The organism is Paenibacillus sp. GCM10012306 (genome assembly GCF_042649265.1).
Classification (GTDB): domain Bacteria; phylum Bacillota; class Bacilli; order Paenibacillales; family Paenibacillaceae; genus Paenibacillus_AQ.
The window spans coordinates 345192-402862 of record NZ_JBHRYW010000002.1; the positions used below are offsets into that span (position 1 = coordinate 345192).

Annotated in this window: 52 protein-coding genes and 2 riboswitches (2 of these 54 cut by a window edge); of the genes, 37 read left to right on the top strand and 15 right to left on the bottom strand. The window is 45.1% G+C overall.

From position 1 onward, the window contains the following. The 3 genes from ACFORK_RS05245 to ACFORK_RS05255 all read left to right on the top strand — a co-directional run. On the top strand, nt 1–1039 hold the 3' portion of the coding sequence (locus ACFORK_RS05245; RefSeq protein ID WP_379196389.1) for an ABC transporter permease. It extends 245 nt beyond the left edge of the window; the window shows 1039 of its 1284 coding nt (coding positions 246–1284); the start codon falls outside the window, past its left edge; it ends in the stop codon at nt 1037–1039. Next, entirely contained in the window at nt 1002–2150 is a 1149-nt protein-coding gene (locus ACFORK_RS05250; RefSeq protein WP_379196391.1) for an ABC transporter permease, read from the top strand. The genes ACFORK_RS05245 and ACFORK_RS05250 overlap by 38 nt, the downstream gene beginning before the upstream one ends. 342 nt (nt 2151–2492) lie before the next feature. Continuing rightward, entirely contained in the window at nt 2493–2981 is a 489-nt protein-coding gene (locus ACFORK_RS05255) for an HPP family protein (RefSeq protein ID WP_379197108.1), read from the top strand. Between the two features lie 9 nt (nt 2982–2990). Here ACFORK_RS05255 and ACFORK_RS05260 read toward each other — a convergent pair whose 3' ends face one another. Further along, nucleotides 2991–3770, bottom strand: coding sequence for an alpha/beta fold hydrolase (locus tag ACFORK_RS05260; RefSeq protein WP_379197110.1), 780 nt, complete (start codon nt 3768–3770; stop codon nt 2991–2993). Nucleotides 3771–4353: 583 nt separating this feature from the next. Between ACFORK_RS05260 and ACFORK_RS05265 the strand changes: the two genes are divergently transcribed. The 3 genes from ACFORK_RS05265 (at nt 4354) to ACFORK_RS05275 (ending at nt 11383) form a co-directional block, all read left to right on the top strand. Beyond that, entirely contained in the window at nt 4354–5349 is a 996-nt protein-coding gene (locus ACFORK_RS05265) for an oxidoreductase (protein ID WP_379196393.1), read from the top strand. A gap of 276 nt (nt 5350–5625) precedes the next feature. Then, nucleotides 5626–6399 carry an SDR family NAD(P)-dependent oxidoreductase gene (locus tag ACFORK_RS05270; RefSeq protein ID WP_379196395.1) on the top strand — a complete coding sequence of 258 codons (774 nt, stop codon included), beginning with the start codon at nt 5626–5628 and terminating at the stop codon, nt 6397–6399. Between the two features lie 433 nt (nt 6400–6832). After that, on the top strand, nt 6833–11383 hold the full coding sequence (locus ACFORK_RS05275) for a discoidin domain-containing protein (RefSeq protein ID WP_379196396.1): 4551 nt from the start codon (nt 6833–6835) through the stop codon (nt 11381–11383). Between the two features lie 130 nt (nt 11384–11513). Here the strand turns inward: ACFORK_RS05275 and mgtA are convergent, their stop codons facing one another. Next, nucleotides 11514–14156 (bottom strand): magnesium-translocating P-type ATPase, encoded by a 2643-nt coding sequence (mgtA, locus tag ACFORK_RS05280; RefSeq protein WP_379196397.1) that lies wholly within the window; start codon nt 14154–14156, stop codon nt 11514–11516. Nucleotides 14157–14505: 349 nt separating this feature from the next. Beyond that, nucleotides 14506–14678: riboswitch (M-box (ykoK) riboswitch) on the bottom strand. Nucleotides 14679–14845: 167 nt separating this feature from the next. Further along, nucleotides 14846–15020: riboswitch (M-box (ykoK) riboswitch) on the top strand. Nucleotides 15021–15366: 346 nt separating this feature from the next. On the opposite strand from mgtA, the gene ACFORK_RS05285 reads away from it, so the two are divergent. The 4 genes from ACFORK_RS05285 to ACFORK_RS05300 are packed head-to-tail and all read left to right on the top strand — an operon-like array spanning nt 15367 to nt 18135. Continuing rightward, nucleotides 15367–16077 (top strand): MgtC/SapB family protein, encoded by a 711-nt coding sequence (locus tag ACFORK_RS05285; RefSeq protein ID WP_175372527.1) that lies wholly within the window; start codon nt 15367–15369, stop codon nt 16075–16077. 19 nt (nt 16078–16096) lie between these two features. Continuing rightward, the gene (locus ACFORK_RS05290) at nt 16097–16861 is read left to right on the top strand and encodes a magnesium transporter (RefSeq protein WP_379196400.1); all 765 of its coding nucleotides are present in this window, start codon (nt 16097–16099) and stop codon (nt 16859–16861) included. A 39-nt stretch (nt 16862–16900) separates the two neighbouring features. Further along, nucleotides 16901–17440 (top strand): DNA topology modulation protein, encoded by a 540-nt coding sequence (locus tag ACFORK_RS05295; protein WP_379196402.1) that lies wholly within the window; start codon nt 16901–16903, stop codon nt 17438–17440. Continuing rightward, the gene (locus tag ACFORK_RS05300; RefSeq protein ID WP_379196404.1) at nt 17425–18135 is read left to right on the top strand and encodes a nuclease-related domain-containing protein; all 711 of its coding nucleotides are present in this window, start codon (nt 17425–17427) and stop codon (nt 18133–18135) included. Before ACFORK_RS05295 ends, ACFORK_RS05300 begins: the two co-directional genes overlap by 16 nt. Before the next feature lie 120 nt (nt 18136–18255). On the opposite strand, the gene ACFORK_RS05305 is transcribed toward ACFORK_RS05300, so the two are convergent. Further along, complete coding sequence (locus ACFORK_RS05305) at nt 18256–19068, bottom strand: undecaprenyl-diphosphate phosphatase (protein ID WP_379196406.1); 813 nt, start codon at nt 19066–19068, stop codon at nt 18256–18258. A gap of 195 nt (nt 19069–19263) precedes the next feature. Between ACFORK_RS05305 and ACFORK_RS05310 the strand changes: the two genes are divergently transcribed. Then, a complete protein-coding gene (locus tag ACFORK_RS05310) occupies nt 19264–20277 on the top strand; it encodes an aminoglycoside phosphotransferase family protein (protein WP_379196408.1) in 1014 nt (337 codons plus the stop codon). A 514-nt stretch (nt 20278–20791) separates the two neighbouring features. On the opposite strand, the gene ACFORK_RS05315 is transcribed toward ACFORK_RS05310, so the two are convergent. Next, complete coding sequence (locus tag ACFORK_RS05315; RefSeq protein ID WP_379196410.1) at nt 20792–21454, bottom strand: hypothetical protein; 663 nt, start codon at nt 21452–21454, stop codon at nt 20792–20794. Nucleotides 21455–21502: 48 nt separating this feature from the next. Further along, complete coding sequence (locus tag ACFORK_RS05320) at nt 21503–21841, bottom strand: hypothetical protein (protein WP_379196412.1); 339 nt, start codon at nt 21839–21841, stop codon at nt 21503–21505. A gap of 130 nt (nt 21842–21971) precedes the next feature. On the opposite strand from ACFORK_RS05320, the gene ACFORK_RS05325 reads away from it, so the two are divergent. Beyond that, complete coding sequence (locus tag ACFORK_RS05325) at nt 21972–22712, top strand: N-acetylmuramoyl-L-alanine amidase family protein (protein WP_379196414.1); 741 nt, start codon at nt 21972–21974, stop codon at nt 22710–22712. Here ACFORK_RS05325 and ACFORK_RS05330 read toward each other — a convergent pair. Beyond that, a complete protein-coding gene (locus tag ACFORK_RS05330) occupies nt 22687–23175 on the bottom strand; it encodes a putative iron-sulfur cluster-binding metallochaperone (RefSeq protein ID WP_379196416.1) in 489 nt (162 codons plus the stop codon). The genes ACFORK_RS05325 and ACFORK_RS05330 overlap by 26 nt on opposite strands. Before the next feature lie 161 nt (nt 23176–23336). Here ACFORK_RS05330 and ACFORK_RS05335 point away from each other — a divergent pair, with 161 nt between their 5' ends. The 3 genes from ACFORK_RS05335 (at nt 23337) to ACFORK_RS05345 (ending at nt 25061) form a co-directional block, all read left to right on the top strand. Further along, nucleotides 23337–23777, top strand: a complete 441-nt coding sequence (locus tag ACFORK_RS05335) for an SHOCT domain-containing protein (RefSeq protein ID WP_379196418.1) — start codon at nt 23337–23339, stop codon at nt 23775–23777. Nucleotides 23778–23898: 121 nt separating this feature from the next. Beyond that, nucleotides 23899–24357, top strand: coding sequence for a hypothetical protein (locus tag ACFORK_RS05340; protein ID WP_379196420.1), 459 nt, complete (start codon nt 23899–23901; stop codon nt 24355–24357). Nucleotides 24358–24377: 20 nt separating this feature from the next. Continuing rightward, entirely contained in the window at nt 24378–25061 is a 684-nt protein-coding gene (locus ACFORK_RS05345) for a tetratricopeptide repeat protein (RefSeq protein WP_379196422.1), read from the top strand. Nucleotides 25062–25097: 36 nt separating this feature from the next. Here ACFORK_RS05345 and ACFORK_RS05350 read toward each other — a convergent pair whose 3' ends face one another. After that, nucleotides 25098–25901, bottom strand: a complete 804-nt coding sequence (locus tag ACFORK_RS05350; protein WP_379196424.1) for a lipase family protein — start codon at nt 25899–25901, stop codon at nt 25098–25100. A 408-nt stretch (nt 25902–26309) separates the two neighbouring features. Between ACFORK_RS05350 and ACFORK_RS05355 the strand changes: the two genes are divergently transcribed. Further along, nucleotides 26310–27323 (top strand): alpha/beta hydrolase, encoded by a 1014-nt coding sequence (locus tag ACFORK_RS05355; protein WP_379196426.1) that lies wholly within the window; start codon nt 26310–26312, stop codon nt 27321–27323. Between the two features lie 77 nt (nt 27324–27400). Continuing rightward, nucleotides 27401–28618 carry an alpha/beta hydrolase gene (locus ACFORK_RS05360; protein ID WP_379196428.1) on the top strand — a complete coding sequence of 406 codons (1218 nt, stop codon included), beginning with the start codon at nt 27401–27403 and terminating at the stop codon, nt 28616–28618. Nucleotides 28619–28666: 48 nt separating this feature from the next. Here ACFORK_RS05360 and ACFORK_RS05365 read toward each other — a convergent pair whose 3' ends face one another. The 5 genes from ACFORK_RS05365 to ACFORK_RS05385 all read right to left on the bottom strand — a co-directional run bounded on the left by ACFORK_RS05365 (nt 28667) and on the right by ACFORK_RS05385 (nt 33466). Continuing rightward, complete coding sequence (locus ACFORK_RS05365; RefSeq protein WP_379196430.1) at nt 28667–29782, bottom strand: GerAB/ArcD/ProY family transporter; 1116 nt, start codon at nt 29780–29782, stop codon at nt 28667–28669. A gap of 23 nt (nt 29783–29805) precedes the next feature. Then, the gene (locus ACFORK_RS05370) at nt 29806–30048 is read right to left on the bottom strand and encodes a hypothetical protein (RefSeq protein WP_379196432.1); all 243 of its coding nucleotides are present in this window, start codon (nt 30046–30048) and stop codon (nt 29806–29808) included. Nucleotides 30049–30050: 2 nt separating this feature from the next. After that, nucleotides 30051–31223 (bottom strand): Ger(x)C family spore germination protein, encoded by a 1173-nt coding sequence (locus ACFORK_RS05375; RefSeq protein WP_379196434.1) that lies wholly within the window; start codon nt 31221–31223, stop codon nt 30051–30053. Beyond that, the gene (locus ACFORK_RS05380; protein WP_379196436.1) at nt 31220–32803 is read right to left on the bottom strand and encodes a spore germination protein; all 1584 of its coding nucleotides are present in this window, start codon (nt 32801–32803) and stop codon (nt 31220–31222) included. The genes ACFORK_RS05375 and ACFORK_RS05380 overlap by 4 nt, the downstream gene beginning before the upstream one ends. A gap of 75 nt (nt 32804–32878) precedes the next feature. Next, nucleotides 32879–33466 carry a sugar O-acetyltransferase gene (locus tag ACFORK_RS05385; RefSeq protein ID WP_379196438.1) on the bottom strand — a complete coding sequence of 196 codons (588 nt, stop codon included), beginning with the start codon at nt 33464–33466 and terminating at the stop codon, nt 32879–32881. Between the two features lie 177 nt (nt 33467–33643). Between ACFORK_RS05385 and ACFORK_RS05390 the strand changes: the two genes are divergently transcribed. Next, the gene (locus ACFORK_RS05390; protein ID WP_379196440.1) at nt 33644–34258 is read left to right on the top strand and encodes a DUF1349 domain-containing protein; all 615 of its coding nucleotides are present in this window, start codon (nt 33644–33646) and stop codon (nt 34256–34258) included. Between the two features lies 1 nt (nt 34259). Next, nucleotides 34260–34832, top strand: coding sequence for a flavin reductase family protein (locus ACFORK_RS05395; protein WP_379196442.1), 573 nt, complete (start codon nt 34260–34262; stop codon nt 34830–34832). Between the two features lie 134 nt (nt 34833–34966). Here the strand turns inward: ACFORK_RS05395 and ACFORK_RS05400 are convergent, their stop codons facing one another. Continuing rightward, nucleotides 34967–35920, bottom strand: a complete 954-nt coding sequence (locus ACFORK_RS05400) for an SDR family oxidoreductase (RefSeq protein ID WP_379197112.1) — start codon at nt 35918–35920, stop codon at nt 34967–34969. 167 nt (nt 35921–36087) lie between these two features. Between ACFORK_RS05400 and ACFORK_RS05405 the strand changes: the two genes are divergently transcribed. The 8 genes from ACFORK_RS05405 (at nt 36088) to ACFORK_RS05440 (ending at nt 45546) form a co-directional block, all read left to right on the top strand. Then, nucleotides 36088–36258: a hypothetical protein gene (locus ACFORK_RS05405; protein ID WP_379196444.1), complete on the top strand. Its 171-nt coding sequence runs from the start codon at nt 36088–36090 to the stop codon at nt 36256–36258. A gap of 199 nt (nt 36259–36457) precedes the next feature. Further along, the gene (locus ACFORK_RS05410; RefSeq protein WP_379196446.1) at nt 36458–38098 is read left to right on the top strand and encodes a helix-turn-helix domain-containing protein; all 1641 of its coding nucleotides are present in this window, start codon (nt 36458–36460) and stop codon (nt 38096–38098) included. A gap of 128 nt (nt 38099–38226) precedes the next feature. Then, on the top strand, nt 38227–39225 hold the full coding sequence (locus ACFORK_RS05415; RefSeq protein ID WP_379196448.1) for an ABC transporter substrate-binding protein: 999 nt from the start codon (nt 38227–38229) through the stop codon (nt 39223–39225). Nucleotides 39226–39249: 24 nt separating this feature from the next. Further along, nucleotides 39250–40032, top strand: coding sequence for a hypothetical protein (locus ACFORK_RS05420; protein ID WP_379196450.1), 783 nt, complete (start codon nt 39250–39252; stop codon nt 40030–40032). Between the two features lie 15 nt (nt 40033–40047). Then, nucleotides 40048–40635 (top strand): GNAT family N-acetyltransferase, encoded by a 588-nt coding sequence (locus ACFORK_RS05425; protein ID WP_379196452.1) that lies wholly within the window; start codon nt 40048–40050, stop codon nt 40633–40635. Nucleotides 40636–40932: 297 nt separating this feature from the next. After that, nucleotides 40933–41406: an MFS transporter gene (locus ACFORK_RS05430; RefSeq protein ID WP_379197114.1), complete on the top strand. Its 474-nt coding sequence runs from the start codon at nt 40933–40935 to the stop codon at nt 41404–41406. A gap of 101 nt (nt 41407–41507) precedes the next feature. Then, a complete protein-coding gene (locus ACFORK_RS05435; RefSeq protein WP_379196455.1) occupies nt 41508–44669 on the top strand; it encodes a GNAT family N-acetyltransferase in 3162 nt (1053 codons plus the stop codon). A gap of 1 nt (nt 44670) precedes the next feature. Further along, a complete protein-coding gene (locus tag ACFORK_RS05440) occupies nt 44671–45546 on the top strand; it encodes an amidohydrolase family protein (RefSeq protein ID WP_379196457.1) in 876 nt (291 codons plus the stop codon). Between the two features lie 168 nt (nt 45547–45714). Here the strand turns inward: ACFORK_RS05440 and ACFORK_RS05445 are convergent, their stop codons facing one another. After that, complete coding sequence (locus ACFORK_RS05445; protein WP_379196459.1) at nt 45715–46569, bottom strand: helix-turn-helix domain-containing protein; 855 nt, start codon at nt 46567–46569, stop codon at nt 45715–45717. A gap of 107 nt (nt 46570–46676) precedes the next feature. Between ACFORK_RS05445 and gap the strand changes: the two genes are divergently transcribed. From gap to ACFORK_RS05475, 6 genes are all read left to right on the top strand, one after another. Continuing rightward, nucleotides 46677–47678, top strand: coding sequence for a type I glyceraldehyde-3-phosphate dehydrogenase (gene gap, locus ACFORK_RS05450; protein WP_379196461.1), 1002 nt, complete (start codon nt 46677–46679; stop codon nt 47676–47678). 1023 nt (nt 47679–48701) lie between these two features. Then, the gene (locus ACFORK_RS05455) at nt 48702–49526 is read left to right on the top strand and encodes a MerR family transcriptional regulator (RefSeq protein ID WP_379197116.1); all 825 of its coding nucleotides are present in this window, start codon (nt 48702–48704) and stop codon (nt 49524–49526) included. A gap of 72 nt (nt 49527–49598) precedes the next feature. After that, nucleotides 49599–50621 carry a serine hydrolase domain-containing protein gene (locus tag ACFORK_RS05460; RefSeq protein WP_379196463.1) on the top strand — a complete coding sequence of 341 codons (1023 nt, stop codon included), beginning with the start codon at nt 49599–49601 and terminating at the stop codon, nt 50619–50621. A gap of 88 nt (nt 50622–50709) precedes the next feature. Continuing rightward, a complete protein-coding gene (locus ACFORK_RS05465) occupies nt 50710–51834 on the top strand; it encodes a copper amine oxidase N-terminal domain-containing protein (protein ID WP_379196465.1) in 1125 nt (374 codons plus the stop codon). A gap of 309 nt (nt 51835–52143) precedes the next feature. Beyond that, the gene (locus ACFORK_RS05470) at nt 52144–52611 is read left to right on the top strand and encodes a DUF6933 domain-containing protein (protein ID WP_379196467.1); all 468 of its coding nucleotides are present in this window, start codon (nt 52144–52146) and stop codon (nt 52609–52611) included. A 165-nt stretch (nt 52612–52776) separates the two neighbouring features. Beyond that, nucleotides 52777–53553 carry a class I SAM-dependent methyltransferase gene (locus ACFORK_RS05475; protein WP_379196469.1) on the top strand — a complete coding sequence of 259 codons (777 nt, stop codon included), beginning with the start codon at nt 52777–52779 and terminating at the stop codon, nt 53551–53553. 111 nt (nt 53554–53664) lie between these two features. Here ACFORK_RS05475 and ACFORK_RS05480 read toward each other — a convergent pair whose 3' ends face one another. Then, on the bottom strand, nt 53665–54504 hold the full coding sequence (locus tag ACFORK_RS05480) for a YitT family protein (protein ID WP_379196471.1): 840 nt from the start codon (nt 54502–54504) through the stop codon (nt 53665–53667). A gap of 382 nt (nt 54505–54886) precedes the next feature. On the opposite strand from ACFORK_RS05480, the gene ACFORK_RS05485 reads away from it, so the two are divergent. The 4 genes in view from ACFORK_RS05485 to ACFORK_RS05500 are tightly spaced (at most 42 nt apart) and all read left to right on the top strand, a layout consistent with a single transcriptional unit that may run on beyond the window. After that, a complete protein-coding gene (locus ACFORK_RS05485; protein WP_379196473.1) occupies nt 54887–55570 on the top strand; it encodes a response regulator transcription factor in 684 nt (227 codons plus the stop codon). Further along, the gene (locus tag ACFORK_RS05490; protein ID WP_379196475.1) at nt 55560–56651 is read left to right on the top strand and encodes a sensor histidine kinase; all 1092 of its coding nucleotides are present in this window, start codon (nt 55560–55562) and stop codon (nt 56649–56651) included. The genes ACFORK_RS05485 and ACFORK_RS05490 overlap by 11 nt, the downstream gene beginning before the upstream one ends. A 42-nt stretch (nt 56652–56693) precedes the next feature. Next, a complete protein-coding gene (locus tag ACFORK_RS05495) occupies nt 56694–57365 on the top strand; it encodes a hypothetical protein (RefSeq protein WP_379196477.1) in 672 nt (223 codons plus the stop codon). A 1-nt stretch (nt 57366) separates the two neighbouring features. Next, nucleotides 57367–57671, top strand: partial view of a cytochrome c biogenesis CcdA family protein gene (locus ACFORK_RS05500; RefSeq protein WP_379196479.1) — the start only. It continues 418 nt past the right edge of the window; only the first 305 of its 723 coding nucleotides appear in the window; the start codon lies at nt 57367–57369; the stop codon falls past the right edge of the window.

A 57671-nucleotide genomic window follows, 5' to 3' on the forward strand; every position in this document is an offset into this window, starting at 1 on the left:
AGAGGATCTTAAGAACATTATTCATTTAATAGAAGCGGGCAGCTATATGCAGGGAAAACACCTTGTCGAGAACGGTCAGGCCTCCGTGTTTGTTTATGTACCGGAAGATTTTACGAAAGCGGCCTTAAGTAATGAAAAAACGAAAATCGTTCTTATTGGTGATAACGATAAAACGTTGGATAAAGAAATCATCGCGACGATTCTGGATCAGTTCGGTGCAAGCATTAGGACTATGAACGTTGAACAAAGGACGATTCTTCAGGCCATCAGTAGCAAGGGCAATGCTATTCCTAAGGACAAAGTCGAGCAAGTGATGAGCCAATTGTCGAGCAGTGCGGAGCTTTCTCTGAAGATCCCTAGCGTCACAACCAATGAAGCAGCTGCGCCTATAAGCGCCATGCAATATTACTCGATCGCTATGGTTGTAATGTTCTCCATCATGACAGCATTTGTACTGGTTCACAGCATCGTAGATGAGAAGCAGAGCCATACCCTGTTCAGAATCAGGTCTACACCAACGCTCAACATACAGTATGTGCTGGGCAAGCTATTTGGCATTATTTTAGCGGTGGTCATGCAAATGAGCATTGTGATCATTATTAGCCGGGTTGTATTCCAGATGAAGTGGGGGAACCCCCTTGAACTCTTTGTAATCACAGTGGTTTATGCGTTTGCTATTGGCAGCATTATTCTTCTATGGGGTTTTACTGCAAAAGACCATGTGGCGGTGTCCAGCATGGCTTCTCCTGTGCTGTACATTTTCAGCTTTTTGGGCGGCAGCTTTATCAGTAAAAGTGGATTACCAGACAGCTTACGGTTCTTTCAGGAGATCATCCCGAACGGAAAAGCGATAAATTCCTATTTGAAGGTTAGCCAAGGTGTTGGCCTTGATGGCATGTATATTGATTTGTTGGAGCTTGTAGGGATAGGCACGATATTTATGATCTTTAACATTATGGTATACAGCGGAAAAGGATGGAATAAACGTGCAATTTATAGTCATGGTAAAAAATCAACTGACGCTGATGTTTCGGAATAGAATCGCGGTACTTGCGACGATTTCGGTGCCCTTAATTCTGACCTTCTTATTCTCTTTTGCACAAGGGAACAGTCAGTCAAGCTTATACGTTGCCGATGCCGACCATAGTGTGTATTCGCATCAACTCATGGATATGATCGGGAAGCATGAGGATGTGAAGATTGTGCATTCTGATGAAGCTACGATCACAAAAAAGGTGGATGAGCAGGATATCCCCTTTGCTTTGGTGGTGAACCAGGGCTTCGGCAATTCTTTGTTATCACATAAAGATTTGCCTATCCACTTTGTACAAAATTATGAAAACGGTGCAGGCACCATTCTGAAAGAAATCATCAAAGGAGAAGTTAGTACACTTCAAAAAGTCGTCAGAGATGCAGCCGTAGTCTCTGTTGATCTGAAGCTGGATGTCTCCGAGCTTACAACAAGTGTAATGAAGGGCATCAATGAAGACTCTAATATCACAATAGATGACCAAACCTTAAATAGTGGAGAGAAGACCCATGATAATGTTACAGCAAGGTTAATAGGCTTCCTTGTTATGTTCATTTGGTTTGTCGTCATTCAGGGATTGCGAACTTTCATCGATGAAAGAGAGAACAATACGCTGAGTAGACTGTTAAGTACACCCATCGACTACAGGAAGTATCTGCTGTCCAAAATGACGGCGACTTATCTATTTGGTGCCACTCATGTACTGGTCATATTACTTGCCGGCAAGTATTTGCTGAAGGTCAGCATCGCGGACAATATGCTGGCGATAGGGGTTCTGTTCGCCGCTTATTTATTTGCGTTAACCAGTATCACTTTGGTTGTTATCCCGTTTATGAGAAGTCAGAAACAATTTACGTCCCTCGCTTCAATGATCATAGCCGTAACGGGTATGCTGGGCGGTTCATTTTTCTCCATGGAAATGGCACCGAAAATCATGCAGATGATCTCTAAGTTCACTCCGGAATCATGGGCCATACAATCCCTATCAGCGGTTATTTTCGATCACCATGCCATTGGCTCACAATGGGTTCCGCTGGGTGTATTCGTGGGGATTGGCATGCTGGGATTAGCTGCTGGCCTACTCTTTATGAGCAGGGAAATCAAACTGCTGAAAGGTTGAATTAGGATTGAAAATATTAGTGGGGAAGTGATTGGACAGGATGGAGCTTATAGGCGTTGTGGAATTAATAGTTGGGATTCTCATTAACGTATTCATTGAAACACTTGGGCGGATTATTTTTAGAAAAGATGACAGGACGTCCAGAGTAATACTGAGAATCATTGGGATCTACCTTATTATCAATGGGGTTTCCAGAGCGTTTCACGTATGATTCAGGTATATTTTGTAAAGGGCAGATTTATTGACAGCCGTAATTATATGTAATATAAATTAATGACTAACTAGATGTGATATTGAGGTGTGGACGTGGATAACAATTCTGTGACTGATTTTTTGCAGAAAATGAAAGGGGAGGGAAGGAGTCCGCTGAAGGTACTGCCGAAGAATGCGGCCATCGGTGCGGTTGGCGGATTTATTGCGATTGCTCTTTTGTCGTTTTTGACGAAATTTACTCTGGAAGCATGGATCATGGCACCATTCGGAGCAAGCTGCGTGCTAGCCTTCGGTGTGTGGGATGCCCCATTGTCACAGCCCAGGAACATCATCGGTGGACATTTGATCTCTACATTGATTGGTTTGGTCTTGTATCATCTGTTCGGACAGGGGATAGTGGTGATGGCTGTCGGAGTAGGACTTGCGATTGGACTGATGATGCTGACCAAAACAACACATCCCCCGGCAGGTGCAGACCCGCTAGTTGTGATTACGGCCGGTAGCGGTTGGTCTTTTCTATTCACACCAGTGTTGGCTGGGGCAATCGTCATTGTTCTTGTAGCCTTGATAGTCAACAACCTAGACAAAAAACGCCGGTATCCGACGTTTTGGAGATAAAGCCAGTATTCAATTCACGGCTGTAAGAAAGCCAAGGTATAGTTCAAGAAAAGCTGAAGGGCGAAACACATTTGCGGCATGACCGGCACTGGGGATTTCATAGTATTTGATGCGCGGGTTCAACTCGTGAAGGTCATACAAGCAGGATTTATACAATTCATCCCGTTCCCCCATGACCCATAGAATCGGAATTTGCAGGCGGGCGATGATGTGCTTGATTGGAATCTCCAAGCGGTGCCGGATCGCCTCCTTGATAATCGACTCCTCCAGTTTCAGACCCCATGTGTAGTAGATACCTTCCGAAACGACTGAGTAATGATTGTCCCAGAACTTTCCTTTGGGATAGATGGCGCGTGCATAATCCTTTAGCCAGCTTTTATAGTTGGAGCTTTTCTTATGATAATGAGTATGAAACACATCGAAAAGCTCGGAAGGATTGTTATAATGCCCGCCAATATAGCAAATGCTCTGCACGTACTCCGGGTATTGCTGTGCGAAGAGTATACCGATATACCCGCCATAACTCAAACAGCACAAATGAGCACGCGTAATGTTATTAGCTTCGTAGATTTCTTTTAACTGCTGAACGAGCAACTCCATGGAAAAAGCTTTTTTCTCTCCACGGTCATCTCCGTGTCCAATCAGGTTGTAAGCGATGCACCGGTAGGTTTTGCCGCATTCCGTAATCTCTCTCTTGAAGCCGCTGATCGTGCCTACCAGGCCATGCACAAAAATAATGACTTCCCTATCCTCAACATCAGTATGATTTGTCTTTCTCTTTAGGAGTATCACTGTTTTATGAACCTACCGCTTTGTGGTTACCCTGTTCAGGTAAATTTACAATCCAGAGTCTGACGGCAGCTACCGCTATACCTAGCAACAACATAACTATGCTTTCTTTACTGGCATTTTTCATAGGGTAATCGCTCATCCTTCCCTGTATTATAATGTTGTGTAGAGTGATCCGAATTACATAGTTTCTGTGATGTTATTGAAAATCATCAATCAGACTATCCTCTAGACGTTGAAGCTCCGCGTGACCGAGGAGGGGTTGAAATGAAGCATCATTCATTCTTAAAGCATTTCTTCTGCGAAATGAGTATAAAATATTTGTTTTGCAAAAAGCAAATAAATACGATGACTATGAATTAGCAGAACTGCTGGGATTTCCTCAAGGGGGAATTGAGATGAAACTATTGTATGAACAGCATTCTAACTGGTGAGCCTGTAGACTAAAGCCCATTGCGGCCTTCGTTTACAGGTTCTTTCGGTTGCAATGATTGTTGACTTAAAGTGTCCTTTAAGATGTATGCTGTGATTAAGCTTTCGCTGGATAGCTTGTAAAAAATGAGTAAACTAAAGAAAAAGGAGCATGAGGAATGTGAGTGAACATAGAATGCAAGTGCCCCTACAGTCGGGGTTTGGTGCTACAACGACTGCGCAAGAGGTCATCGGGAATGTGGATTTGAAGGGCAAGGTCGTCATTGTAACGGGTGGCTATTCTGGGATTGGTCTTGAAACGACCCGTGTTCTGGCGAATGCTGGAGCTAGTGTGCTTGTTCCGGTGCGTAACATAGAGAAGGGGCAGGAGGCGTTAAGTGGTATTCCCGGTGTGGAGCTGGATACGATGGATTTGATGGACCCGGCGTCTATTGACGCTTTTGCCGAACGGTTTCTCGCCACCGGGAGACCTTTGCATATTCTTATTAATAGTGCAGGCGTCATGGCTACTCCACTAAGACGCGATGCTCGCGGATATGAGTCGCAGTTCTCCACGAATCATCTCGGACACTTCCAATTGACGGCAAGACTTTGGCCAGCCTTAGAACAAGCGAATGGGGCACGGGTGATCGCTGTCTCTTCACGGGGGCACAGGCTTGGCAGTGTTGAGCTGGATGATCCCAATTATGAGCATAGGGAATACGATAAATGGAAAGCCTATGGTCAATCCAAGAGTGCCAATATATTATTTGCGCTGGAACTCGATAAACGCGGGAAGTCCCGAAGCGTCCGCGCCTTCTCGCTTCATCCGGGACTGATCCCCGATACTGGCCTCGGCCGGGATTTGACCTCTGAAGAAATTGGTCCCAGACCTGTAAAGGACGAGCAGGGCCGTACGCTAAGCAATGAACAAAATGCCCACTTTAAGACGATTGAGCAAGGTGCGGCTACTAGCGTGTGGTGCGCAGTAAGCACACAACTCGAGGGGCTTGGCGGCGTCTATTGTGAAGATGTGGATATCGCCGAAGCCGTTCCCGCTGACAGTCTTAAACCTTCGGGAGTGCGTCCTTGGGCAATTGATCCAGAACTGGCCACCCGGTTATGGACGCTGAGCGAGGAATATACAGGTGTGCAGTTTATAATCTAGTTCTATTGCGGGAAACCGTGAAGGAATAACAGGAGAAGTACAGATCGTCCTAACCAACGAAAGTTGGATAGACGATCTGTTCTTTTATTTGAGACCGATCGGTGAAAATAATTATTTACCGATCGGTCTCAATATGTTAATATCACTTTGAGAGGAGGCAAGAGAGGGATATAACTAAAATAATATAAAAAATTTTTACTATATATGAGAATGATCATTCTCGATAGAATGCGGCATTCAAAATGAAACTACACATATACAAAGGAGCGAGTGACAATGGGTAAATTGGATGGGAAAGTAGCATTGATTACAGGGGGAAATAGCGGTATTGGTTTGGCTACGGCAAAATTGTTCATCGCAGAAGGAGCCAAAGTAGTAATCACCGGCCGCAACCAGGTCACATTGGACGCGGCGGCAGCAGAACTGGGCGAGAATAGCCTGGCTGTTCAGGCCGATGCGGCAGACCCAATAAGTGGCGAGCAAGCTGTAGCAGCTGCAGTAAAGAAATTTGGCCGATTGGATATTGTATTCGCCAATGCTGGTATTTCCGCACAAACACCAACAGGTGAGACAGAACTCTCCGTCTTTGAAACAGTACTAAAGGTTAACGTTACGGGGGTCTTTTTTACCGTTCAAGCGGCTGTGCCTCATCTAAAAGATGGGTCTTCTATCATCTTGAATAGTTCGGTGCTTGCTACGGCTGGAAGTCCTGGATATGCTGCATATGCAGCCAGCAAAGGGGCAGTAGGCAGCATGGCAAGAGTGCTAGCCTCCGAACTGTCACCCCGCGGAATTCGTGTGAATACGATCTCTCCAGGGGCGACACGCACACCGATTTGGGGACAATCTACTACAGAAGGGATGAATCAACTGGAGTCTGTCCTGTCCCGCTCGATCCCCCTTAACCGTCTCGGTGAGCCGCAGGAGATTGCTAGTGTTGCCTTGTTCCTGGCCTCTGATGATTCTTCTTATATTCAGGGAACTGAAATTAGCGTAGATGGCGGTGCGGCTGCTTCTCCGTTCGGCGCTCCAATCTATCTGAAAAAATAAGTGTCGCTTCATCTAAAAAACTTACAATTTGTCTAAGGCTGTTTCCTTGCATGCTATGGGGAAGCAGCCTTTTTGGCTTAGATGCTAAGAAACGGGAAAGGAGGGTGAAAAGTAGCATCTGTAATAAAGTGATAAGAAACCCCTGATTGACCTGTCGGGACTCTGAGGCCTTTTGGCATGTTTTTATAGTTCTCATGTTGGATTTTCCCACCATGTCTTTCAATTGTTGATAGCGTTATCAATGCTTGATTTAACTGGGTTTTTCTCAGAATTATCGGTGAGATAAGCTCGCAAAACCCGCTAAAAAGCAGGTTAAAAATTAAAAATTGAGTCCGATATTAGTATAACCAATTAATTTTTTTGGTGGGATATATTACTAGAATAAAGGAGAGAATTTATGTTGTATTCGTACCACAGGAAGAGGAAAAACAGTTTGAAAAAGACGGTTATTGCAGGACTGATCAGTGCACTCGCACTCACAGGCTCCTTCAACCTTCAACCGCAACTAGTGCAAGCACAATCCGTACATAAGCAAGCCGAGCAGGAAAACTATCTTATGTCTCTAAATCGTCCTGTATATGCTTCTTCATCATCAGGTGCTCACAAGCCCGATCTGGCTGTTGACGGCAACAAAGACTCCAGATGGGAAAGTATCTGGGGTGTAGACCCACAGTGGATCTACATAGATCTTGGGGCAAGCGCTTCGATCTCCCGTGTCACCATAGATTGGGAGAATGCCTACTCCAAAGCATTTGAAATCCAGGTATCCGATGATGAAAAGAACTGGACACCTGTCTATTCAACTAAGAACAATCAGAGCACGAAGACGGATGAGTCCTTCTCTGCCAAGGGACGTTATGTTCGTCTATTCAGCACAGAGCGTTCACAACCGGCCTATGGTATTTCGATTTTTGAATTCCAGGTATTCGGTACGGGTGGAGTCAATTTACCTCCCAAGCCCGCTGCACCGAATATTGCTCTGAATAAGCCTGTAACGGTTTCCTCGGAAGAGAATGTTGAGAAGGGTAAGGAAGGATTGCCAGAGAAGGATTACCGGAAGGAGAATGCGACCGACGGGAGCCGTGGTACACGCTGGTCCTCCAAGCATACGGACTCGGAATGGATCTACGTGGATCTGGGTCAGAAAAGTGAAATCGGTAGCGTCGTTCTGGATTGGGAAGGAGCTGCCGGACGCGCGTATGACATTCAGGTGAGCGATGATGCGCAGAACTGGACCACGGTTTACCGTCAGATGAATGGTTTCGGCGGCAAAGAAACCATTGATCTCTATGCCGATGCGCGCTATGTGAGAATGCTCGGGCATGCTCGTACTACAGAGTTTGGCTACTCACTGTTTGAATTCGAGGTGCATGCATACCGCGAAGGAGATTCAAAGCCAGTGCATGAGATTCCCGAGATTCTGGCTCCAGCCGCTGTCAAGGTAGGTGCAGGAAGCTACGAGATTAACGATATTACACAATTGTCGCCAAAATCTCCGAAGTACCGCACTGCTGATATCCAGTCGCCAATTCCGTCTAACGGATGGTGGCAAAGTATTCTGATCTCTAACTTGGGCGATGGAAACAGCCTCATCACACTTCCATTTAAGAGCCATTACACGAAGCAGGGCTTGGCGATTCTGAATCCTGGAGCCGGATATACTTCTGGCGATGGTGGCTCGATGAATGCGGACGGAGATCCGGATCTCTATCTCAGCACCAATAGCATTAGCCCGGCGGATATGAAGACCAAAGTCTCCGGATACGGTGATTACTCCGCGAGTGTTATTCTGAGTGATGACGAAACAGCTAAAATCAAAACGACCTTCGTCAAAGGTTCGCCTTATATTTACAACACTTTCGAGAACCCAGACGCAGTTATTCTTCAATCACCGGCAATTACAGGTCTGTTCGATGACCAGGGTCAGCCGCTGCAAGTAGAAGACGGCGAGACCTGGACGGCTGATCATATCGGGATTACCGTGACCAACAAAGATAAGGCGCCTAAGCCGCAGACGTTTGTACGTAATTACGGTGTGTTCGTTCCTCCAGGTACGACATTCACGAAACTGGGCGGCATGCTGAAAATCAAGCTTGGTGAAGGAGATTACCTGTCTCTGGCTGCACTGCCTTCCGCAAGCGACCTGAAGTTGTATTATCAGCACGGTTATGCTTTTGTCACCGACACACAGGTAGACTATAACTATGATCAAAATCAAGCACTTGTAAATACCAGCTTCACTGCGGTGACTGAGTTGAAACGTCCTGGTTTCTCTGACGAAACGCTTGCAGCACTATTGCCTCACCAATGGAAAATCACGAACTCGCCGCTTACCGATCTGACCTATCCTTCCATTAGAGGCGATATGAAGGTGCATAAGGGCAATGTCTTCACAACGACAGATCGATTTAACGGGATTGTGCCGCAATTTGCAGAGCCGAACAATTCCAGCTATTCTCGTTCTGAGCTGATCGCTTATTTGGATATGCTGGATGCAGATATGGCCGGAGGCCTGATGATTCTCGATCCTTATTGGCAGGGTAAGAAGCTTCACCCACTGGGAGTCGGAGCGTTGATCAGTGACCAAATTGGCGATACCGAGAGAAGAGATCGTTATTTGGGTTGGATTAAAACGATCCTGACAGATTGGTATACGTACTCCGAGGATGAACCGAAGCATTCTCACTACTTCCACTATTCACCAGAGTGGGGCGCGCTCATGCCTTACCATAGCGGATTCGGCATGAATGTTGGCTTAACCGATCATCACTTTACTTACGGATACTACGTCTTTGCTTCTGCTGTTCTGGGACAATTCGATAAGGAATTCGTAGCCGATTATGGTCCGATGGTAGAGACACTGATTCGTGACTATGCGAACCCTTCACGTACGGACAACCTGTTCCCGTGGTTCCGTAACTTTGATCCATATGAAGGTCACTCTTGGGCAGGCGGTTATGCCGATAACCAGAGCGGCAACAACCTCGAAGCCGGTGGAGAGTCGCTATTCGGCTGGGTAGGCGAATATATGTGGGGTGAAGTTACCGGAAACGATACTTACCGTAATGCGGGGATTTGGGGCTTTACCACTGAAGAGAAAGCTGTAGAGCAATACTGGTTCAACTATGATAAAGACATCTGGCTCAAGGATTATCCGCATCATATTGTAGGCCAAGTCTATGGTAGTTCCTACTTGTATGGAACCTTCTTCTCTGGAAATCCGCAGCATATTTACGGTATTCACTGGCTGCCAACCGCAGAGTGGATGACTTATTATGGTCGCGAGCCAGAGAAAGCGAAGGCGCTATATGATGGTCTCGTTATCGATAACAACGGACCTGAGGACGTCTGGCAGCATCTTATTTGGCCATTCCAAAGTCTGAGCGAGCCGCAAGCCGTTCTGGCCAAGTGGAATCCGAAAGATATGCAGAAGAATGAAGTATTCAATACCTATTGGTTCGTTAATAGCATGGCTTCGCTTGGAAATCGTTCCACAGATATCTGGGCTGATGATCCAGCAGCAACCGTATACTACGATGGAACGAAGTATACTGCGCAAGTGTGGAATCCATCTGAAGTGGACAAAACGGTCAACTTCTATAATGCAAGTGGCAAAGTGGGAACGGCAACGGTCTATCCTTCCGCTATCGTCTCTGTAGATCCGACCAAAGAAACCAAGCTTACCGGTCCTGAAGCTGGTGCTGGTGTTCGTTACCTGGATCGTTCGGCATGGACAGCCAAGGCATCCAATAGTGCAGGCGGTGAAGGGCCTGAGAAGATGCTCGATGGCAAACTGGATACTCGTTGGTCCAGTGGTACAGCTCAAACCGACAAGATGTGGGTTCAAGTAGATATGGGACAAACAGAACAATTCGATACACTTTTCGTCAACTCAGGGACTAACTATGGCGATTATGCCAACAGCTATGCGGTTTATGTCTCCGAGGACGGAGAGGATTGGGGACAGCCAATAGCTAGCGGCGTAGGTACAGCACCAAGTATGGCGTTGTCTTTCCCACTGCAGACGGCCAGATATGTTAAAGTAGCTTTGCAGGATTCTTCCAACAGCTGGTGGTCCATTTCCGAAATTTCAGCTGCACAACTCAATAAAGGGAAAGAACCCTTGCAGGAGACTCCAAGCATTCCTCTAGAGGATCGCTCTCAGTGGAAGATTACGGCTTCTTCCAGCAACGGTGCAGAAATGACAGCCAATCTGGTAGACGGTAGCAACGATACCCGCTGGAGCACTGGAAAAAAGCAGACGAATGGCCAGTGGTTGAGCGTTGATCTGGGGCAGACACAGACTTTTAATACGCTCTTGTTGAATTCCGGCCATTCTAACTCGGATTACGCCCGGGGCTACCAAATCTATGTATCGAACGATGGTGTGAATTGGGGCCAGCCTGTAGCAAACAGAAAAGGAACCGAAGGTTATCAACGTATAACACTGCCGGAGCAAAAGGCACGTTACATCAAGATACTTCAAACCGGGCAGGCCAGCAACTGGTGGTCTGTCGCAGATCTTGAAATTCGTAATTCCGGAATTGCCAAGCGACAAGCTTTGCCAAGTGAAGCTCCAGAGAATGACGCTCCGATCGTCCTGGACCGTGCGGCATGGACGGTTACAGGTTCTACTTATGGAGACTCAAGTCTGCTGAATATCCTAGACGCGGACAAGCATACAAGCTGGACCACTGGTGCGCCACAAGCGGCAGGTCAATGGCTCCAAGTAGACTTGGGCAGCGTTACTAGCTTCAAGCAAATTGAGCTGGACTCTGCTTCCAGACCGGATGATTATGCTGCTGCTTATCGGGTATATGCTTCCCAAGATGCCGTGCAGTGGACAGAAATTACTTCCGGAACAGGTAGTACTGCTGTTCAAAGTTTGAGCTTTCCTGAGCAGCAAGCGAGATATTTCAGAATCGAGCTGGCAGGTCCGTCGAATTATTGGTGGTCGATCTCTGAATTGAATGTCTACAAATAAAGTGGATATGTTAGAATGGGCCTTTGGTTCATTTTAGAAAATGCAAAACTCAACAAAACAGCGATTCCCCGTTATCAGGGAGTCGCTGTTTTGCATTGCTGCTCCATTGCAGCAGATAAAAGTTGTTGCCTTACAGCCACTCTTGGAACTTGCGGATGTACCATTTCTTAATGAGTTGTGTCACCACGCAATAAGCCAGCAGAGTAGCAATCAGCCAAGGGAAGTAGGAGAATGGCAGAGGCTGAAGGCCGATGCTTGCTCCGAATCCGCTGAACGGCAGATAGATACCAAGCGCCATAATCACACCGGTCAAGATAATGACAGGCGCGCTGGCCCGGCTTTGGATGAATGGAATTTTCTCAGTGCGAATCATGTGTACGATCAGTGTCTGTGAGAGCAATCCTTCGATAAACCAGCCGGATTGGAACAGCGTCTGATGATCCATGGAATTCGCCGAGAAGATATACCACATCAACGCATAGGTCGTGATATCAAAAATGGAGCTGATCGGGCCAATAAACACCATGAATCTGCTGACGGATTTAGCATCCCATTTTTGCGGTTTCCGCAGGTATTCTTTGTCCATTCGGTCCCATGGAATAGAGAGCTGTGACACATCATAGAACAGGTTTTGGATCAGCAGGTGGATTGGCAGCATAGGCAGGAACGGGAGAAATGCGCTGGCTACCAATACACTGAACATGTTGCCAAAGTTGGAGCTGGCTGTCATCTTGATATACTTAATCATATTACCGAAGGTAATGCGGCCTTGAATGACACCTTGCTCTAGCACCATCAGACTCTTTTCAAGCAAAATAATATCTGCAGATTCTTTGGCAATATCGACAGCTGTATCGACAGAAATACCGACATCCGCTTCTTTCAGGGAAATGGCATCGTTGATGCCGTCTCCCATGAAGCCTACCGTGTGACCATTGCTTTTCAGCACACGTACAATGCGTGCCTTTTGCATCGGATTCACCTTGGCGAAAACAGTTGTTTTCTCGGCGACTGCAGCCAATTGCTCATCCGTCATATCATCGATAAAGCTACCGATCAGAATATCATTAACTTTGATGCCTACATCCTTACAGACTTTCCGTGTTACGGCAGCGTTGTCGCCGGTAATTACCTTAACGTCCACACCGCTTTCCTTCAGCGCACGGATGGCGGTTTTGGCTGATTCTTTCGGCGGATCAAGGAAAGCCAGATATCCGACCAGAACGAGCTCCTGCTCATCAGCAATTCCGTAAAGTTCCTCTTTGGCTTCAGTTTCCTTAATCGCCACAGCAAGCACGCGCAGGCCATCTTCATTCATCTGCTGTACCAGAGAATGCACTTCCTCAATAAGCTCTGCAGTGAGAGGGATTTTGCCTTTAGCGCCATCCAAGACATGCGTACAAATGCTCAGCATTTCTTCCATAGCACCCTTGCTAACCAAAAGATGGTTTTTATCCGTTGTTTCGAGAACTACAGACATGCGCCGACGATTAAAGTCGAAGGGGATCTCATCGACCATGCGATAGTTATGTTCTGCGCCCAGTGCAGGCGTCAGCTCGGCATGCTCGAGAACGGCAACGTCCAGCAGGTTTTTGAGTCCGGTCTGATGATAGCTGTTCAAGAAGGCGTACTCCAGTACCTTGCTGTTCTCCTTGCCATGAACGTCGAGATGTTTCTCAAGGATAATCTTGTCTTGGGTTAGCGTTCCTGTCTTATCGGTACATAAAATGTCCATGGCTCCAAAGTTTTGGATCGCATTCAGGCGTTTGACTACGACTTTGTTGCGGGCCATCGTTGCGGCGCCCTTGGCCAGATTGCCTGCTACAATAACCGGAAGCATCTCGGGAGTCAGGCCAACAGCTACTGACAGACCGAACAGCAAAGCTTCCCACCAGTCTCCTTTAGTAAAGCCATTGACGACGAAAATAATCGGTACCATGATCAGCATGAAGCGGATCAGGACAAAAGTAATATTCTTTACGCCCTTGTCAAAGCTGGTAAGAGGAGATTTGCCAAGCAGCGTACCCGCCATGGAGCCAAAATAAGTGCCCGAGCCTGTTGCAACAACAACAGCTGTAGCAGTACCACTGATAATGTTGGTGCCCATGTAACACATATTTCTCAGTTCAAGCGCGTTCAGAGGTTTATTCTGCTTGCGTGACTGTGAGATGGCTCCACGGGGAAGGATGTCCAGCTTCTCCACGGGCATAGCTTCACCGGTCAGGGCAGATTCAGCAACATGCAAATCTTTTGAAGCAATCAGTCTTACGTCTGCTGGTACCATATCGCCTGCTGAAAGATGAATAATGTCGCCAGGCACTAGAAGCTCCATATTAATATCTTTCCGCTCCGATTTACGGGTTACCGTGGCGGTCGTTTTCACCATAGCCTTCAGCTTCTCAGCGGTTCGTGAGGAGCGGAATTCCTGCGTAAAGGTGATTATTGTACTAACAGTAACCATAGTAACGATGATAATAACGGCTTGAACATCATTGTCAACAAAATAGGAAAAGGCTGCGAGTGAGAGCAGGATTAGAATAAACGGATTTTTGAAGCAGGACAGCAGCTGAATGTACCAGGCAGGTGTTTTGTCATGAGCAATCTGATTTTCGCCGTATTTCTCCAGTCTCCGCTTCGCTTCATCTTCCGTCAGTCCTTGCTGATGAGTGCTGTAATCCTCCATGAGATCCTCTTGTGAAGAGATGGAAGCTTGAATGAGACGTTCAGCAATGGTTTGAGTCATATTGTCTTTGCCTTTTGTGTTTTTGAACATGTGAATTCCTCCTTGCGCAAACAATTACGGTCTGCGTCTTGTAGCGGTATGAAGTGCAAAAAAGCTCTCCCTGAGATCAGAGAGAGCTTTAGATACACCGCTTCTTTTCACGCTCACATGTCAAAAACGCATACTTAAACAAACCCGGCGGAGATACTTTTTTCGCAGGGAATGAAGCAGTGTAATGATTGGAGCGTAAAGAGAACGCGGTTCTCTCTCTGTACAAACTTGTGATTTACAACGATTCTCCTACAACTCGGACTGCCATCCATGTGGTATCCCCCCTTAATCAGTCAAATAAAAAACCCTCTAGACAAACTAGAGGGTTAAATAAACGCGCAAAAAAACAGCGTATTCCCCCTAGTCGAGCTTTGGCACTATACAACGTAAAGAGTGATTACACTCTTAGCCACATTATGAAAAGCCTTAATCCGGCAATCCCTGTTCTACCCATGGGCATCTTTCGATATTTCTGGGCAGTGGCCTATGTTCATATAGGAGCCTCACCTAACGAGGACATATTCATTTCCTCTGCAATAGTAATCCTTGAAAATATTAAAGTCAAGAGGTTTTTTTGAAATATTACTCTATATATGTATGTGTTAGGAGAACCGTGTGTGATTACTATTTTGATAGTGAAATGCCTATTGACAACCTGCGCTTGCCAGCGTAAAATCACCTAGGAATTGAATAGTCCTCGTTAGGCGAGGCTCCTATACAAACACAGGCTGCTGCTCGGGAACATCGAAAGATGCCTACGGGTAGAACAGGGATTGTCGGCATAAGGCTTTCCATAAGGCAGCTAAGAAATGATGATATTTCTTTACGTTGTATAGTGCCAAAACTCAACCAGGGGGGAGCCGGAATCTTTTTTGCGTGCGTACGCTTAAGCTGCCCTCTAGTTGATCTAGAGGGTTTTTATTTATGAAAGGGGGAATATCACATGGACAGTAGTAGGTATTCAAAAGCAGTTTATATGGATCATTACTTGGTTTTAAGAAGAAAAAAGACTGGCCGTTTACTAGCGCTGCGTTCATGTGCCCCTGGTTGGTTCGAGCTTTTCGTTTCATGGAACGAAAGGACAGTACCGTGCTGACAGGTTTATTTGGTATGCAGATCTAGTGAATATCATATGGCCGTTCGAAGCTCTTCTTAACTGAAGGGCTTTTTTTGTTTTCCCGAAAAATACGTATAAGAGGAAGTGGAAATCATGATGATGGAACTGGAAATGATGATGAAATTGGGCCTGGCGCTGCTGTTCGGAATGCTTATTGGTATAGACAGACAGATCAAACACAAGCAACTTGGCTTGCGCCCTAGCATGGTAATCTGTATTGCTAGCTGTCTGATCACCATTGTATCCAATCAGGCATTTAGCAAATTTGGCGGTCCGAATCATCCCAATATGGACCCGATGAGACTGGCGGCTCAGGTGGTGAGTGGTGTTGGTTTTATCGGAGCAGGCGTTATTCTTCGCAGAAGTAATGAGGTCATTTCCGGCCTGACTTCAGCAGCGCTGATCTGGTCGGCCTCAGGCTTAGGGATTGCTATCGGGGCGGGATTTTATGCAGAAGCTTTTGCCGGCGTGATGTTGCTGATTCTTGCGGTCAATGTCATCCCAATGCTGATCAAATCTGTAGGTCCAGAAGCACTGAGTCGGCATGATGTGGGTGTCAAAATTGTAGTTGAGCCCAACTATCGGATGACTGAATTGATCCAGATGATAGAAGGCAAGGACCAAGAGTCATTGTCCGCTAAGCGCGAATTCAAAATCCGTTATATGAAGCTGAAGGATCTCGATAATCAGTGCCAGCTGATTGATCTGACGCTGTCTGTGCCCGATAAGCAATACACCACCGAAATCTATTACTTTATTAAGAAAATCGATCATGTACAAAGCGTAGAAGTAGAACAATTGTAAGTGAAAAGGAGGAATGAACATGCTCAAGCTGCATCAATACAAATTCCGTGAGGAATACACTTATTACATGCTCCAAGCACTGAAAGAGGGCGAACGGGAAGGATTTCGCAAGGATTTTTTGAATTTGCATCCCTCGGATCAGACCGATTTTTTCCTCACCCTGGATCAGCAGAGACGCGAGCGGATCTACACGCTACTATCGCCTGCTGAGTTTGGGGAAATCTTCAGTGAACTGGCACCGGCGCGGCAAAAGAACATCATTCAGGAGCTGGATCAAACGTATGCTGTCGAGATGCTGAACGATTTGCCTTCGGATGATGCTACCGATTTCTTCGGTCTGCTGTCACATACACAGGCTGATTTTTTCCTTGATCGCATGGAGAAAGAAGAAGCAGAGGACATTAAACATCTGCTTGCCTATCCTAAAGGCTCTGCGGGTTCCTTAATGACAACCGATATTTATACAATTGACGGGGCAGATACAGTAATGAAGGTGTTGAACGATTTGCGACTAATGACCAGCGATGCGGAGACGATCTATTACCTGTACGTTACGGATCATAACAAATGTTTGTTGGGCGTGGTTTCCTTACGGCAGTTGATCGTTGCTTCGGAAAAGCAGTTGATTCTGGATCTTATGAGCTCCAAGCTGATCGCAGCTTCCCCGGATACACCTCGCACAGAGATTGTGGAGATTATTAAAAGATACGGTCTGCTCGCCGTCCCTGTGGTAACGCCTGACAACGTACTTATGGGCATTGTCACATTTGACGATGTGGTATAATTTTCATATTAAACCATAATTACAGAGAAGGGATCTAAAATGAAAATAATGATTATTGGTTCCAATGGTTCAGGTAAATCAACGTTTTCAAGAGAACTGGGAGAAATATTGCAGCTGCCTGTGTACCATTTAGATTTGTACTTTTGGAAGCCGGGATGGGTTCAGACTCCGAATGAGGAGTGGGTTGACCTGATCAAAGGCCTGGTAGAACGAGAGGAATGGATCATCGATGGTTATTATGGAAGAACGCTAGATATTAGAATGCAGGCAGCGGATGTCATCGTATTATTTGATTTGTCTCCATGGATCACTACCTACAGAGTGATTAAGAGGCGAATCCAATATCATGGCAAGAGCAGGCCGGATTTGAATGAAGCATGTCCGGAGTCGATCGATTGGGAATTTATAAAATATGGCTGGAATTTCAGGAAAGAACGGCTGCCCGGAATCATGGATAAGCTTCAAAACTACTCCGATCAAACTCAAATTATTATCATAAAAACGCCCAAAGAAGCGGTACAGGTATTAAATGAATTTAGAAGCAAAGGTAGGGGAGTTTCAACATGTTCTCGAAATTAAAGCAATGGTTTAAATCGTCCAGTAAAACTACCCGTCCAAAGCCACAGAAATCATCCAACCCAAGAGCATCCACAAGATCAAATGCACCAAAAACCCGGAGAATCGAAGCCTCCAGAATAGGTGAACTAGGGGAATATAAGATCAACATTCAACTGGACCAGCTGCCCAGAGACACGAAATACATTAGCGATATTATGATCCCAAATCCTAATTCTCAGACTGGATATTCGCAAATCGACCACGTTGTTATTTCACCGTACGGCCTGTTCGTCATTGAGACTAAAAACTATAATGGCGAGATCAAAGGAACCCGGTCTGATAAGTATTGGCGCGTAAGCAACAGATTCAACATGTACAACCCCTTGAGGCAGAACTATGGACACATAAAGGCTCTAGAGTTGGTCTTGCACGGATTTCCCGGGTTAACCTACATATCTATGATTTCCTTTACGATGCGTTGCCGTTTTAGCATTGATCCGGAATTGCGCAAGATTGAGTCCAATGAGCTGATTATATATGATACAGAACTGTCCGAGTTTATTCAGCGAAAGACCAATCGGCTGCGGCAGACATTGGCTACACATGAGCTTACAACGGATCAGATTCAGAAGATTTATGATAGTATTGCAAATGCAAATATTCAAGATACCGCATTAAGAGCAGCCCATATTGGAAAGATAAAACAGTCTCAATAATGGGCTGACCAGCCCACCTCAATTATAAAAAAACATACCAATTAAACAACCGACCCTCATGCAGGCCTTTGTAATCACAAGGGTCTGCATGAGGGTCGAAGTTGTAGTTGGGCAGGATACTCACATGAAAATAAGGAGTAATATGCCGGCTACGAAGCAGTAATATGAGAAGTATTTCAAATTCCCCTTAGCCATGATTCCCATAAACCAACGCATGGAGAAATAAGTCACGATTAATGTAGTAATAAATGCTATCGCATAAGGAATAGCCAACGCTGAGCGGTTCGGATCATGGGCAATATCGGAGACGCCCAATACCAGTCCGCCCAAACTAACAGGAATATAGAGCATGAACGAAAATCTTAATGCTGTTTCCTGCTTCATCCCCACAGCGATGGAGGAGATGACGGTGGCACCGGAACGGCTAATACCAGGGATAAGAGCTACAGCTTGGGCAAGACCGACCAAGACAGCATCCTTTGCTGTTAAATCACCATCCTGTTTGCGACCGCGAAGATTACGAATCAGCCACAGTGCAACACCCGTAACGAGCAATGCGATGGAAACCGTGTGCACGGAAGAGAAAATCTCCTCAATCTGATCTTTAAACAATGCGGCCACGATTACCGCGGGCAGAGTGCCAATGACGACATACAAAGAGAAGAGGAAGTCCGACTTGTATTCTGGTTTACGAGTGCGGATGAATCCAAAGAATCCACTGATGAGTCTTCCTATATCTTTTCGGAAAATAAAGCAAATCGCAATCAGTGAAGCTGTGTTCGTCAAGATTTCAAATGACAATCCGTTTTGTTTTAAACCTAGCAATTTTTGTGCAATAATCAAATGTCCACTCGAAGAAACGGGGATTGGCTCAGTTGCCCCTTGTACAATTCCTAGAAACAGGTATTTAAGCCACAGTATAATATCTTCCATTTTACCTCCCAATATATTTGTAATCTTTGTCATCATATCGTATTTGTTGGGGGGATGACAATAGAACCTTAGAGCCAGACGACAGTCCAGCAGCGTCAATGGAGGGTAACAATCTCTTTTTTTACCTATCAGATCAAAGAAGGCAGGGGATTGTAATATTCATCCAGAATTAATGTGGTGGGGTGAAGATGAACAATGAAAGATCAACAAATCGACACGGTATGTAGTAATTTACAGCTTGGGGAGATCGTGAATGGTCCTGTGGCGTTGTCCGGCGGGTTGATGCACCGTATGTTTGAGATTGTGACGACAACTGGAAAATATGTTATTAAAGCATTGAACCCGGAAATTATGCGCAGACCAACGGCTATGCAGAACTATGTGAGCTCTGAACAGATTGCTAATGCTGCCGCCGCAGTTCAAATCCCGGCTCTTCCAGCTAAACAATATCATGGAACTTCTATTCAGCAAGTGGATCAACAGTTCTATCTTGTATTCGATTGGATACCGGGCAGGAGTCTGAAGCCTGACGAAATACAGACAGATCATTGTGAAAGAATAGGTTCCATACTGGCAGATATACATAGGACCGATTTCTCAGCATTGGATCTAAGGAATAACAGCTCAGAGGTTCGACAGTTGATGGACTGGAGCTTTTATTTGAACAAGGGAAAGGTAAGTCATTCAGAATGGGTTGATCTCCTGCATGAAAACATCGACGAACTTTATGTTTGGGATACTTTAGCTATTGAATCAGCCAAGCTGCTTACGCAAAGCACGGTTGTTAGTCATGGAGATTTAGACTCCAAAAATGTGTTGTGGAACCAGGATGATCCGATGCTGATTGATTGGGAGTCAGCGGGCTATAGAAACCCTATGCAAGATTTAATTGAGACTGCTTTGTATTGGTCTGAAAATGAACATGGGGATATTGATAAGCAAAGATTCTTTGCTTTTTTAGGTGGCTATAGAAGGAAGTACGGAACGCTACAAGCCAACTGGAGCATCGTATTAGCGAACGGTTTTTTAGGTAAGTTAGATTGGCTGGAATATAGCTTGAAGCGGTCGTTATGGATAGAATGTACGGATGAAACAGAACAGCAGTTAGGAACTGAACAGGTCTCAGGGACGATCAACGCGATTAGACGATATGCGGAAAAGATAGCTGAGATTGAGAAATGGCTGAACGAAGATATGCGAATAAAATAAGGTCTCAAATATATAGCATCCTTAATTAGAATTGGTCTAAAAAGAGAAATACTCTTTTCGAAAATATTATTATTATATAGTCAAATCACACAAATGGTGGTGGTATGCGTGTTCCTCAAAAAAGCTACATTTTGGCTTTCGCTTGCAAGTATTGCAATCTGCTTGCATAACTATTTAGGATATGATAGCAAAAATATTCTTCTATTTATTTCAAATCCCATATTGGTTAATACGATTTACTTGGAGCCGTTTAACCATTGGTATTTCAACTATGAAAGTGCAACGATGAACAGTGGTAGTGCCGATATTTCCGTTGCCTTTCCCGCCTATGTCATTCATTTTCTTTCATACTTCGTAGTAGGGTTACTTATTGATGGTTTAGTCAGATATAGAAAGCGGAAAACTAGAGGCAAAGTTGATAATTAACATGCCAACCTCATGATTGCGATAGTCATATGATTCGTCTTCTTATAAGCATTAAAAGACACTCCTGCAAGAGCGTCTTTCGAGTGAATCACTGTTGTAGATAAGTTTTCACAGTTAAAGTAACGTTGCCAGAACCTCGCTGACCACTAGCTTTTACGTTAAATTTATCATCAGGTCTTGTAGGGTTATAAACTCCTGTAAATGTTCTGGCTTTACCAACCTGAACATTTGAGAACCATGTAACAACTTGTCCGGTTGTAATATTGTTTAAGCTAAAGTTAACACCAATAATTGTGCCTGATGAATATTCGACGTAGAAATCAGGCTCACTACTTGTAAATGAAAAATCCGAACCAAGTTGCACACTCTGAGTACCATTAGTGTTCTTAGATACGCCTTTAGTGCCGTTAGTGTTCTTCGGTACCCCTTTAGTACCGTTAAAAATATCGGTGCCAGTGGTTGCTACTCTTGAAGAAACGGTTTCTTCAATTGTATTATCACCATAAACTACACTGAAATTTGGTGATAATGTGTAGCCATCTGGCGTTAATCCATTTTTTATTGGTATCAACAGGTTTCCATATTTGTCATAGACATTGCCATTCACTAACTGATACCCTTTGCTTAAAGTGTTAACTTGTTCTTGTTTGACAGAATTATTATTAATAATACCATTAGCAGAGGCGACAGCACTGATTCCTAGGGTTAATACACCAGCAAGTAAAACGACACGGATTTTTTTGATTTTCATCAGAAAAACCTCCTGTTAAGAAATAGATTCATTTTCATTTTACTGCTCTCAATCACTAACCTCCTCATACCGGATATCGATCGGCTCCCCGTTTGTCTTGACCAGATTAATACTCATTGGAGCACGGTCTATGCTCCCTCCGCTAAGTAATAAGTGATTTCCGCCTTCCACTTCATATTTACGGATGTATAACCCGGAACCGATATCTTCAAAAGGATAACCCTCGAAATCTGACCATGTTAAATGCTCTCCTTTTTGAGCTAAAGTGTGCAGCTTGTGCAAGGAGATAACTTTATCATCGCCTGGCTCACGCTTAAGGCTATAGGTTGAAAAGGTAATCACAACAGCCAAAAGTGCCGCAATCCCCAAGAGATATTTCTTATTCATGTGAAAGAACCCCCTTCTTTTACAGGAACTATTCCCATTATTTTACCATACTCCATCCTGTCAGTCCCGCGAAGAAACTGCAGATGGCTGAGAATGGGCAGACTCCAATCTGGAAAGAGAGTTAGACTAGATGAGCAAACAAACGGGTCTTCTAATATGCAGTTTTCTGTTGCTAGTGATTCTATCTGCTTGTAGTAGCGGCGAACAAACAGTATCTAGTGAAAAAAGTATTGACAGAGGTAGTAACTCCGGGGCATCTGTTGGTACAGAAATGATGGATACCAAGAGAATCGTTGAGACCGAGCAGATCGTTATGAAACCAGAGAGGGTATATAAAGTGGTGATTGACCCGGGTCATGGCGGTGAAGATCCCGGGGCCACCGCTGTTAATGGCCACTTTGAGAAGGAATTCACGTTAAGCATGTCTAAAGCCATCGCTGATGTACTGGAGCAAGACCCAGAAATACAGGTTGATCTGACACGGACAGATGATACATTTATATCCACTCATGAACTGTATAGGCCCAAGTTGGCCAATGAGCTGAACGCCGACCTGTTTATCTCCATTCATGGCAACACTTTCGACGATTCTTCGGTGTCTGGTACGGAATCCTTCTATTATCATGACGAATCTCTGGCGTTCGCCGAAGTCATTCACAGGCATGTTGCAGCGGCTACGGGCTTCAAGGATCGCGGGGTCAAGAAAGCAAGTTATTTTGTGCTAAGAGAGACGAATATGCCTGCCACACTATTGGAACTGGGATATTTAACGAACCCGGGGAATCAGGGACAGATGTGGAGCTCTGCTTTTCAACAATCGGTTGCTTCTGCTATTCATGAAGGAATCAGAGAGTATTTGAAGCTGGACTGAACCCGGAACTCTTGTCGAGATTTCGAATGAACGAAGTAACATTGCCCAAGCAGCAGGCTCCTTGTGGGTTATTAATCTCACAACCACAGCGCTTCGCTTGAACTTGTTCACGAATATGGTCAGTTGGTTTTGGTTGTTGATTTTCTTGAATCGCTTGTATGATTTGTTTTCTTGTCCATCCAAAACAATAGCAAACAGGCACATCCAAGTCATCGTCTTTCTGAAACACAGAAACTTTGAGCTTATCTTTGTTATAGGTCTGTATATCGTTAAAATAAACCACTTCACAAGATGGATTAGAACAGAATACGTATGACAATTCGGGATGAATTGTTTCTAACGCTGTTGGTTGTAGCATGGCTTTTAGTGTAATCAGTTGAACGCTTTTTCCCTTTTGCTGACAAACAGGGCATTGGCTAAGCATTGCAGATTTATCGGCAGTCGTTTGACAACAGCTACTCATTTCTAACCACTCCTTATGCTTTGTACTCTTACTACTATAATAATCATTTGCCCATAATGGCAATAATCTTTTAGAAATGAGTCGTATGAAGAGGAAATATGTAGAAGAAAGTTGAAAACATATGCTAAGATAGAGCTATCATTCCAAATGAGGTGAATAATATGCTGCATCAGATTAGCGGGGGTACATCTTCTCTTGAACTTTATGATGATTACCTCGTAATAAAGCCAAGTAATGTACAGAAATTGGGCGGACAGACTAAGACTATTCCATTGGACTCTGTAGTAACTATTAGTATAGTTAAGCCATTTTTAAAAGTTCCCTATTTACAAGTCATTACCCCTAACCTTGAAACCTCTAAAAAGGATAATCTGAAAGGTGCAGACGCAAACGTCGTACTCATTCAACCAGGAAAAATGAAAACGGCGGAGAAGATCCGTGATTACATCGCAAGTTATAAATCAGGTCAAGTCAAGCGTTCGGCATCTCCGGCTTCTAGCGGATCGATTGATGATTTGCGGCAACTCGCTGAGCTTAGGGATTCCGGTATTATTACCCCACAAGAATTCGAGGCAAAGAAGAAGCAGATTCTTGGATTATAGAAGACTTATAGAAAAGGTATCTTTGTAGATCACAAGGGTGCCTTTTTTGTGTATTTCTTCATATAATGTAACGTTCTCTGGCATTATGATGGAAATAAATTGAATACAGGGAGGGACGGCTGTGTTTCATCCATGGAGTCTTGTGATACCGCTGCTGATATTATTGCCCAGTCTACTATTCTTTAAGTTAGAGCCACGAAACATGCCCAGTGAAAAGAATAAGAAGCTGCTTTACACGGTAGCAGAAGGTGTTGGAAGGGTTGGGGTAATTGTAGTTCCCTTATTCTTCGCAATACATCTTCAAGAAACTTACGAAATCATTTCACTAGTCGGGATGGTATTGGCTCTTTTACTGTACTATTTTGGGTGGGGGAGGTACTTTAGAAATGGTAGGGAGTATAAACTGCTCTATTCGCCAATGCTGGGTGTTCCTGTACCACTAGCGATTAGTCCAATTGTTTATTTTCTATGCGCCTCCGTGGTCCTGCACTCTGTATATATGCTGATCTTCAGCGTTATTCTGGCGGTAGGGCATATACCGAGCAGTCTTAGGGAGTGGGAGCGGAGTAAAGTTATATAAATTATGAAAGCGAGCAACTCATGAATTATAAAAATGAACAATATAAAACCCTGCTTGATAAGGGGAATGCAATTGCGGAAAGCGGCAACCCAGAGGGGGCTATCGAGTTTTTTCAGCAGGCAAGGGAATTATTACCGGAACGTTCAATTCCTTATTTCGTTATCGCCAATGCATTGGCGGATTTGGATAGGCATGGTGAGGCTATTGGTTTTTATAATAAAGCTATTGAAATTTTAGAGAAGCCGTACTATTTGTACAATAAAGCTAATTCGCTGGTGAGCCTGAACAGATTGGATGAAGCAATAGAATGCTATGGAAAAGCAACCGAGCTAGACCCTGCATTTGGTTCAGCTCATTTCAATAATGCTAACGCTTTAAAAGAGCAAGGGAGATTTGACGAAGCCTTAGCAGCCTATGATCAAGCTATAAAGGACAGTCCTGATCATTCGGGGGCGCATTATAACAAAGCCAAGCTTTTATATAACTTAGAGTTCGATAATGAAGCAATTGAGTCTTTTGAAAAGGCTATATTACTTGACCCGACTAACGGAGATATTCACTATGACCTGGGGATTGTCTTTTATGTTCAAGGACAGCTGGAGCAGGCAGTGCATTGTTTTGGAAAAAGTATCGAACTTAATCCAACAGACCTGGATGCCCGCTATAACCATGGAGTGGCTCTGACTAAATTAGTCCGAAAATAAACTCTACTCATTCCGGTGTTCAGTAGACAAAATACATCACTTAACCGGCTGCTCTGTTTTCACCTCAGCGACCGGACAGAAACCCGGATTGGTCATACATAACTCTTCAGCGAACTGGGGCTGGAGCCTGGAGAGTTCTGCAAAATAGCTGCTGATAATATGATTCTCCCCTACAGAACCGTTCTGGAAGGACAGCGAAATTAGGGTCGGAACATGTTTGTAGTAGTACTTTTTTTCCTGTTTGGGCAGCTTGAAGACCGTCGGCGGAGCATAGGTAACGACATCGAAGAGATTGGCATAGCGGGAGCTTTTCCGAACATAATTTGTAAAAGCTTGCACGAACTCAGGATCACCTACACGGGGAGACCCATATGTAAACAGGTTCGGGTTGGTGTGATTTGTGTTTGCCGCAACATCTATAGCACACAAAGTCGCCAGTGCTGCTCCGAGGCTGTGGCCGGTAATGTATAATGCCTTATTTGGAGACAGCTTACTCAGGGCGGAGAGAATTTCCTCGCGGGCCGAAGAATAGATGTTCGTGAAGCCACGATGTGTAAGACAATCTTCCTTAATATAATCGAACTTTACTTGTGTGGCCATGGCATCAGAGATCCAATTGCTCGTCGAACTGGTGCCCCGAAAAGCAACAATAATCGCAGTCGCCGATTCCAGGATAAACCCGAAGCGTTCCCAAACGTTGGTGATAGATTTCGCCTGAATTGTATCAACGACCGAGTAATTCAATGGCACAACAAAGGAACCGTCCTTATTGCTGTACTGGTCATAGGTCTGTTTACAAATGGCAGCCAGAAAGATCGCCCATTGCTCCTGAATATTCATGTACCCATCAGCCTCCCACCTTTCTTTTCTACACTATATTAGCGGGATAAAGGAGAGGTGCCTACGTTGGATTCCATTATATGTTTTGTTTCTACAGGGCAGCCTTAAGGCTGTCTTTTTTGGTGCATCAGTTGGGAATGGAATCGGGCCTGACTGACCCATCTTTGGTCCATCTCCGGGTGGAGGCGGGAAATCATTCTGTGGATGGACTTTAGGCTATCAACATTCCGTTACAATCAGTGTATAGCTTGTCAATAATCATAGAAAAGAGGAACGTTATCCAGAATAAATTATTTAGATGTCAATGCATCAGTCTGCTGTAAGATCTGGTTTGGCTTGTTGAGTTTAGAATTTCTTAAATTCAACATACTGATTAATAACGGATGGTTAGAAAGGAAGGTAACAAATATGCGACGCTTTAAAAAGCTATTGTTGGTTCTACTTTCCATAGTTTGTGTACTGCTGCTCGGTGGAGTGATATATGCGGCAACACCGCTATCGTCCTGCCAATTTACAGATCATGTGGTCTCCGATGTATCCTCTGAAGGTGTGGGGGGAAGCGCGACTGCAACGGGAAATCGGTTAATGAATGAACATGTTCAGTATGTAGAGACTAGTGATCATGTGCGGTTAGCTTATCGTGAATATGCTCCGGCTAAACCGAAGGCAGTGGTGATCTTTTATCATGGTTCAGGTGCTAATAGTGCAGCCGGTTATGAGCCGATTGGAGAAGGTCTGAGTACGAAATATGGTATAGCAACCTACTTACCGGATATCCGGGGACATGGTCTGTCTGAGGGGCCAAGAGGGGACGCGCCGAGTAAAGAACGGGTATACGATGATGTGAATGTGTTAGTTGACAACGCGCATAAAGAATTTCCTGGTTTGCCTGTTTACTTAGGTGGTCATTCCGCAGGAGCAGGGTTGATCGTCAATTATATTAATTCGTCTGCCCACCAGTCAGTGGACGGCTATGTGTTCGTTGCGCCAGACTTTGGACTGCGGTCGAACACAATGTATGAGGGTAATGGTAATTTTGCAACGGTATGTACCAAGGCGTATATCGTCAATGGACTTACAGGAGGATTGTTTAAAGGACATGCTGTAGGGGTGCGTTACAATTATTCTGAAGAACAGTTGAAGTCAGACATTGGATTGGTGCAGAATAACAGCGTCATTATGTCACTGGCCCTGAATCCTCGTCATCCTTCGGAGGAGGTTGCTGCAATCGACAAGCCTTTCGGGTTGTGGGTTGGGGCAGACGATGAGATCATGAATCCGCAGAAGGTTGTTGATTATGCAAGCAATGCCAAGCAGGTAAAGGACCAGTCGTTCACGCAGATTGTGCCTGGCGAAAAACATTTAACCATCCTGAATGATACAGCAGATCTAATAGGTCCTTGGGTGCTTAAAAACCACTAAAGACATTATGGAGAAGGAAATTCGTAGTTTAAAGTTCTATGTTGGTTATATAAAAATTTAGGGTGGAGGCTTAAATTGTGACTACAAACCAAGTGTCTTCTTTATCAATTAAAATACTGCGTTCAATTCTCCTTATTATTGGAGGTTTGGTGAGTATCGTGGTAGTATTTGCTGCCCTCACTCTACTTGTTCCCATTAAAGGGAGTTCATTAATAATCATTGGAATTATGACTTGGTCGGTATTGGGTCCGCTCTTTGTTGTTGCTAGTTTGGCTGTGGTTATCGTTACTTTGGTGTTGCGCAAAAAGGTGAAACGATGGTTTGCGAATACAACCGTTGTTTTGTCCGTGCTCGCGTTATTGTCCTCCAGTGGGATCGTTGGGAATTTTATAAAGGAAACATATGACAATGGCGGCTCGATAAATGTGCTATCGACGATTTGGCCATTCTCGACAAAACCTGCCGTTCCTGATCTCACGGAAACTTATCAGGTGGCTGATGGTAAAGAGCTGAAGGCACTCGTGTATAAGCCTTCAGTCCATACCAATGCAGCACCGGTTATCATGTATATCCATGGCGGTGGTTGGATCAGCGGCCAGGCATCAGATTTGTCTTCCACCATGAGGTGGTATGCAGATCAAGGTTGGCTGGTGGTAAGTGTAGACTATCGATTAGCTACAGATCAATATGCAACATGGGATAAGGCGCCTGCTGATGTTGCGAATGCGCTAGCTTGGGTTTCCAAACATGCAGGAGAATGGGGTGGAGACAATAATAGGTTAATTGTAATGGGAGACTCAGCAGGCGGTAATCTGGCTGTCAACCTCGGTTGGGCGGCAGCAATTAACGAGGCTATGCAAGATCGTCCTGATTCTATAACAAATCCAAAGCCGAAGGCGGTAATCGCTGGATATCCTGTTGTGAATCCCGGTTATTCTTATGACCACGGGCAAAAATGGTGGAATGGTCAAAGTCCAAAGGATTTTACAGCAGATTACATCGGTGGTTCACCTGAAGAGCACCCAGAACGGCTTTCAGCCATCTCCTCATTATCCTACGCATCTCCTTCTGCACCACCTACACTTATAGTTGCAGCAGAAAACGATGACTTTATTCCAGCACAAGGAACTTATGAGGTAGTACAGAAAGCAAAGGATATGGGGGTTAACATAACATTAAGAAAATTCCCATCTACGCATCATGGATTTGATGTAATCCCGGGAACCCTTGGAGACATGGCTAAAAAGTCAGTTGTCACTCAATTTCTAAAAGAACAAGGACTTGGTCCAAATTAAAAGTAAGACCTATTTAGCTAAACAACAGTCTTGGACAAGTAGCCGTTACTATAGCGGTTGCTTGTTCCACCTTTTCAAATGAAATCTAATGAAAGTGACCGCCAGAATCAGAAGAAACGGCAGGACATAAGCCAGATTGTTGAGCAGTGGCCATGTGAGGTTAACGAGCTCCTCAAGTTCAGCCTCCTTGGTATAAGTCGTTACCGATAGCAGCAGGCAGATGAAGGCAACGGGAAAGGCCAGCAGGCGTTCATTTTTCAAGCGGAGAAGGTCTCTAAGGGTTTTTATTAGGATCAGCAGAAGAATTGAGGCTTTGAAATAAAAACCGACGATGAGCGCAAAACCAATGACAGACTCAATCCGTTCAATAATCTCCTGAAAATAGATCAATCTGGCCAACTGGTATAATGAATACTTCAAATCCCCGGAAAGGGGGCCCAGAACCATAATGCTGCTAAGAACTGATGCAATCAACGTCAGGGCGTTGACAATGAGCGCAAAATACATATGCTTGCCGAGCTTGGGCTTGTCTTCACTTTTCACGAACGGCAAAATAATGGAGAATACAATAAGCTCGGAATAGGGAAATCCATAGACGACATAGGCAGCATTGAGGATCGGTCTGATTCCATCAGGCATCACAGGGAGCAAGTATTCCGGGTGATACAAGCCGCTAACGAGAACCCAAACCAGGACGATGCAGCCAAACATCAGCGTTAAGAAAAAAGTAGCCATGCGTGCGATTACTTCAATTCCAGCCAAAGCCGTTAAAGCAATCGTCACAAAGAACATCGTGTTGACGGCATAGGTGGGGGTTTCTTTTAACATCGTAGTTTTGAAAAAGGTTCCAATCTCCAGCACAATCCCCGCGATATTCCAGAATAGTACACATGAAAAAGGAATTAATAGCAGAAGGGTCGGAATGTTGCCTAACACGGAGCGGCTTTGTTCCACTAGTGACAGATTTGGCGCTTTTCGGTTCAAGTAAAGAATGCCAGATAGCAGCAGCATCCCCATCACAGAAGCAATTAGAAGAGAAGTCCAGGCTCCATTGCCGGCAACGTTAGTGAGTGGTGCAGGGACGATGACGATGGAGGAGCCTGTCATGTAGAAGAGGAACAGCATGGACATTTGCAAAGAGCTGATATGTTCTTGTTTTCTCATACGTTCCTCCTGATCCTATAGGCTTATGAATTAACAGGGTTTAGCCAGTGTATGAACTGCCGGGCAGGCCCCCTAAGTACATTGAAGATCGAGTCCAAATTAGGCCATGACTTCGCTGTGACAAAAATAAAAGCCAGGTACAGCAGAGGCACCAGAAAGGCTCCATACACAAGCAGGTCCCGGGCACGGGCTTTTCTGAACTTCGGAAGATCATGCGCAAACATAGCGGAAGCTAACAACAAGACAGTGATGAATTTCCCTGCCACCTCTATTTCTCCTTTGTTCCGAAGATGGTACCTGTATTCATACCGGTACTTAATACTTTGACATTAACTTTGGTCCGGAATTGCATTTGCGCGAGTTTTTGGTCCCAGGTTGGTTTTAGCCGGTTCCAGAGCTTTGGGTTGCGTCTGTAAATCTGATTGCCAATTCCCAGTACATCCACCTTTTTTGTCTTGAAGGTTGTGAGGGTATGTTCCAGTTGCTTCTCAACCTGTTCTTTGATGGTTTGCTCGAAACGGCTCATATCTTTGTTCGTCTTCAAGTGTGAGCAGCTGAGCTCACCGATCGTTCCTTCGAATGCAACATCTACGTCGACAAAGACGTTATCATCCTTCACCGTTGGGGTAAGCTTGCTGCTGAAAGTAAGAACTTCAAGGGATTCATTTTTGTGTGTCTGTTTGCTCGTATGATTCATACAAGGGAATTCCAGTACCCCATACCTGTAACTGCCCGTCAGCATCATGAACGTTTCCGTTTCCAGCTCCCCCAGAGTGCCGACCATTTTACCATTCTGAATTAAAGCGACCCCGGAGACTTTCGCTTCTTGATCTGGACCGCTTTTAACTAGATAAGGAATGGCCGAGGCTTTAGAAGGGCTGCTCAATTGTATAGCCAGATCATACAGTGGAATATCGGAAGTTTTGGCGGAGTAATGGGCGCTGGTTGTCTCCATCTTTTTATACTGTTGACCAATGGTGTTCTCAATAAACGGCTTAGTGTTCAAAAATTGGCTCGCTGACTGCTCGGCAATCAGGGGCAGGATCGTACCACGCGGTTCATGGTCTCTGGAGAAAAAATCAAGAACTTCCCGGATGCTGGAGCTTCTGGCCAATTGCTCCCCGATGAGGATCACGCGCATATGATCCCATTTGGCCTTTCTTCCGAATTTCGCAGGAATCTCCCGTATAGCCTCAAAAAAGGTCTCTCCGCTGGTACGAATATTAGTCCCCTTTGATGCAGAACTAGTCGTATCTCCTCCAGCCTCCATTTTGTTGGAAGGATTATAGAAATGAGTCGTGATCTCAATACGATTGTCTTCGCCTTGGTCTATCGCAATCGCTTGGACATACCCATACTCATCCAACTCGTTATTATCCCAGCATCCGCTAGTCAAGCTGAGCACAAGAAGGGATAGCAGAATGGAAGATAGCCGTCTCATCTGAGCTTGTTCCTTCTCGAAGTCTTTCTATAGAAGTGCCGCCCCCGTGGCGAATGCACCAGTAAGCGTCTAGGGACCACGATAATCGCATCGCGCAGTCTCTTGAGGTCTAGCGGAGCCAAAGAGTCGAGGTACGGCTCTCCCAAAGAGCGCAGTGTCGTCAGATGCAGATAGATCAGGATCACCCCAACCATGATGCCAAGTCCACCGAATGTGGCGGCGAGGAACATTAACGGGAAGCGCAGAATTCGCAGGGCGATCGCCATATTGTATTGAGGAAGCGCAAAAGAGGCGATGCCTGTCAGGGCAACCACAATGACCATAACCGGTGAAGCAATCTGTGATTGTATGGCTGCTTGTCCGATGACCAACGCACCGACGATACTGACAGCCGATCCGATCGGCCTTGGCAAGCGAATCCCCGCCTCCCTCAGAAGCTCGAAGAAAAACTCCATGATTAGGGCCTCAATCAACGCAGGGAACGGAATACCTTCTCTTGTATTAAGGATTGCGAGCAGTAGAACTGTGGGAATGAGTTCAGAGTGAAAGGTGGACAACGCAATATACGTGCTGGGCAGCATCAGCGCCATAATGAAGGCAGCGACCCGAATCAACCGGATTAACGACGAGAAAATCGTCCGATAGTAGTAATCCTCGCTGTTGGTGAAGAATTCCATAAAGTTCGCCGGGCAAATCAGAATTGAAGGGCTCCCGTTAACAATTGCGATGATCTTGCCATCAAGCAGCGCGTTAACAGCGGTATCTGGACGTTCCGTATATCGCACCTGCGGAAAAGGGGAGTAGAGAGAATCATTGATCCACTCCTCAAGATAAGAGACCTCGATAATCTCTTCCTGGACGATACCGTCAATACGTTGTTTGAATTCACTTAACGTCTCAGGTTTCACAACGCCTTCCAGATAGCCATAGGACAACGTTCTTTGAACCTGCTTGCCAGCGGTGAAGAGCTCGAATTTGAGATTAGGGGATTTAATCAGACTTCGAATGACACCGATATTGCGTTCCAGACTTTCTATGAAGCTCACATGGGGGCCCTGGACGGTTGCTTCTGTAATGGGCTCAGAGGCTTGACGCTGTTCTACATCAAGGGCATAATATGCGATTGCTCTTGGCCAGCCATTGAAAAAAATGACGACTTTTCCATCCAGTATGCCGCTAACGACTTGTTGAAAATCATCCATAAGTTCAACGTATGGTGAAGCCACGCCCTTGTTTTCGAAAAAATCGATGACATCGTCAAGGGTCACCGTCGTGGCAGGCCCGAGCTCGTGCGGAACCAGATTTTGCAAGGTATCCTTCACAAAATGAACCAGTGTGGACTTGGTCAAGGTGTCAAAATATACAGAAAAAGCCGCTTGTTCCAGCCCCGGCCCATAGTTCCACGTGAGGATTTTTAAATCGGTGCAGTTCACAAAATACTCTTCTATGGTTCTCAAATTATCTTCCAACATTGAAGAAATGGCAGGGGAGGATGAATCACTGGATGAATGCACACCTTCGGCAGAAGCTGGTGATGAATGATTTGTTGAAGGGATTTTCTGAGTGGTCAGTTTCCGCATGCTGCTCTCCTATCAGGAATAAGATGTTGAAGCATTTACATCTTTTCCCTAAGGAGAGAAAACTATGCGGAAAGGCTACTCTTTCCAATACTTCTTCTTGTCTTCTTCAGTAATGGATCGGATGACCCGGCAAGGATTTCCTGCAGCGATCACGCCAGAAGGAATATCCCGGTTAACTACACTGCCCGCCCCAATGACGGTATTATCACCGATACTTACACCAGGCAAGACCACGACATTGCCACCAAACCACACATTGTTACCCACTGTAATCGGGTAGGCATACTCTAATCCTTGGTTACGTTGCTCCACATCCAGTGGATGCCCGGCGGTATAGAAGCCGCAGTTCGGCGCTATAAATACGTTATCTCCAAATGTCACTTTGGCTGCATCTAAAATAACACAGTTATGGTTGACATAGAAATTGTCACCAATCTCAATGTTGTACCCGTAATCAACCCAGAATGGCTGTTCAATATGAAAGCTTTTGCTGGTTTTTCCTACCAGTTTCTCAATGAGTGCTTTACGTTCAGTCATGTCTGAAGGACGTAAATGATTGTACTCATGGCAGAGATCCTTAGCCCATATGCGTTCCTCCATCAATGCAGAATCATAGTTCGCATCATACAATAACCCGTTTTTTGCTTTTTCTTTTTCGTTCATAAGATCCTCCTGATCCTAAGAATGCTCTGAAATTAACCTTGACTTTTGATAGCACTCTTATTATATTTCTATTATTATAACACTTCTTAAAAATGATTTAAAAAGGTTTGTTACTATGATAACTGCATTCCACAATACCTGCAAGCAAAAAAAACAAGATACAAGGAGATCTAAACAATGACAACGAAAAGAATGGACTGGGATGCTGGGACATGGATCAATGCTCCAGAGTCTACCTATAGAGAAGGAGAATTCCTGAAGGTTATGCCTGAAAAGGGAAGAGACTTCTGGAAGAAGACGCTATATGGCTTCGAATTTGAGGATGGCGCTGCCTTATTGACGGATTGGGAAAGCAGTAACGCGGTAGAGGTGTCGTTTCAACTCGGTTCTTTTAAGGAGCTATACGATCAGGCAGGCATACTGTTGTATCATGGCCCGGGGCAATGGATAAAAGCGGGGATCGAAATCAATGATGGCATCCCCCAGCTATCCGCTGTGGTAACCGATGGCTATTCCGACTGGTCGCTTGCGGCTGTACCCGAATGGGCCGGGGAAGAGGTCACACTGCGCGCTTCGATCATGAAGGATGCTGTGATTATCCGGGCACGGACGGAGAATCACGGCTGGCGTACGATTCGTGTAGCTCGTTTTCCATACGAATCCGGGAACCAGGCCGGTCCTTACACCTGTTCGCCAACCCGTGCCGGCTTTGAAGTCACGTTCACTCGTTGGGACTTCAAAGCACCGGATCAAGACCTGCATGTCGATCCTCCCTTGGAAGGTGGACACTAGGATGAGATTACCGATAAATGAAGCACGCTCATATTCCTATCCAGGGATGGTGGCGATCGTCACCTCGCGTTACAACGGGCAGCAGAATATTATGGCCTCCGGCTGGCATACTTACATAGGATCATCGCCAGGAATCTATGGAATCTCCATTCGCAAGGAGACCTACTCGTACCAGTTGATCCAGCAGAGTGGCGTTTTTGGTGTACATTTTATGCCAGCGAGATGCTCGGAGATGATTCAGGCTGTTGGCACATTCAGTGGGCGAGATATGGATAAGTTCGATAAATTCAAGATCGGTTACGAGGAAGGTCTCAAGGTAGATATTCCTATGCTAACTGAGGCCTACTTTGCCTATGAATGCAAAACTATAAATATCACAACCTATGGGGATCATGAATGGATCGCAGGGGAAATCGTGCAGACCTATCAGGACAAGGAGTGTTTCTTGGAAAATGGGCTACCTGACCTTGCGAAGCTGGAAATTCCACTCTATGTAGGGCGCTCTAGCTATCGAACATTAAATCAAACGACCGAGGAGAAAAACCATCCGTTTTATCTTCATAACAATGCCTGATAAGCTTAAAAAATGAGTCATATAAAATCAGGCCAACTAAAAGAAAAGAATGGACGGGAAATCATCCCCCTCCATTCTTTTTTTAACATCCGATCATAGAGCGTTGTATGAAATTTTGCTGAAGCCACTTAAAGTTAAGAGCTTGTCGCTTGGCCGCCATTCACATGCAGCACCTGTCCGGTCACAAACCGGGAGTCGTCCGAGGCCAGATAGACAAAAGTCGGAGCGACTTCGAACGGCTGCGCAGGACGCTGCATTGGATTGGATGCCGCGTAGGAAGCCACTCTGTCTGCCGTAAAGCTCGAAGCGATAAGTGGGGTCCACACTGGCCCGGGAGCAATGGCATTTACACGAATCCCCTGCTTTGCGACATTGTGTGCAAGGGCGCGTGTGAAGCCGACAATTGCTCCTTTGGTTGCGGAATAGTCAATCATCAGCGTTTCTCCGTTATAAGCGACGACAGAAGTGGTATTAATGATCGAACTGCCAGGCTTCAAATGCGGCAGCGCAGCTCGTGTAGTATAGAAATGCGAATAAATATTGACTTTAAAAGTGTCATCAAACTGTTCATCGGTAATATCTAGCAGGCTGTTCTGCTGGAACTGGATGCCAACATGATTGCACAGAATATCCAGCTTGCCAAAAGTTTTCACGGTCTGTTCGACTATTGCTGCGCAATGCTGCTTATCTCTTACATCCCCGGGCAGGAGCAAGCAGCGCCGTCCTAACTGTTCAATCCTTGTTCCTGTTCGCTGTGCATCCTCATGTTCATCCAGATAGGAAATCGCGACATCGGCACCTTCTTTGGCAAAAGCTATGGCCGCTGCTGCTCCCATGCCACTATCTCCCCCAGTGATGAGCGCAACCTTATTTAACAGCTTTTCGCTACCTTTATAATTAGGATTCTCCACCAGTGGCAGAGGCACCATCAGTCGCTCCAGACCCGGCTGGCGAAGCTGTCGCTGCTCCGGCATATTGAGCGGTACCTCTTCATATTTTGTGATCCTCCCGTAATTGGGAAACAGAGGGTAGGGCTCTGTTTTTAAGTGAGCCGCAAAATATCGCTGGGCCTGCTCCAATTGCTCCATCTTCTGTTTATTGTCCATTGTTGCCTCCCGAATGAATTCATACATCATCTTATGTGCAATAGGCATTTGTGGTGATCTCATCCCATTGTTGAAAATATTCGAAGTACTGGCTCAGATCGAGCAGCGCCTACGTACATTGGTAACAAAAAAGCATGCCAGGAGGACCTATGATCTCTTATTATTTTAGCCCGCAGGTGTATTATTTGCTCATACAGCATGACAATGGCTATGTAGATATGCACTACGCTTCGAACCATTCATGGCCAGCACCCGTCATTGAGCTTAGACCGCCTTATTATACTAATCCGCAAATCGTCCTTAATTACCCGTTGATCTGAGTACCCCGAGCAGCGATTCTAGCAAAGAAGTTCCTTGCTCCGCGCAAGAATAACCTGATTCAGTTACGATACCCTCGTGCTGAATCAGGTTATAGATTGCTGAAGTATATTTATAAAATAGATGTTGGTACATACAAATTGCGATGCTAAACATTGTGGGCTAAAATGTGGATAGCTAGAATGAGGGCGGTGGAAATGCTTGGTTGAGATAGATAACAATGTTAGATCTAAAGATTATGTAGCACTGGACGGGCTGTGCTTCAAGCTTCGAGAGATGGAGCATATTAAGCATCAAGCGAACCATTGGGAGCTACGGCTGCAATTTATTGAATCCCATATGATTCTTGTGGCGGCAAGCGGTCAAGGCTGGCTAACCATTGATGGAAAATTCACCGAGCTTCGACAAGGCAGCGTGTATGTATGTGCGCCAGGCCAATTGGTGGAAGCGGCAGTGAACACTCTTGATGAGCGAGGATTCTATCATATTCGATTTGATGTTATGGAAGACGATGGGTCTTCAGGCCACTCCATGCAGATTATTACGAGGAATAGCCCGTTTCCCGCCAAAGGGGAAGTTATCGTTACCTCACCGGTCTCTGTCCATACGCTGTGCGATGCGATTTGCCAAAACATACAGGATGAAGATCGCCTGAGACGGTTTCGCGGCCAGATCCTTTTTCTAGAATTGCTTCATACGATCCTGCAGGATGCGCATCCTGTAGAGGGTAATGATTCAGAGACGGCGCTGGAATTTGTTAAAGAGTATATCGAGCGGCATTATCAGCAGGAACTCACAATCGATCATTTGGCTAAAGTGGCGGGAATTAGTACCCGTCATTTTATGCGTTTATTCAAAAAAAAATATGGCTACAGCGCGATCGACTATTTGGCCGTGTATCGAATAGAACGGGCACAACAGCTGATGCGATCAGGTGGGCAGCATCGTCTGCGGGATATTGCCCGGCATGTAGGCTACCACGATGATATTTATTTTCGGCGCAAATTCAAACAGATCTCAGGTGTGCCACCAGCCACATTTATAAAGAATAGCAGGGAAAAAGTAGTAGCCTATGATTTTCCCAATATTGGGCAATTGATTGCGCTCCAAATGAATCCGTTCGCCGCACCAGCTGATCACCCATGGACGGATTATTACAGGCGAAAATACCAGATGGATGCCCTGCTGCCACTAAGTTCAAATCCATCGATCAAGAGAGAAGAAATTCGCCAAGCTAAGCCTGATTTCATTATTGGTGTCGACATTCTGGTCTCTCCGGAGGAGCAGGACTTGTTGAAAGGCATCGCACCAGCCTATTTTGTACCGTGGATGGACAATGATTGGCGTACCCATTTACGCCTGATTGGGCATTTTCTGGACAAAACCGTAGCAGCGGAGACGTGGCTGGAGAAATATGATCGAAGGGCCCTTTTTGTCAGGGAGCAAGTGAAGCACGTATTCAAGGAGGACAGTCTCCTCATTCTGAGAATCACCGGTGATCGCTACAATGTTTTGGGCAAAAGAAGCCTAGCCACGGTATTCTATGATGATTTGCAAGTCGCGCCTGTGCAAGGAGTCGATCTGTTGAGAACCGATCAGCAGTTAACGCCGAATGGACTGGCAGATTTAGACCCAGACCGTTTATTACTGATTGTAGATGAGGATACTCAGTCGCAATTAAGCTGGCGGGCACTCATGAATTCTACGCTATGGAGGGATCTCAAAGCCGTTACGAGCAGCAAGGTAGACTTCCTGCCATCTTATCCTTGGGTTGAGTATACGGCATTCACCCATGAGCTAGTGCTGGATGAAGTATTAAAAATTTGGCGGGATCGTGCATAGAAAAAAGTCGCTATCGTCAATATTCCACAAATACAAATTCCTCTATACTCCTAATATATGATAATGATAATCAATTTTAATTAGAGATTGTCATCCAACCATCAAAATATCAGGAGGGTCATCGAAGAATGAAGCAGCAACGCAGTCTGATCACAGGATTAATCCTCGTATTGCTAGTCATGTTCAGCACAGCATGCGGAACCAATAAAGCAGATCATGCTGGCAACGCCGTTAACGTGGGAAATACAGCAGTGAATGCTCAAAAAGCGAATGAAGCAACTACAGGTGAACAGCGTGTGATTACAACTCTAAAGGGAGACCTGAGTATTCCAACAGATCCGAAACGGGTCATTGGACTTTCAGTTGTCTACCCAGAGTTTTTATATGCACTTGGCGTAACACCGATTGCGGTCCAAAACTATCATCCGGAATTTCCTTCTTATTTAAAAGAACCGTTCAAAGATACGCTGAAGATGGGCATTGGCCAAACTCCTAATTTTGAAGCCATTCTGTCTTCTGCGCCGGATTTGATTATTGCTCCTACATGGTGGTCCGATAAAGATTATGATCAGCTCTCTAAGATCGCACCAACGGTGCTGTTGCCACAGCGCGATGATTGGCGTGATGAGTTACGGGATATCGCCGGGGTTCTCGGCAAAACCGAAGTAGCGGATAAAGTCATTCAGGATTTGCAGACAAAAGAAGCTGCAGCCAAGGAGAAACTCCAGACTCTAGCTGAAGACGAGACCGTGTTGTACATGATGATCATGGCGAAGGAAATCGTTATTTATGGCGAAAAAAGTGATCGGGGCAGCTTCATCCATAAGACACTAGGTCTAAAGCCGATTAAAGAATACCCTCAGGACGAGATCAGCCTATCCATTTCATTGGAAAAAATACCGCAATATAATCCCGACCATCTCATCTTGCAGTTAGATGATGACTCCAGTGAAGAAGTACGCAATAGATATAATGACATGCTCAGCAGCTCTTTGTGGAAGAACATGACCGCTGTGAAGAAAAATCAGGTGCACATGATGGGAGGCAAGGAGTGGTTCAGTCTGGGGATGTCTCCACTTGCAGACAATCATGCTATTGACGACGTTATTCATGCTTTTGAACAATAGACATTAATCATGGGAGTGGAGGCAATGGGCACGGTTGATTTTCAACAATTGGAAGAGAAGTTCTCCCTGACTTTGGGTGAGCTTGAGAACACCGTGCTTTCTATCCCTGCGAGCGATTTACTAATAGCCGAACATATGCAACACCTAATCGACACCTACGGCTCGCTCATCAAAGCTAGAGAACCTGCTGCTGCGGCAGCTTTTTTTGTTAGCTGGTTCGCGGGTATATGCGGGGCAATGCAACACATGCTGTACCTGGGCAATGAAGTCCTTCTGGATTTGTCATTGTCTAATTTGACCGTACAATTATACGTAGATGGACAGTATCCCCTTTTTTCATTTAAAATCAATGAAACGCGATTTAGCGAGGTTCCGTTAGCGGACCCTGAGGAAGGGCACAAGAGAACGCTGCATATTTTTTACAAGGAACAGATAACGCCTGTGATTCAACTACTATCCGGGCTGGTTCCGATCCATGCTGCTGCATTATGGGGACAGATTGGTAATGCGTTATATGCTCAACTGGAAGAAGAGCTGGCCCAAGCTTCGGATGAAGAAAGTGGAAATCGAATCGTTTATTTTTATGAATGGCTAACACAAGATATCGATCCCAGCGCGTTCGGTCTCCGCAACAACCCGTTTAACAGGAAACCGAGATTTATTGAACACCCTAGTATCCCTGATCGCAAAATAAGGATGAAAACCGCCTGTTGTCTGGCTTATTGCTTGGATGGCGACTTTGGCTACTGTTACGAATGTCCGCGGTTAAAGGAGAAGGATCGGGAATTCATGAGAACGAATAAGTAATAATGGTATGAATGAGTGTTAGAAGAAAATGATGAAGAGGTGCCGAGCATAGTGACGCATAATAATCAACTAACCATAACCCGACTCACGCAAGCTGATTTACAATCTGCATTTGAACTTTTTACAGCCTCAATTACAAACACTTTTGAAAAAGAAGGAATAATGCATTTAACGGATAATCTACACAGTGAAATTGAAGTGAAACAACAGAAGGCTCTGGCATCTCTGGCGGAGCATTCAGATGTCTATTTTCTTGTTGCTAAAATCAACGAAATGGTCGTGGGTACGATTTCTTATGCCCCCTGTGGGGAGGTTATTCGCGCATTATCTGACAATCAGCTAGATGATGTGGGCGAACTGGGCAGTCTATATGTATTGCCAAGCTATCAAGACCAAGGTGTGGGTTCGGCATTAATTAAGGAATTAATAACTTATCTGGCGTCACAAGGGACGGAGCAATTTTGTCTGGACAGTGGCTACAGCAGCGCGCAGTCGAGATGGAAGCGGAAATTCGGAGAGCCTTACAAGGTTGCAGTTGACTACTGGGGCCCTGGTTCTGCGCATATGGTGTGGTTGTGTCAGGTGGGTGATTTTGTAGAATGAGTTAGCGGGCTAACACGTACATACAGCTATACATATGAAAAAGGTGGTTCCAATCCGGAATCATCTTTTCGCATTTCATTAGGAGGGGAGCCACGTTCCCATTGTTCACGCTCCCGCTTGTAGCATTCAAACCATACCCAAAAAGTAGCCACCAGCTGCCCCGCAAACGATAACAATCCACGGTGGCAATTTCCAGAAAACGAGAGGTAAGGATCTCTTCTCTTGACGTGCTCTTTTTTTCATCTCTGAGCGTGTCTTCTGACAATTCGCTAGCAGTAATCCTTATAAAAAAAGAGCATAAGGTCTGACCGTTACGGTTCCTATCGTCTGATGCTCATGGGACTTGGCTGTATGTGGAGTGGGTTCATTCTATTGTTAATATACCTAGGGAAGATGCCGATGTATGGTATGTTTGCGATGTTATCTCTTATTGGTCTCGGCATGGGGCTCATTGCTTCTCCGAATAATAGCTTTATTATGCAGCGGACACCTGCAGAGCATGTGGGCTCGATTGGAGGACTGATCGCGTTAACCCGCAATGCGGGCATGGTCTTCGGATCGGCGCTTGGACTTGGCGTGGTGAGTGGAGAAACGGGGCAGGACAATAAGCTGGAAGCGTTCAAATTGGTGTTCGAGATTAATATTTTCATCTGTCTCGCCGTTATTGTCATGCTGGTCGGCATTAACAGATGGATACTACTTCGATCCATTAAACGGTTATCTGGCTGGTCCTTGCTCCAGCGGCCGAGTGCTGGTAGTGTTTTTTTATAAGAGTTTTGTCCTCGTCATGCTATTCCAGTTAATGGTATGATTAAGTTGAAAATGTTTTTTCTACGCTTACATACTTAAGGTAAGAATAAGGAGATGAGAGCATGACAATCAATACTACCGCGAAGCAAATCCAAATTATCGAATATGATCCTTCTTATGCTGGGGCACTTGCTGAGATGTGGAATCTCAGTACCGAAAGCTGGGGAGGCGGTACCAACCAACGAACAGAGGACACGGTGCGCCGGGAGATGGAGACTTCGTCCAATCTGTATGCCTTTCTCGCCGTTGATGGCAAGGAGGTTGTAGGTTTCTGTAGCTTCGCCCACTACCGTTTTGATGAAGGAGCGTTGTATGTACCGTTGCTCAATGTACGGCCCGATTATCACGGTTATAAAGTCGGCCGTAATCTGATCTTGAACGCAGTCAGCAAGACGGTCGAAGCGGGCTGGCCGCGGCTGGATCTCTTCACTTGGGCGGGCAACACTAAGGCAGTGCCGATGTATAAGAAGTGCGGATTCTTCTGGGAAAAAAATGATGATTATGTTCACCTGATGAACTTCATCCCAACCATTTTGCAGACGGAAGCGCTCGCCCCTTATTTTGAAGAACTGGACTGGTATGGGGACAGTACCCGCGAACTCATCGTCGAGCCGGATGGCCGCCGGGAGCGTGGCTTCGATCTTATGGAGTACACTTGGAGTAAGGGAGATCTCTCCCTGCGAGCAGCATTTGAAAAGACGGGTCGAGGTCTAACCGCTCTCGATACACCAGATTATACAATCTCCACCGAAATCGACGATCATGATCTTGTATTCGGTTCCAACTATAACGTTCGCTACCGCATCAAGAACTGTTCAGCTTCTGATTTGGACATTGAGATCAAGGGCCAGGATGACAAGAATATCCGCTTTGCCCTGGAGGCTGCACACACGATTGCTCCTGGAGATACGATTATCGTGGAGGGCGAATTCGCGCTTGACCCAGTACGGGAGGAACAAAATGACAAGAAGACCCATCCGGTTGTTAGAAGCCAGTGGTTGATTGGGGGCAAGCAGGCCGAATTCCGTATCGGTATTGCTCCGAAATTCCCGCTCAAGATGAAGATGGAGCTGCCAGCCAAGGCGCTGTATCCGGGCATTCCTGCGGAGCTTTATCTGAACGTAGAGAACAATTTTGCCTCAGAAGCGGAGTATACTTTGGAATTGCCGGAAGATGAGTGCATTGAATGGGCCGAGCGTACGGTACGCTTCACGGTCCCAGCTAAGGGCAAAGCAGCGATTCCGGTATTCTTCACGTTGCGATCATACGGAGTGTACTCGCAAGAGGTGGAAGTGACGGCTAGTCCGGTTGCTAGTCAGTCGGTGACTTTTACAAGTAAACTGTCTGTCTTGATAAAGGGCACAGACGGTCGCTTCGGTGGGGAGAATGTGGATCAGTGGGTCGCTGTGAATGGTGCGCTCTCTCTGCACCAGAGCAAGAACGACAATAATATCTGGATTGAATATCCGGGCTCTCATCATAGCTTCTGGTGGCCCTATCCGAAGCTGGGTAAGCCGTTCACCGACGAATTCTCCAAGAAGCAGGCCAAAGAAGTGAAGATTTACCCGGAAGGAGATGCTCAAATTCTTGAAACTCTGTACGAGTCGCAAGATTTCCCTGGCCTAGAAATTAAGTCAGTGGCCAAGCTGTTCGCCAGCGGTATCGCTGAATTCCATCACGAGATCACCAACACTACCAGTCAAGAGCTGGAAGAGAACCTGTATTTGCAGTCGAACTTCGGTTTCTTCGGCAAACGGCTAATCCTGCCTTACCAAGGTCAGTATGTGGACATGGGCGATGCTTACTCCAGTGATCCAGGTCGTTGGGACAGTGCACAAATTACGGAGAACTGGCTGTTCAACAAGGAAGAGAACGGGGCAAGCGGGATCTACTGGGACCCTTCCTTGAAGCTGCTTCGCCCGGAATACCCGCTTGGGCTGGAACATGATCTGGGCCGGATTCCTGCCGGCGACGTCGTGCGGACAAAGACAACTGTGTTTGCTCTGAACACTTTCAAGAAGTGGTCGGATTTCCGTTCCTTTGCCAGGAAGCAGCATGAGCCGGTTGTTCCTGTGCTGGCTGATCATCTCGAACTTGCACTTGGAGGCGGGAATCCGTTCGCACCTGGGGAGCTTCATGCAGAATTAATTGAAAGAAAGATGGTTCCGCTTGCCGGGAACCTCGAATTGTATGTGCAAAACGATGGTGGGGCAGAGTCGAAAGTCGCTGACATAGAGCTACACAGAGAGCATGATTTGCGCTCCGCAGGCTTTGAGTTCTCTCCTGAGGAAGAGGAAGGATCAGCGTACAGTGAGAGTGAATCTAATTGGAAGGTCCGTGCCGTCTATCGGGGGGAGGATCGGGTTCAGGCGCGCTCAGCGCTCTGGTTCCCTCAGAAGGAAACAGAGGTCGTATGCGGAGTGGAAGAAGGTCCGGCGGGCCCCATCTACACGGTGAGCAATGGAGTTCTCTCCATAGCGGCTGCTCCCGGCTTTGGGAGCGTTGTGCATTCCCTGAAGTATCAGAATGAAGAGTGGCTGGACAGTTCTTATCCGGAAGCGGCCCCGCGTTCCTGGTGGAATCCCTGGTATGGCGGACTTGGTGTGGAAATTCCTGGCTTGGGCGGCTTCAGCCGACAACAGGAACCGAGAAGTGCGGCTTGGGTGGAGAGAACAGATCATCACGGGAACCTCTGGAAGGGCCTCCAACTGACGACTATCATCGAGAAGCAGGAGGCGAATCGGGGGATTACGATCCACCAGCATTACCTGATGCTACCTGGTGTCCCTGTTCTCTGTGTCATGCACTCGGTGACCAACGAGAGCGGTAAGGCCCTGCCGTATTATTCACTCACGGACGATAACTACTTCCAGCCTTCGCCTGTCTTCTCTGAAGGATGGTTGGAACTTCCCGAGGAGGGGAGATTCCTTCTTGGAAAGCTGGGTGCTGGCCTTGATTCCAAGGGGCTCTTGCGAATCGGAGCGGCTTCTCGTAAGGACTTGCTGCATATAGTCAATAATGCTGACAATCAGAACGCTTCAGCGTATGTGAACAACAAAGTATTCAATCAAAGTGTGCATCGCCATCTTTCCCTTCGGGATGGAGAAACTGCTTGGACACAGCCAACCTTCCTAATCTTGGGTGGCATGACTCTGAATCCAGAAGATGTATGTGATCTTCAGAAGATTACCTTTACTAGCCCTATTGACACAAAGGAGAACTAACATGCCGATTATTGACATTCATATTCATCTCTCGGATATCGACAGCTTTCATCAAACAGCTAAAGAGCTGTCCAAAGTCGATTATAGCGCTGCTGGCCTCAAGGCAGAGTTCGATAAGAACGATGTAATTCTCGGTATTGGAATGGGCGTCACGGAGCAGAGTAAGGGTGCTTTTCCTGATTCCAGTTCTCCCAATCCGATGCCCCTGGACCTGGAAGACACTGTACCTCCATTCCTGATGGAATGTGTTGGAATTAATCCGAACATGCTCGGCGGTAAGCAGGCTTCGGAGGAACTGGATCGGATCGAAGCACGCCTGCAAGCTCCCGAGGTAGCTGGGATCAAGTTGTATGCGGGATACTATCACCATTACGTGTATGACAAAATCTATACCCCAATCTATGAGCTGGCAGCAAAGTATGATGTGCCTGTGGTAATTCATACCGGCGACACATACTCGATGAACGGCTTGCTTAAGTATTCACATCCGCTCACCGTAGATGAACTGGCCCTTCAGCAGCGCGGCGTGAATTTCATGATCTGCCATTTGGGCGATCCGTGGGTGATGGACGCTGCCGAGGTAGTAGCCAAGAACCCCAACGTCTACGCTGATCTATCCGGCCTAGTCGTCGGTGACCGGCCTCATTTTGAACGCTTCATGAACGAACCGCTGTTTATGGACCATTTCCGCCGGGCGCTGGTGTACTCCGATCATTACGAGAAAATGCTGTTCGGAACCGACTGGCCGCTCGCGCCGATTGATCTGTACGCGGAATTCGTGCGCCGGCTTGTTCCGGAGCAGCATCATGAGAAGGTATTCTACGAGAACGCCTTTGGATTGTTCCCACGAATTAAGGAGCGGATTGCGGCGCTGTAAGAGTGGCAGAGGCGGTAGTATGGTTAGAACGTGGTAAGCAAATGAGAAGGTAATTTAAAAGAAGGAAACATAAGCGAAAAAGCCATCCCCGAAGAAAAAAAGGGGATGGCTTTTTTATAATAAACGGACCCTTAGTAAATCAAACGCTTGCCCAGCAACAAGTAGGCCTTATTGTAAAATAGCGAATTGCCGGGAGGTATTTCGGTATACGGTTGGAGACAATCCTTTCTTAGCCGTAAATTGTTTGATAAAGTAAGTGTCATACTCAAACCCCGTGGCACGAGCAATTTCGTTTAAGCTCATACCTGTGTGGGTGAGAAGCTCCCCCGCAACTTTCAAGCGATGCGATAGCAAATATCCCATTGCTGTACATCCGCATCTTTCCTGAAACATATGATTAAGCGATACACGATTCAAGTGAGCACATTTCGTTAAATATTCCAAGGTAATCTTATTGGAATAATTGGTGTGTATATAATCCAGCACTAGATCAACAGGGGATTGTTCATTTTCGTGGTTCAAGTCCTCAAGCACACCCAATATCTGAATGAGATATTTTTTAATTCTACATACCCAGCTTGCATCGCTTTGCGCGTATACTTCTGTTCCAAGTACAAAAAACCATTCAAGTAATTGTGGAAAGGCCTTCTCGGTAACAATGGGTACTCTGGTTCGTGTCGGATTGTCCTGAAAAAGCGAAAGCCCTATTTGTATTTTTTTATGAATAGGAAAATAATCTTCCGTTTCAGAAATAGGGATGCTATTAAGCACATCGGGATGATAACTGAATGATTGTGCAGAGGCATTATGCTTCTCAAGTATTTGTATCGTATCATCTTGGGACAAACACAGAACGCCAGGTGCGGAAACAGCTATCGGTCGGTCGTTGAGCACACCAATGATGCTACCGGATGTAATGAAGATTAATGTAAATCGATCTGGATAAGTAAGACAGTCCAAACCCTCGTTGGCAACAAATTCAATATTTACCGTTCTGTCTTTGTGGCGGTCAATTTGCGGCATCGTAATCTCCTGACAGATAGTATAGTCAATTTATACACTTATAACAGTGTAACACAAAGATTCCGGGGATATAATATCACCAATGATGATGAAAGGTGGTTATTATAATGACAATCAATATTGCAATCAATGGCTTCGGCAGAATAGGCAGGCTTGCCTTTCGGCAGCTTTTTGGTGCGGAAGGATATCGGATTGCTGCCATTAATGACTTGACAAGTCCGAAGATGCTAGCGCATTTGCTAAAGCACGACACGACACAGGGGCATTATAACAAAAGAATCGATTACAGCGATAATAGCTTAGCCGTGGACGGCGTGACCATTCCGATTTATGCCGAAAAAGATCCTGGAAAGCTCCTGTGGAAAGAATTGCAGGTTGATGTGGTTCTGGAGTGTACAGGCTTTTTCGCATCAAAAAAAGCAGCTACTGCTCATATTGAGGCAGGTGCTAAAAAAGTGGTCGTTTCAACCGTTGCCGGGAATGATGTTCCCACTATCGTATATGGTGTTAATGAACACACTCTTACTAAAGAGGATAATATTGTTTCAGCCGCATCCTGCACCACGAACTGTCTAGCTCCAATGGTCTATTACTTGAACGAGTTGACACCAATTAAAAAAGGTCTGATGACGACGATCCATGCTTATACAAACGACCAGAATACCCTTGATGGCCCTCACGCCAAAGGTGATTTGCGACGGGCGCGCTCTGCTGCAGGAAACATCATCCCAACGTCAACCGGGGCAGCCAAAGCGATCGGGCTTGTGATACCTTCCTTGAATGGAAAACTGGATGGTATATCCCAAAGAGTGCCGGTTATGGCTGGCTCCCTGACAGAATTGACAGCAGTCGTGGAAGGTTCTATAACGGCGGAGCAGGTCAACCAGAAAATGGAGCAGTCCCAATCGGACCAATATGGATATACAGAGGAAGAGCTTGTATCGTCCGACATTATCGGCATGACCTACGGTAGCTTATTTGATGCTACACAAACAAAGGTAATGGAACTAGGAACAGATACCTTGGTAAAAATAGCAGCATGGTACGATAACGAAAACTCCTTCACCAGCCAAATGATTCGCACCGCCAAATATCTCGCGGAATTGTAATTATAGGTGAGAATGCCTTTGGATTGTTTCCGCGAATTAAAGAGCGGATTGCGGCGTTGTGAGAGCAGGGACGGTGGTATATTTGGAGCAGATGAAGTGAACCAGAAGTTAACACAAGTGATTTAGGTATAAAGCGAAACAAGCCATCCCTAACTTCGAAGGGATGGCTTGTTTTGATCCAAGTAGGATAGATTTGCGGAATCCGCATTACCCACAAGGAAGCTTTGAGAGATGCTACTGCATCTAACAGTTTTTTAGCCTAATAATCTTGAGAGCAGAATAATCTCTGCCAATCGTATGATGCGTCTTCTTCTACGCCTTCTAATAGTGGAACTTAGAATAAGAAAATCTGTGCCAACCGATGAGAGGGTCCCAGTATAAGTGCCCCCGGTGGTAGTTACCTGCACGGTTTTCCCTTGTAATAATTTAGCTTGTTTGCGAAAGCTCATGGCTTATCCCCCTTTCCTTCACTGATAAGGAACGCTTTATAAGATATTCCTGATAAGTAAAGTGTGAAAGGTATAAATGTTGAGAAAGGTAAGCTTTGAGGCGATTATCCTAATTAATACACCTTTCTTCTAAGGTGCCTTCGAATTAAATTCTTCTATAGTTATGGGAATAAAAGCTTGTAAGATGGTTTTTCTTGAATGTGTAAAGATTTGATCTGCTCTTAATTCAAAGCTTAATCCGTCTAATTCCTTCTCTACCAAATAGTTCTTAGGTATCTCAATGCTGAACTCGTAGATTGTACTGTCTGCTTTCTGTTTAACGGTTTTCTGCTGAATTAATATAGCTATTTTTTCTATCGCTTCGGGTACTTAAAATTCGATATTATTTTATTATGAGATAATATTTATGTCGACTAGATTGCCGCGAAGAGACTAGCATTTTGATAACCGACATGAGCAATACTTCCCCGTTGACTTTACCCTTAGGGCAAGGCGCATAGTAGACATAGAAGAAAGCTTTGATGTATACAGCATTTCGTACGTATTTAAAATAGTAATAATGGAGGTGACCTTGATGCTCTCGATTGGTGAATTCTCGAAGATTTGCGAAGTCTCTACCAAAACGCTGCGATATTATGCCGAAATTGGCTTAATAACCCCGGATGAGATTAACCCTGAGAACGGGTATCGGTATTATTCGATTGGGCAGCTAAAAAAGATGCTTTTGATTAACCGCTTGAAATCGTACCATTTCTCTCTGGAGGAAATTAAAGCCCTTCTGGAAGTAGAGCAGGATCAATACGAGGAGAAGCTACGTGCAGCCCTTCATCACAAGCGAAGAGAGATCGAGAACAAGATACGGGCTTTTGAATATACACTGCAGCAAATGAACAATGACATTTTAAATGTAGAGAATGGAATACCGATGATGGCCTATCTTGACCAAATTGAAGTGCAGCTTGTTGAAGTCCGGCCTTTGAATATTCTCTATACGCGCCAGATGATGAGCAGGGAGGACTATGCACTGGGGTATGGAACGTACTTTAGCAGGCTCTATGAAAAGATAGCTATAGACCAACTCACCTTGCTGGGTACGCCCATGACAATTTACCACAGCCAGGAATACGATCCTGCTGGCAATGATACAGAGTTCGCGATCCCGGTAAAGGAGGCTATAAAAGGAACCAGAGATTTTTCGGGTGGGTTGTGCGCAAAGGCTATGGCTAAGGGTGCCTACTCAGAATTAACTTCGGTCTATTCGAGGCTTCGGGAATGGGTTGATACGGAAGGATATGAATTGGTGAAATCCCCTTTTGAGATATATGTAACCGACCCCAATCAAGCGACCACGCCTGAGGATACCGTTACAGAGGTGTATTTTCCAGTACAGAAAAAATAGCAGCAAGATCCGACATGTACAATAATGTTCTTTAAAGAAACTCTAATTGTCCAATGGAGAGAGGTATCTATTATGCAAAAAAACTACTGGCCCGCAGCAGAATGGCAAGCCGCAGAACCGGTAACCTTGGGTATTAACGCTGAACAGCTTTCGGCACTTGAACCTACCATTAAATCAGAGTACAACAATATTAACGGTATCGTTATTGTGAGACATGGACGCATCGCCTATGAAAAATATTTTAATGGCTACGGCCGAGAGCATAAGCACCATGTGGCCTCTGTAACGAAAAGTATTCTATCTGCTCTTATCGGCATTGCTATAGATGCAGGATATATTAACAATGTAGACCGGAAGGTGCTGGATTTTTTTCCGGAATATGTACCTCATGCTGAGGATACGCAGAAAAGTGAAATTACCATCCGCCATCTGCTCACGATGACAGCACCCTATCCTTTTGAGGATTGGCACGAACCGCTGGACAAGATGTGTATGGCGCCTGACTGGATAAAATATACGCTGGATATGCTGGGGCAGCAGGGGCTTATTGGCGATTTTAAATATTCCACCGCAGGAGCGCATCTGCTCTCCGCCATCCTCACTCGCAGCACCGGACAAAGTGCCCGTGAGTTTGCCAACGAACGTTTATTCAAACCCATCGGCATACAAGAAATCCCGGATTATGATATGACTTCATTTGGGTTCGACGATTTATTCGGGAAAGATGTGAAAGGGTGGGTCCATGATCCAAGCGGGATCTCCACAGGAGGGTGGGGGCTAACGCTGACTCCTCGGGATATGGCGCGTTTTGGATATCTATATCTGAATCGTGGTCTTTGGGAGGATGCTCAGATCATTTCGGGGACATGGATTGACGATTCAACAGCGCCGAACGCTTATAATTACGGTTATCTGTGGTGGTTGCGTGAAGAGGACGGAGTGTCTGCCTACTCAGCGCTGGGCGATGGCGGTAATGTCATTTGCTGCATTCCAGACAAAGACCTGGTTGTAGCTATTACATCTGAATTCATCATGAATCCTCGCGATCGGTGGACACTGATTAAGGAATACATTCTCCCGGCGGTAATGGAATAATAAAGAAACCTTCCCGACTAGTTTGCGTCTATAGATTACGTAGAGGTCTAGAGGGTAAAGTACTTTAACACGGGAGGTTCGTCGATTTATGAATAAAAAATGGCTATTAGCTCCTATTCTTGCCGCATCATTGTTTGTAGCTCCTGTAACCAATGCGGCAACGCCTGCCTATTTTGTCTACACTACAGCTGAAGGTGGTCAATCTACCAGTTCAGCGCTGATTAAGGATGGCGTAACTTATGTCTCATCCGGCCACTGGGAAGCGGCGGGACTGCGGGGCGTGTGGGACCAGGGTCACAAGAGAGTGGAGTATACAGGATGGGGAAAAAAGATAGCCGTCCGCATAGGAAGCAAAACAGGAGTACTGGATGGTAAATTGGTCAGCTTGGGAGGGGCCCCTTTTAAAACCAACGGGCAACTATATGTACCCGCTGATTTCCTTGTAAAGTCATTAGAAGGTGAAACCGTCAGTTGGGATGCAGACAAGAAAACCTATACGGCCAAAGAAATAAAGAGCTTTTCCAGTACTAGCGCACAATTCGGTGGAAATACGTACACGGTGGACAAAAAGGCTGGGCGCTTATATGTCACTGATTCCTCTGGACGTATCCGCCTGCTGGCGAACCTCGGATCGGAGCTGTACGATATGGTGGCGTTTGATTTTCAGAAGACACCGAAGGGCCTGATTTATCTGACCCTAACCGATGTTTACGGAGAACCTCATATCCGTAATAATTGGTATACGTTGATTATCAAGGACGGAGGGGTCATTCGCCAAGCAAGTGTAGGATACTTTATGCGTTACGGTAATAATGTCAAAATTGCGGGGAATCAACTTGTACTAACAGATGGGAAAACATTGCGTCTGATCGAAGATGGAACGGGAAATGTAACCCAGACCCTTGACCTGACCAAGATCGGTGGCGTATCAGACACCTATTTGGTGGAAGGAATGGATGATGATTTTCTACTGATCCGTCCCAATCAACAAGGCTTCCTCACACTAATAGATCGTAAAACAGGGACCCAAACGTTGCTATACAAAGAACTGCTGGATCCCGAACAGCAAAACTTCGCGGAAACCAATGATCTTCCCTTCTTTGGGGACAATCTAAAGTTTGTGAAGCGAGAAGGTAATGCGCTGCTATTTACGAACGAATATGTACGAGATGGCAAGGTGTACAAATTTAATTTGAATGGGGATAATAAATAATAAAACTACAGCTATATAAGTCGAACAAAAGAAAGTAACAAAAAGCGAGGAGGAACGAAGGAGGAAGTTTGGAACTGAAGGAGCGAAAGCGACCACCTAAAAGCTTTCCGAAGGAAAGCTCGCATCGAAAGCTGAAGCTGTCCGGATTTCAACTGCAAACAGCGGTACAATGGAAAGAAATCTGGAGACAACAGCGGCCGAAAGTCCAAACATTCCACCGTAGTGACGGCCAAGCCTTACGTTCGGAACTTAAGTTCGTCTTATATAGATGATAGTTGAGCAAGAACAAGGAAAGGGACGAATAAGAGAATGTTTGTTTTAAGATTTACCCAAACGTTATTGAAAGATATGAAAATTACACCTGTAGAGTACGAAAATATTTCACCATTCTTGAGTTGGCATGCGAATATTATTCGATTGAATAAACGAAAACATATCTTATTTGTCAATGACCTTAGTCGACTAAGTATCATAATTGATGGCGTTAGAACTTCGCAGTTAAATATTTTATTAGATAAATTCCATTCAACACTGTTTGAATACTTAGTAAGCGAAGGAATAGAGCAGAAGCTAATAGAATCGTATTTGAAAGAGGGACTCGAAACGAACATCTCAAAAACGAACAGTAGAAGTGTCTTAGGGACAATGAAAGAAATAACAATGTATTGTGATGTAACGCCATTGGAATTTGCAGATGAAGAAGAACGGGGAAAATGGCTGAATAGAACAATACATAAACCCATTGACTATAAAAAACCTATTCATGTATTTAAATAAGAGATTGGAAAATACGCTTTATAAAAGTTTGAACCGAACAAGCCAGAACATGATGAGTCATGTGTTCTGACTTGTTTTTTGTTATTAAATATGATAATTTGAAATCAAGTTTTATCTAATGATATTAAGTTTCATCTAATGAAACTTAATGAGAGGAGCCAATCTATGTCTGAGGAAATGAAAACACGCGTACAAGAGCAATTTGGCAAGAATGCTGAGAAGTATGTAACAAGTACTCGTCATGCCAAAGGGGAGGATCTGACATTGCTGGTATCCGCAGCGCAGGCCACCAAGGAGATGACTATCCTTGATATTGCTACAGGAGGAGGCCATGTAGCTAATGCGCTTGCTCCACTTGTGAAGCAGGTCACGGCTTTGGATTTAACACAAGAGATGTTGAATTCAGCCAGGGCGTTTATTCAAGGGAATGGTCATGAGAATGTGGAATTTGTGCAGGGGGATGCGGAGCAGCTACCTTTTGAGGATGCTAGCTTTGATATTGTGACTTGCCGGATTGCTGCCCATCATTTCCCTGATGTACCTGCTTTTTTGCGAGAGGCGTACAGAGTTTTGAAACCAGGAGGCAAACTGCAGCTAATTGATAATGTATCTCCGGAAGATGGTCGTTTAGGGGAGTTTTATAATGAGGTTGAGCGATTGCGGGATCGCAGTCATGTTCGTGCTTTGTCCAAATCAGAATGGATTGGACATTTAGAACAAACTCATTTCCAACTGGATGCTTTGATTTGCTTTCAGAAGCCTTTCCAGTTCCAGAGCTGGTGTCAGCGAATGGGGCTTACGCAAGAAGAGCAGGATGAAGTCAAATCCGAATTCTTTAAGGCATCTCCTGCTACATGGGAGTTTTTCCGCATTACCGCAGAGGCCGGAGAAGTCATCAGCTTTGTTGGGCAAGCTGCGTATTTTCAGGCTTCGAAATCATAACTAATAGTAAAATAGTAAAGCCGGCGATTCCCATGTAAGAGGGAAACTGCCGGCTTCTTTTAGTGCGCCCGACATGGGCGATAACATGGCGATAAAAGATTATTGGTCATTTTACTTTGACAATTCTACAAAACCTTCTCCAAATACATCTCTTACGTCATGAATGGTCAGGAAGGCGTCTTTATCAGCACTTTCAACGATTTTTTTGAGTGTGGACACTTCCTGTTTGCTAATAACAATGTAGAGCACTTCTTTGGGCTCCTGGCTGTAATAACCTTTTCCTTGCAGAACGGTCACGCCTCTGTCCATAACCATGTTGACCTGTTCAGCAATTCTATCCTGCTCTTTGGAGATAATCGTGACTGCCTTCTTAGGATTCAGTCCTTCAATAATAAAGTCCATCACCTTCGTACCGACATAGAGCATGATAATAGTTACCATTAGTTTCTCTGTCCCGATAATGAAATAAGAAGCAAATACAACTATCAAATCAAAGAACAGCAGGGCGTAACTAATATTCCAATGGAGATATTTATTTGCGATCTTTGCGAGAATAGTTGTACCCGCAGTACTGCCGCCAACCTTAATGATCAGGCCAATGCCTGTCCCAACAAGTATGCCTCCAAATATTGCATTCACTAATAATTGATCGGACTGAATTCTCCAATCGTGGGTGAGATGGAGGAACATCGAATGAACCAAGACAGCGATAATTGTATAAATAATCATCTTCTTATCCAGGAATCGATATCCGAAAATCAACAATAAAGCATTAATTATTAGGTTGACCACACTGGGTGACCATTGGAATAGATAGTACAAGATAATGGAAGTACCAGTAACTCCACCCTCGCCCAGTTCATTGGGAATGACAAATACATTGACGGCCAAGGCAAATAGAAATGCTCCAAGTATTAAGTAAAAAAGATCGTGCGTTATTTTCTTCAACATCATTACCATCCTTACATTTCGCAATAATCACAATACTATAGCTTATCTATGTGAGCTTAGGCAATCCTTTTTTTTCAATAACTAAGGACTCAAAGAAAGGCGATGAGTGCTCGCCAATTGCGATTATGCACTCTGCTGTATAAGGATAAATTTCCAGCCGTAATCACTCCATCTTTAACATTTCTTTAAATACGTCTTGTATAATGAACTACTATATAAGACGAATAAAAGAAAATAACAAAAGCGAGAAGGAACGAAGGGGGAAGTTTGGAACGGTAGGAGCGACAGCGGCCGGAAGTCCAAACATTCCACCGTAGTGACGACCGAGCCTTACGTTCGGAACTTAAGTTTGTCTTATATAGTTAAGAAAGGAGCAAACGAATTGCAGAAAGACATATTAATCGTCGAAGACGATATGAAAATAAGAAAGCTCTTAAGACTGTATTTAGAAAAAGAAGGATATGGCGTAATGGAGGCTCAGAATGGGGAAGAGGCCAAAGTCATGTTTCAACAGGATGAACCTTGTTTCTTGATCACTGATCTAATGATGCCGAAGTTTAGCGGAGAACAATTATGCCAATGGATCCGACATGAACAGAAAAGCGACATCCCGATTATCATGCTTACAGCTAAAATCACGGAATCCGAACGGATCGCAGGTCTACAAATGGGCGCAGATGATTACATCATCAAGCCATTCAGCCCGCAAGAAGTCGTTGTGCGGGTAAATACGATACTCAAACGGATGGCCCATCGCTGCAGCAAGATTAGTTACCGCGGGCTAACGATCAAGACGCATTCTGGTGAGGTTAAATATAACGGAGTCAGCATAGCATTAACACAGCATGAATTTAAATTGCTGCATCTCCTTATGAAGCATCCCAATCAGATCTTGTCGCGTGAGCAAATTTTAAATGAGCTTTATCCCAATGATGAGAGGTCTGTGATCGACCGTACGGTTGACGTCCACGTTGGGAAGCTACGAGAGAAGATTGAGGTGTCCTGCCAGACGCCGTCCTTCTTTCAAACAGTACGTGGAATGGGGTATCGCTTTGTTGCCTATTAAGAAACTGCAAATATGGAAGCAGTATGTTGCTTGGAAATTGATTTGGGTCAATGTGCTGGTGATGCTCGTTGTGATCTGGATAGTCGGCGTATCTGTCAAAGACTTCGCATGTGTATTGGTTGCCAAGTATCAGCTTGTGGGCGATGTTAAAAATGATTTTTTCCAACGCACCATGCAATTCTATCTTATTAGGGCAAGTGTGCTTGCCATTGTTGTGGCTGCCATCATTCATTTTGTCTTTATCAAGAAGATTCTGTCTCCTTTGAAAAGATTAACAGAGTCGACTCGTCAGTTAATGGAAGGATCATATCCTGAACCCATCCAAGTATCCGCTGAGGATGAGATTGGAGAATTGACGAACCGCTTTAATGCTATGACACTAACCCTGCAGCGAACAGAACAAAATCGTAAAGTAATGCTTAGCAATGTATCACATGATTTAAGAACACCACTGAGCAATTTAAATGGTTATTTAGAGGCGTTAAGCAGTGGGGTAATCGAAGGTGACCAGGAATTGTATTTATCCTTGCTGGAAGAGTCGCAGCACATTACACGGCTTGTGGAGCAGCTCCACCAACTATCCCTTTGGGAGGACAGGGGAGCTGACAGTATGATTTTTAGCCAGATTCCCATTGATGAGTTCATTACACGAAGCTTGCAATCTTTTCAACTAGAACTCCAGCGCAAAGAGATTACATTAGATATTTCTCTTGAACCACATGTCATTGTTAGTAATGAGGATGGCTTGCGGCAGGTGCTCACCAATCTGATACAGAACGCAATTACTTATAATTCTGGACATATAGTTTGGATATCAGGGGTGGTGGCAGGCGAAGAATACCGAATTACAGTATGTAATTTGGGAGAATCGCTGTCAGAGGAGCTGCAGGAGTTAGTCTTTGAACGTTTTTTCCAAGCCGATGATTCAAGACAGCGTAGAGAAGGGATGAAGGGTAGCGGACTTGGTCTAGCGATCGTGAAGGAGATTATGGGGAAACTTGGAGGCCAGGTTGAGCTGACTTCAGACAAGGATAAGCATTCTTTTTCAATTACGATACCGCTCAAACTTGGCAAGAACTGAAGTATCAATTCACTGAATGGGTGAGAAAGGAGGGCAGAGGCTATGAATAATATCCAGCTCGGATCACTATTAATAAATGGACGGCTTGTGATGTATATGGTTTTTGGAGTCATCGGGTGGCTCGTGCTGCATTATCGGTTACGGCATATTCCAGAGCAAGATCGGTTGACATCCATTGCAAGCAATGCATTCTGGATATGGCTGCTTGTATGGAAAGGAAGCTTTATGTTTCTTTATCCCATTGAATTTATAGAGACGCCCATGAGCTTGCTATATTTTGATGGTGGCAAACGTGGAATGTGGCTGGCGAGCCTGCTTGCGATTTTTTACGTATGGTTTCAATCAAGAAAACAGCAACTGCCTGTGAAAGTATGGATGGATATCGGATTGTGGTTCATCTCTGGATGTTGGTTAGCCTATCCCATCCTGCAGGTTATAGCCGGGCATCAGCCTGTTCTATATGATAGATTAAGCGCCTTATGGTCAGGTGTGTTTTTGTTAATCTTATTCCTAACACGGAAAACCTCTCGGGCTAATGACCGGAGTGGATATGCCATCTGGTTTCTCATTGGACATGCACTTCTTCAGTTTCTGCTGCCTGATCGTACATCTTGGCTGCTGTCTTTTAGCCGGCTGCAAATCATTTGTATTGTAATAGCCGCAGGTCTAACCGTATGGTCCTATTTCCAAGAGAAGAACGAGAAAGGAAAATAATATGAATCAAATTACCATTGTAGTAGCTTTTGCCGCAGGAATGCTGTCTTTTTTATCCCCCTGCATATTTCCGCTCGTTCCTGCTTATGTATCCCATTTGACAGGGTCATCGCTACAAGACGGCAAGCTTGTCGTACATAGAGGGAGATTGTTCTCCCAATCGCTCTTTTTTATTTTGGGATTTAGTTTGATTTTTATCGCTATGGGTGCTTCGGCAAGCTTTATTGGCCAATTTTTTGCTCAACAACGAGATTTGGTTCAGAAAATAAGCGGTTTACTCATTATTATCTTTGGTCTGCAAATGAT

Bases quoted from the DNA above. Each gene is read 5' to 3' on its own strand.
- ACFORK_RS05255 (WP_379197108.1), top strand. From the start codon at position 2,493: ATGAAAGGGGAGGGAAGGAGTCCGCTGAAGGTACTGCCGAAGAATGCG.
- ACFORK_RS05460 (WP_379196463.1), top strand. From the start codon at position 49,599: ATGCAAAAAAACTACTGGCCCGCAGCAGAATGGCAAGCCGCAGAACCG.
- ACFORK_RS05300 (WP_379196404.1), top strand. From the start codon at position 17,425: ATGTTCTCGAAATTAAAGCAATGGTTTAAATCGTCCAGTAAAACTACC.
- ACFORK_RS05495 (WP_379196477.1), top strand. From the start codon at position 56,694: ATGAATAATATCCAGCTCGGATCACTATTAATAAATGGACGGCTTGTG.
- ACFORK_RS05470 (WP_379196467.1), top strand. From the start codon at position 52,144: ATGTTTGTTTTAAGATTTACCCAAACGTTATTGAAAGATATGAAAATT.
- ACFORK_RS05270 (WP_379196395.1), top strand. From the start codon at position 5,626: ATGGGTAAATTGGATGGGAAAGTAGCATTGATTACAGGGGGAAATAGC.
- ACFORK_RS05455 (WP_379197116.1), top strand. From the start codon at position 48,702: ATGCTCTCGATTGGTGAATTCTCGAAGATTTGCGAAGTCTCTACCAAA.
- ACFORK_RS05415 (WP_379196448.1), top strand. From the start codon at position 38,227: ATGAAGCAGCAACGCAGTCTGATCACAGGATTAATCCTCGTATTGCTA.
- ACFORK_RS05310 (WP_379196408.1), top strand. From the start codon at position 19,264: ATGAAAGATCAACAAATCGACACGGTATGTAGTAATTTACAGCTTGGG.
- ACFORK_RS05440 (WP_379196457.1), top strand. From the start codon at position 44,671: ATGCCGATTATTGACATTCATATTCATCTCTCGGATATCGACAGCTTT.
- ACFORK_RS05250 (WP_379196391.1), top strand. From the start codon at position 1,002: ATGGTAAAAAATCAACTGACGCTGATGTTTCGGAATAGAATCGCGGTA.
- ACFORK_RS05290 (WP_379196400.1), top strand. From the start codon at position 16,097: ATGCTCAAGCTGCATCAATACAAATTCCGTGAGGAATACACTTATTAC.
- ACFORK_RS05350 (WP_379196424.1), bottom strand. From the start codon at position 25,901: ATGAATATTCAGGAGCAATGGGCGATCTTTCTGGCTGCCATTTGTAAA.
- ACFORK_RS05335 (WP_379196418.1), top strand. From the start codon at position 23,337: ATGCTGCATCAGATTAGCGGGGGTACATCTTCTCTTGAACTTTATGAT.
- ACFORK_RS05420 (WP_379196450.1), top strand. From the start codon at position 39,250: ATGGGCACGGTTGATTTTCAACAATTGGAAGAGAAGTTCTCCCTGACT.
- ACFORK_RS05320 (WP_379196412.1), bottom strand. From the start codon at position 21,841: ATGAATAAGAAATATCTCTTGGGGATTGCGGCACTTTTGGCTGTTGTG.
- ACFORK_RS05315 (WP_379196410.1), bottom strand. From the start codon at position 21,454: ATGAAAATCAAAAAAATCCGTGTCGTTTTACTTGCTGGTGTATTAACC.
- ACFORK_RS05435 (WP_379196455.1), top strand. From the start codon at position 41,508: ATGACAATCAATACTACCGCGAAGCAAATCCAAATTATCGAATATGAT.
- ACFORK_RS05355 (WP_379196426.1), top strand. From the start codon at position 26,310: ATGCGACGCTTTAAAAAGCTATTGTTGGTTCTACTTTCCATAGTTTGT.
- mgtA (WP_379196397.1), bottom strand. From the start codon at position 14,156: ATGTTCAAAAACACAAAAGGCAAAGACAATATGACTCAAACCATTGCT.
- ACFORK_RS05330 (WP_379196416.1), bottom strand. From the start codon at position 23,175: ATGAGTAGCTGTTGTCAAACGACTGCCGATAAATCTGCAATGCTTAGC.
- ACFORK_RS05365 (WP_379196430.1), bottom strand. From the start codon at position 29,782: ATGAGAAAACAAGAACATATCAGCTCTTTGCAAATGTCCATGCTGTTC.
- ACFORK_RS05295 (WP_379196402.1), top strand. From the start codon at position 16,901: ATGAAAATAATGATTATTGGTTCCAATGGTTCAGGTAAATCAACGTTT.
- ACFORK_RS05400 (WP_379197112.1), bottom strand. From the start codon at position 35,920: ATGGAGCAATTGGAGCAGGCCCAGCGATATTTTGCGGCTCACTTAAAA.
- ACFORK_RS05445 (WP_379196459.1), bottom strand. From the start codon at position 46,569: ATGCCGCAAATTGACCGCCACAAAGACAGAACGGTAAATATTGAATTT.
- ACFORK_RS05375 (WP_379196434.1), bottom strand. From the start codon at position 31,223: ATGAGACGGCTATCTTCCATTCTGCTATCCCTTCTTGTGCTCAGCTTG.
- ACFORK_RS05465 (WP_379196465.1), top strand. From the start codon at position 50,710: ATGAATAAAAAATGGCTATTAGCTCCTATTCTTGCCGCATCATTGTTT.
- ACFORK_RS05480 (WP_379196471.1), bottom strand. From the start codon at position 54,504: ATGTTGAAGAAAATAACGCACGATCTTTTTTACTTAATACTTGGAGCA.
- ACFORK_RS05385 (WP_379196438.1), bottom strand. From the start codon at position 33,466: ATGAACGAAAAAGAAAAAGCAAAAAACGGGTTATTGTATGATGCGAAC.
- ACFORK_RS05265 (WP_379196393.1), top strand. From the start codon at position 4,354: ATGAGGAATGTGAGTGAACATAGAATGCAAGTGCCCCTACAGTCGGGG.
- gap (WP_379196461.1), top strand. From the start codon at position 46,677: ATGACAATCAATATTGCAATCAATGGCTTCGGCAGAATAGGCAGGCTT.
- ACFORK_RS05395 (WP_379196442.1), top strand. From the start codon at position 34,260: ATGAGATTACCGATAAATGAAGCACGCTCATATTCCTATCCAGGGATG.
- ACFORK_RS05390 (WP_379196440.1), top strand. From the start codon at position 33,644: ATGACAACGAAAAGAATGGACTGGGATGCTGGGACATGGATCAATGCT.
- ACFORK_RS05325 (WP_379196414.1), top strand. From the start codon at position 21,972: ATGAGCAAACAAACGGGTCTTCTAATATGCAGTTTTCTGTTGCTAGTG.
- ACFORK_RS05305 (WP_379196406.1), bottom strand. From the start codon at position 19,068: ATGGAAGATATTATACTGTGGCTTAAATACCTGTTTCTAGGAATTGTA.
- ACFORK_RS05405 (WP_379196444.1), top strand. From the start codon at position 36,088: ATGATCTCTTATTATTTTAGCCCGCAGGTGTATTATTTGCTCATACAG.
- ACFORK_RS05285 (WP_175372527.1), top strand. From the start codon at position 15,367: ATGATGATGGAACTGGAAATGATGATGAAATTGGGCCTGGCGCTGCTG.
- ACFORK_RS05475 (WP_379196469.1), top strand. From the start codon at position 52,777: ATGTCTGAGGAAATGAAAACACGCGTACAAGAGCAATTTGGCAAGAAT.
- ACFORK_RS05380 (WP_379196436.1), bottom strand. From the start codon at position 32,803: ATGCGGAAACTGACCACTCAGAAAATCCCTTCAACAAATCATTCATCA.
- ACFORK_RS05345 (WP_379196422.1), top strand. From the start codon at position 24,378: ATGAATTATAAAAATGAACAATATAAAACCCTGCTTGATAAGGGGAAT.